General features: G+C 73.6%; 48 protein-coding genes (1 of these 48 only partly in view). 29 read left to right on the forward strand and 19 right to left on the reverse strand.

The window, feature by feature from the left end; translation table 11 throughout:
- The first annotated feature begins 263 nt into the window (after positions 1–263).
- Complete coding sequence (gene pcaB, locus FYW99_RS07750; protein WP_150251297.1) at positions 264–1,637, forward strand: 3-carboxy-cis,cis-muconate cycloisomerase; 1,374 nt, start codon at positions 264–266, stop codon at positions 1,635–1,637.
- A 134-nt stretch (positions 1,638–1,771) separates the two neighbouring features.
- On the forward strand, positions 1,772–2,908 hold the full coding sequence (pcaDC, locus tag FYW99_RS07755) for a bifunctional 3-oxoadipate enol-lactonase/4-carboxymuconolactone decarboxylase PcaDC (protein ID WP_150251298.1): 1,137 nt from the start codon (positions 1,772–1,774) through the stop codon (positions 2,906–2,908).
- 69 nt (positions 2,909–2,977) lie between these two features.
- On the opposite strand, the gene FYW99_RS07760 is transcribed toward pcaDC, so the two are convergent.
- From FYW99_RS07760 to FYW99_RS07770, 3 genes are all read right to left on the reverse strand, one after another.
- Positions 2,978–3,814, reverse strand: a complete 837-nt coding sequence (locus FYW99_RS07760; protein ID WP_150251299.1) for an SAM-dependent methyltransferase — start codon at positions 3,812–3,814, stop codon at positions 2,978–2,980.
- Positions 3,815–3,936: 122 nt separating this feature from the next.
- Positions 3,937–4,671, reverse strand: a complete 735-nt coding sequence (locus tag FYW99_RS07765; RefSeq protein WP_150251300.1) for an SWIM zinc finger family protein — start codon at positions 4,669–4,671, stop codon at positions 3,937–3,939.
- Positions 4,668–7,820, reverse strand: a complete 3,153-nt coding sequence (locus FYW99_RS07770) for a DEAD/DEAH box helicase (protein WP_150251301.1) — start codon at positions 7,818–7,820, stop codon at positions 4,668–4,670. Before FYW99_RS07770 ends, FYW99_RS07765 begins: the two co-directional genes overlap by 4 nt.
- Before the next feature lie 813 nt (positions 7,821–8,633).
- Between FYW99_RS07770 and FYW99_RS07775 the strand changes: the two genes are divergently transcribed.
- Positions 8,634–9,926 (forward strand): HNH endonuclease signature motif containing protein, encoded by a 1,293-nt coding sequence (locus FYW99_RS07775; protein WP_150251675.1) that lies wholly within the window; start codon positions 8,634–8,636, stop codon positions 9,924–9,926.
- A 621-nt stretch (positions 9,927–10,547) separates the two neighbouring features.
- On the opposite strand, the gene FYW99_RS07780 is transcribed toward FYW99_RS07775, so the two are convergent.
- Positions 10,548–11,957: an MFS transporter gene (locus FYW99_RS07780; protein WP_150251302.1), complete on the reverse strand. Its 1,410-nt coding sequence runs from the start codon at positions 11,955–11,957 to the stop codon at positions 10,548–10,550.
- 4 nt (positions 11,958–11,961) lie between these two features.
- Entirely contained in the window at positions 11,962–12,786 is an 825-nt protein-coding gene (locus FYW99_RS07785) for a glycerophosphodiester phosphodiesterase (RefSeq protein ID WP_150251303.1), read from the reverse strand.
- A gap of 153 nt (positions 12,787–12,939) precedes the next feature.
- Between FYW99_RS07785 and FYW99_RS07790 the strand changes: the two genes are divergently transcribed.
- From FYW99_RS07790 to FYW99_RS07805, 5 genes are all read left to right on the forward strand, one after another.
- Positions 12,940–13,446 carry an Rv3235 family protein gene (locus FYW99_RS07790; protein WP_150251304.1) on the forward strand — a complete coding sequence of 169 codons (507 nt, stop codon included), beginning with the start codon at positions 12,940–12,942 and terminating at the stop codon, positions 13,444–13,446.
- Between the two features lie 281 nt (positions 13,447–13,727).
- A complete protein-coding gene (locus FYW99_RS07795) occupies positions 13,728–15,626 on the forward strand; it encodes an alpha/beta hydrolase family protein (RefSeq protein WP_150251305.1) in 1,899 nt (632 codons plus the stop codon).
- 481 nt (positions 15,627–16,107) lie between these two features.
- Positions 16,108–17,112: a C40 family peptidase gene (locus FYW99_RS07800; RefSeq protein WP_150251306.1), complete on the forward strand. Its 1,005-nt coding sequence runs from the start codon at positions 16,108–16,110 to the stop codon at positions 17,110–17,112.
- Positions 17,113–17,310: 198 nt separating this feature from the next.
- Positions 17,311–17,484 carry a hypothetical protein gene (locus FYW99_RS31710; protein WP_190394583.1) on the forward strand — a complete coding sequence of 58 codons (174 nt, stop codon included), beginning with the start codon at positions 17,311–17,313 and terminating at the stop codon, positions 17,482–17,484.
- Positions 17,485–17,685: 201 nt separating this feature from the next.
- Positions 17,686–19,338, forward strand: coding sequence for a glycosyltransferase family 2 protein (locus tag FYW99_RS07805; protein ID WP_150251307.1), 1,653 nt, complete (start codon positions 17,686–17,688; stop codon positions 19,336–19,338).
- A 311-nt stretch (positions 19,339–19,649) separates the two neighbouring features.
- Here the strand turns inward: FYW99_RS07805 and pstS are convergent, their stop codons facing one another.
- Positions 19,650–20,795 (reverse strand): phosphate ABC transporter substrate-binding protein PstS, encoded by a 1,146-nt coding sequence (gene pstS / locus FYW99_RS07810; RefSeq protein ID WP_150251308.1) that lies wholly within the window; start codon positions 20,793–20,795, stop codon positions 19,650–19,652.
- Between the two features lie 213 nt (positions 20,796–21,008).
- Here pstS and treY point away from each other — a divergent pair, with 213 nt between their 5' ends.
- The 4 genes from treY (at position 21,009) to FYW99_RS07830 (ending at position 27,140) form a co-directional block, all read left to right on the forward strand.
- Entirely contained in the window at positions 21,009–23,393 is a 2,385-nt protein-coding gene (gene treY, locus FYW99_RS07815) for a malto-oligosyltrehalose synthase (RefSeq protein ID WP_150251309.1), read from the forward strand.
- A 72-nt stretch (positions 23,394–23,465) separates the two neighbouring features.
- A complete protein-coding gene (locus FYW99_RS07820) occupies positions 23,466–24,353 on the forward strand; it encodes a putative RNA methyltransferase (protein ID WP_150251310.1) in 888 nt (295 codons plus the stop codon).
- 72 nt (positions 24,354–24,425) lie between these two features.
- Positions 24,426–26,234, forward strand: a complete 1,809-nt coding sequence (gene treZ / locus FYW99_RS07825) for a malto-oligosyltrehalose trehalohydrolase (RefSeq protein WP_150251311.1) — start codon at positions 24,426–24,428, stop codon at positions 26,232–26,234.
- A gap of 81 nt (positions 26,235–26,315) precedes the next feature.
- Positions 26,316–27,140, forward strand: coding sequence for an alpha/beta fold hydrolase (locus FYW99_RS07830; RefSeq protein WP_150251312.1), 825 nt, complete (start codon positions 26,316–26,318; stop codon positions 27,138–27,140).
- A gap of 14 nt (positions 27,141–27,154) precedes the next feature.
- On the opposite strand, the gene FYW99_RS07835 is transcribed toward FYW99_RS07830, so the two are convergent.
- The gene (locus FYW99_RS07835; protein WP_190394584.1) at positions 27,155–27,598 is read right to left on the reverse strand and encodes a hypothetical protein; all 444 of its coding nucleotides are present in this window, start codon (positions 27,596–27,598) and stop codon (positions 27,155–27,157) included.
- 80 nt (positions 27,599–27,678) lie between these two features.
- Positions 27,679–28,479 carry an ErmE/ErmH/ErmO/ErmR family 23S rRNA (adenine(2058)-N(6))-methyltransferase gene (erm, locus tag FYW99_RS07840; protein WP_150251313.1) on the reverse strand — a complete coding sequence of 267 codons (801 nt, stop codon included), beginning with the start codon at positions 28,477–28,479 and terminating at the stop codon, positions 27,679–27,681.
- A gap of 572 nt (positions 28,480–29,051) precedes the next feature.
- Between erm and FYW99_RS07845 the strand changes: the two genes are divergently transcribed.
- Positions 29,052–29,750: a class I SAM-dependent DNA methyltransferase gene (locus FYW99_RS07845; protein ID WP_150251314.1), complete on the forward strand. Its 699-nt coding sequence runs from the start codon at positions 29,052–29,054 to the stop codon at positions 29,748–29,750.
- Between the two features lie 149 nt (positions 29,751–29,899).
- On the opposite strand, the gene FYW99_RS07850 is transcribed toward FYW99_RS07845, so the two are convergent.
- Together FYW99_RS07850 and FYW99_RS07855 are read right to left on the reverse strand one after the other, a co-directional pair.
- Entirely contained in the window at positions 29,900–30,661 is a 762-nt protein-coding gene (locus FYW99_RS07850; protein ID WP_150251315.1) for a phosphotransferase, read from the reverse strand.
- 44 nt (positions 30,662–30,705) lie between these two features.
- Entirely contained in the window at positions 30,706–31,998 is a 1,293-nt protein-coding gene (locus FYW99_RS07855; protein WP_190394585.1) for an MFS transporter, read from the reverse strand.
- 85 nt (positions 31,999–32,083) lie between these two features.
- Here FYW99_RS07855 and FYW99_RS07860 point away from each other — a divergent pair, with 85 nt between their 5' ends.
- Entirely contained in the window at positions 32,084–32,635 is a 552-nt protein-coding gene (locus FYW99_RS07860; protein WP_150251316.1) for an ArsR/SmtB family transcription factor, read from the forward strand.
- Positions 32,636–32,723: 88 nt separating this feature from the next.
- On the opposite strand, the gene FYW99_RS07865 is transcribed toward FYW99_RS07860, so the two are convergent.
- On the reverse strand, positions 32,724–33,296 hold the full coding sequence (locus FYW99_RS07865; protein WP_394350339.1) for a pyridoxamine 5'-phosphate oxidase family protein: 573 nt from the start codon (positions 33,294–33,296) through the stop codon (positions 32,724–32,726).
- Positions 33,297–33,565: 269 nt separating this feature from the next.
- Here FYW99_RS07865 and FYW99_RS07870 point away from each other — a divergent pair, with 269 nt between their 5' ends.
- Both FYW99_RS07870 and FYW99_RS07875 read left to right on the forward strand, forming a co-directional pair.
- A complete protein-coding gene (locus tag FYW99_RS07870) occupies positions 33,566–34,552 on the forward strand; it encodes a beta/alpha barrel domain-containing protein (protein ID WP_150251317.1) in 987 nt (328 codons plus the stop codon).
- Between the two features lie 149 nt (positions 34,553–34,701).
- Positions 34,702–35,640, forward strand: a complete 939-nt coding sequence (locus FYW99_RS07875; protein ID WP_223838855.1) for a 2-hydroxyacid dehydrogenase — start codon at positions 34,702–34,704, stop codon at positions 35,638–35,640.
- Between the two features lie 54 nt (positions 35,641–35,694).
- Here the strand turns inward: FYW99_RS07875 and FYW99_RS07880 are convergent, their stop codons facing one another.
- From FYW99_RS07880 to FYW99_RS07890, 3 genes are all read right to left on the reverse strand, one after another.
- Positions 35,695–37,038, reverse strand: coding sequence for an MFS transporter (locus tag FYW99_RS07880; protein ID WP_190394586.1), 1,344 nt, complete (start codon positions 37,036–37,038; stop codon positions 35,695–35,697).
- 154 nt (positions 37,039–37,192) lie between these two features.
- Positions 37,193–37,843 (reverse strand): nucleoside/nucleotide kinase family protein, encoded by a 651-nt coding sequence (locus tag FYW99_RS07885; protein ID WP_150251318.1) that lies wholly within the window; start codon positions 37,841–37,843, stop codon positions 37,193–37,195.
- Positions 37,844–37,976: 133 nt separating this feature from the next.
- Entirely contained in the window at positions 37,977–38,513 is a 537-nt protein-coding gene (locus tag FYW99_RS07890; protein ID WP_150251319.1) for an NUDIX hydrolase family protein, read from the reverse strand.
- A gap of 446 nt (positions 38,514–38,959) precedes the next feature.
- On the opposite strand from FYW99_RS07890, the gene FYW99_RS07895 reads away from it, so the two are divergent.
- Positions 38,960–39,319, forward strand: a complete 360-nt coding sequence (locus tag FYW99_RS07895) for an STAS domain-containing protein (RefSeq protein WP_150251320.1) — start codon at positions 38,960–38,962, stop codon at positions 39,317–39,319.
- Positions 39,320–39,388: 69 nt separating this feature from the next.
- On the opposite strand, the gene FYW99_RS07900 is transcribed toward FYW99_RS07895, so the two are convergent.
- Together FYW99_RS07900 and FYW99_RS07905 are read right to left on the reverse strand one after the other, a co-directional pair.
- Entirely contained in the window at positions 39,389–41,212 is a 1,824-nt protein-coding gene (locus FYW99_RS07900; protein ID WP_150251321.1) for a PH domain-containing protein, read from the reverse strand.
- Positions 41,209–41,706, reverse strand: coding sequence for a PH domain-containing protein (locus FYW99_RS07905; protein WP_150251322.1), 498 nt, complete (start codon positions 41,704–41,706; stop codon positions 41,209–41,211). The genes FYW99_RS07900 and FYW99_RS07905 overlap by 4 nt, the downstream gene beginning before the upstream one ends.
- Before the next feature lie 108 nt (positions 41,707–41,814).
- Here FYW99_RS07905 and FYW99_RS07910 point away from each other — a divergent pair, with 108 nt between their 5' ends.
- Positions 41,815–42,723, forward strand: a complete 909-nt coding sequence (locus tag FYW99_RS07910) for an SPFH domain-containing protein (protein ID WP_150251323.1) — start codon at positions 41,815–41,817, stop codon at positions 42,721–42,723.
- A 15-nt stretch (positions 42,724–42,738) separates the two neighbouring features.
- A complete protein-coding gene (locus FYW99_RS07915; RefSeq protein WP_150251324.1) occupies positions 42,739–42,975 on the forward strand; it encodes a type II toxin-antitoxin system antitoxin in 237 nt (78 codons plus the stop codon).
- Positions 42,976–43,047: 72 nt separating this feature from the next.
- Here the strand turns inward: FYW99_RS07915 and FYW99_RS07920 are convergent, their stop codons facing one another.
- Positions 43,048–44,715, reverse strand: a complete 1,668-nt coding sequence (locus FYW99_RS07920) for an FAD-binding dehydrogenase (RefSeq protein ID WP_150251325.1) — start codon at positions 44,713–44,715, stop codon at positions 43,048–43,050.
- 226 nt (positions 44,716–44,941) lie between these two features.
- Here FYW99_RS07920 and FYW99_RS07925 point away from each other — a divergent pair, with 226 nt between their 5' ends.
- Positions 44,942–45,784, forward strand: a complete 843-nt coding sequence (locus tag FYW99_RS07925) for a hypothetical protein (RefSeq protein ID WP_150251326.1) — start codon at positions 44,942–44,944, stop codon at positions 45,782–45,784.
- 69 nt (positions 45,785–45,853) lie between these two features.
- On the opposite strand, the gene FYW99_RS07930 is transcribed toward FYW99_RS07925, so the two are convergent.
- A complete protein-coding gene (locus tag FYW99_RS07930) occupies positions 45,854–46,948 on the reverse strand; it encodes an alcohol dehydrogenase catalytic domain-containing protein (RefSeq protein ID WP_150251327.1) in 1,095 nt (364 codons plus the stop codon).
- Between the two features lie 182 nt (positions 46,949–47,130).
- Between FYW99_RS07930 and ku the strand changes: the two genes are divergently transcribed.
- The 6 genes from ku (at position 47,131) to FYW99_RS07965 (ending at position 52,000) form a co-directional block, all read left to right on the forward strand.
- Positions 47,131–48,153 (forward strand): non-homologous end joining protein Ku, encoded by a 1,023-nt coding sequence (ku, locus tag FYW99_RS07935; protein WP_150251328.1) that lies wholly within the window; start codon positions 47,131–47,133, stop codon positions 48,151–48,153.
- Between the two features lie 328 nt (positions 48,154–48,481).
- Complete coding sequence (locus tag FYW99_RS07940; protein ID WP_223838857.1) at positions 48,482–48,655, forward strand: hypothetical protein; 174 nt, start codon at positions 48,482–48,484, stop codon at positions 48,653–48,655.
- A gap of 121 nt (positions 48,656–48,776) precedes the next feature.
- Positions 48,777–49,349 (forward strand): hypothetical protein, encoded by a 573-nt coding sequence (locus FYW99_RS07945; RefSeq protein WP_150251329.1) that lies wholly within the window; start codon positions 48,777–48,779, stop codon positions 49,347–49,349.
- Complete coding sequence (locus FYW99_RS07950) at positions 49,309–49,974, forward strand: RNA-guided endonuclease InsQ/TnpB family protein (protein ID WP_263364052.1); 666 nt, start codon at positions 49,309–49,311, stop codon at positions 49,972–49,974. Before FYW99_RS07945 ends, FYW99_RS07950 begins: the two co-directional genes overlap by 41 nt.
- 342 nt (positions 49,975–50,316) lie before the next feature.
- A complete protein-coding gene (gene ddaH / locus FYW99_RS07960) occupies positions 50,317–51,147 on the forward strand; it encodes a dimethylargininase (protein ID WP_150251330.1) in 831 nt (276 codons plus the stop codon).
- Between the two features lie 226 nt (positions 51,148–51,373).
- The gene (locus tag FYW99_RS07965; RefSeq protein WP_190394587.1) at positions 51,374–52,000 is read left to right on the forward strand and encodes a TetR/AcrR family transcriptional regulator; all 627 of its coding nucleotides are present in this window, start codon (positions 51,374–51,376) and stop codon (positions 51,998–52,000) included.
- Positions 52,001–52,090: 90 nt separating this feature from the next.
- On the opposite strand, the gene speB is transcribed toward FYW99_RS07965, so the two are convergent.
- Entirely contained in the window at positions 52,091–53,038 is a 948-nt protein-coding gene (gene speB / locus FYW99_RS07970) for an agmatinase (RefSeq protein ID WP_150251331.1), read from the reverse strand.
- Between the two features lie 335 nt (positions 53,039–53,373).
- Here speB and FYW99_RS07975 point away from each other — a divergent pair, with 335 nt between their 5' ends.
- The 3 genes from FYW99_RS07975 to FYW99_RS07985 form a co-directional block, all read left to right on the forward strand.
- Positions 53,374–54,960 carry a PucR family transcriptional regulator gene (locus FYW99_RS07975; RefSeq protein ID WP_150251682.1) on the forward strand — a complete coding sequence of 529 codons (1,587 nt, stop codon included), beginning with the start codon at positions 53,374–53,376 and terminating at the stop codon, positions 54,958–54,960.
- 450 nt (positions 54,961–55,410) lie between these two features.
- The gene (locus FYW99_RS07980; protein ID WP_150251332.1) at positions 55,411–56,730 is read left to right on the forward strand and encodes a GAF domain-containing protein; all 1,320 of its coding nucleotides are present in this window, start codon (positions 55,411–55,413) and stop codon (positions 56,728–56,730) included.
- Between the two features lie 910 nt (positions 56,731–57,640).
- Positions 57,641–57,671, forward strand: partial view of an aminotransferase-like domain-containing protein gene (locus FYW99_RS07985; protein WP_150251683.1) — the beginning only. The gene runs 1,202 nt beyond the window's last position; the window shows 31 of its 1,233 coding nt (coding positions 1–31); its start codon is at positions 57,641–57,643; the stop codon falls past the right edge of the window.

The following is a 57,671-nucleotide window of genomic DNA, read 5'->3' on the forward strand; positions in this document are numbered from 1 at the left end:
GGGGGGGCCCCCCTACTTATTCCACATCCCCCTTTGCCCACGGGGGGGGGGGGGGGGGGGGGGTTTGGGGGGCCCCCGGGCGCCCCCCCCCGCCTCTGGGCTGACCAGAGATGTTGCCGGTGTGCTGCGCGGGCCCCGACCCGCGCTGATCTTGTACTCATAGCCGGTGCCGGCGCCCCAAGCCCGCCACAGACACAAGATCACGGCCGAAGGGAGTGGGCTGGCGCACCACCACCCGCCACGACGAGTCCTGGAGGAAACCCGTGCCCGGTCTGTTCGACGGCGTCCTCGACCACGGCCCGCTGGCCGCCCTCACCGACGACACCGCCTGGCTCCAGGCCCTGCTCGACGTGGAGGCCGCCCTCGCACGCGCCCTCGCCGACACCGGCGCCCTGTCCGCGGAGCGCGCCGAGGCCGTGGCCGCCGCCTGCCGCGCCGACCGCTACGACCCGGCGGCGCTGGGCCGGGCCGCCGCCGACGGCGGCAACCCGGTCATCCCCCTGGTGAAGGAACTCACCGCCCGGGTACGAGAGACCGATTCCGAGGCGGCCCGCCACGTCCACCGGGGCGCCACCAGCCAGGACGTCATGGACACCGGCGCCATGCTGCTCGCCCGCCGCGCGGGCGCCGCCCTGCTCGCCGACCTGCGCGCGCTCGCCGACCACCTGCGCGGACTGGCCCGGGCGCACCGCACCACCGCCATGCCCGGCCGCACCCTGCTCCAGCACGCCCTGCCCACCACCTTCGGCGCGGTCGCCGCGGGCTGGGCCAACGGGCTGGCCGAGGCCGCCGACCAGCTCCAGCACGTGCTGGACCACCGTCTGGCCGTGCAGTTCGGCGGGGCCGTCGGCACCCTGGCCTCCCTCGGTGAGGACGGACCCGCCGTCACCGCGGCCCTGGCCGCCCGTCTGGGCCTGGCCGAGCCCGTCCTGCCCTGGCACACCGAGCGCGGCCGGATCGCCGAACTGGCCGCGGCCCTGGGCCGGACCTGCGGGGCGGTCGGCACCGCCGCCCAGGACATCGTGCTCCTCGCCCAGACCGAGGTGGGCGAACTGGTCGAGGACGGCGGCCCCGGCGTCGGCGGCTCCTCCACCCTGCCGCACAAGCGCAACCCCGTCGCGGCCGTCAGCGCCCTGGCCAGCGCCCGGCAGGCCCCCGGACTCGTCGCCACCCTGTTCGCCGCCCAGATCCAGGAGCACCAGCGGGCCGCCGGGAGCTGGCACGCCGAGTGGCTGCCCCTCACCGGCCTGTTGCGCCGCACCGGCGCCGCCGCGGCCTGGCTGCGCACCAGCACCGCCCGGCTGAGGGTGGACGCCGCGCGCATGCGCGCCAACCTCGACGCCACCGGCGGCCTGGCCCTGTCCGAGCGCGTCACCACCGACCTGGCACCCGAACTCGGCCGCATGGACGCCCACCGCCTGGTCGCCGACGCCTGCCGGGAGGCCGTCGACTCCGGCCGGGAGCTGGCCGAGGTCCTCACCGAACGCCTCGACGGGGTCCGCGGCGGCGCGCGGATTCGCGCGCTGCTCGACCCGTCCGGGTACCTGGGCTCGGCCCCGGTGTTCACCGACCGGGTCACCGGCGCAGGAACGGGTAGGACCGGCGACGCGGCGGACACCGGCCCCAGGGGGTACTGATTCCGTGGAGAACACCGTTCCGTGGAGAACACCGCGGCCGCGAGGGGACACCAGCTCCGCTGGGAACACCGACCCCGCGGGGAGCACCGGACGCACGCGAAACACCGACGGCGAAGAAGGAGCACGAGGACCCGATGAGCGTTGACCTGCACCACACCGAGAGCGGACCGGCCGACGCACCGCCCCTGCTGCTCGGCGGCTCCCTGGGCAGCACCACGCGGATGTGGGACCCGCAGGTCGAGGCGCTCTCGACCGTGTTCCGGGTGATCCGCTTCGACCACCGCGGACACGGCGACTCGCCCGTCCCTGAGGGGCCCTACAGCATGGCCGACCTGGGCGGCGACGTCATCGCGCTGATGGACCGGCTGGGCATCGAACGCGCCCACTACGCGGGGCTGTCCATCGGCGGAATGGTCGGCCAGTGGCTGGCCGTCCACCACCCCGGGCGCATCGACCGCCTGGCCCTGCTGGCCACCTCCCCCCACATGGGCCCGGCCCGGAACTGGCGGGACCGTGCCGCGCTGGTGCGCGCCGAGGGCACCGGGGCCGTGGCGGACTCGGTGGTGGAGCGCTGGTTCACCCCGGTCTTCGTCAAGGAGCGCCCGGCCGAGGTCGCCGTGCTGCGCGACCAGGTCGCGTCCACCGCGCCGGAGGGGTACGCGGGCTGCTGCGGGGCCATCGAGACCCACGACGTGCGCGAGGACCTGCACCGGATCAGCGCGCCCACACTGGTCATCGCCGGGGCCGACGACCCCTCCACCCCGCCCGAGGGCAACGCCGACCTGATCGCCGAGCGCGTCCCCGGCGCGCGCCTGGTGGTGCTGGAGGAGGCCGCGCACCTGCTGTCCTGGCAGCAGAGCGCCAAGGTCAACACCCTGCTCACCCAGCACTTCGCGTCCGCCGACCGCCACGGCGCGGGAACGCGGGTGCGCCGCGCCGTGCTGGGCGACGGGCACGTGGACCGTGCCCGGGCGCGCACGACCGGCTTCACCGAACCGTTCCAGGACCTCATCACCCGCTACGCCTGGGGTGAGATCTGGACCCGGCCGGGTCTGGACCGCCGCACCCGCAGCTGCATGGTGCTCACCGCGCTGGTCGCGCACGGGCACTGGAACGAACTGGCCATGCACGTGCGCGCCGCGCTGCGCAACGGGCTGGAGCCCGACGAGATCGGCGAGGTGTTCCTCCAGGCCGCCGTCTACTGCGGGGTGCCCGCCGCGAACCGGGCCTTCGGCATCGCTCAGGAGGTCTTCGCCGAGCAGGACGTGTAGGCGTGAGGGGCGCTGGTCAGGGTCGTGCGCTGACCAGCGCCCCCGGGCGCCTGCCCCGGGGCGCGCTCCTCAGCGCTTGAAGGCCACGCCCGCCAGTTCCCACAGCTTGACCTTGGGGTCGGCGGGGCGGAACACGGGGTCGGTGTCCGGGTGGCGCCAGGTGGCGCAGTCCACCGCGCGGGAGCCCTCGTCGCGCCCGTCGGTCCAGGGACTGGCCAGATCCAGGCCCTCGAAGACCACCGAGGCCTCCTCGGGGCTGCGCACCCGGCCCCACGGGGTGCCGAAGGACAGGATCTTGTCGGTCATCCACACGGCGGAGGCCGGGTCGTCGGAGACGATGTGGGAGGAGATCAGGCACGACCCCGGCGCCAGGCGGTCCATGAGGGCGCGCACCATGCCGAACGGATCGCTGTCGTCGGGGATGCAGTGCAGCAGCGAGACCAGCATCACGCACACGGGCAGGTCGGTGTCGATGAGCCTGGTGGTCTCGGGGGCCTCCAGGATCTCGTCGGTGTCGCGGATGTCGGCCAGCAGGAACGCGGTCTCCGCGCTGTCGCTGATCAGCGCCCGGCCGTGCGCGAGCACGATGGGGTCGTGGTCGACGTAGACCACCCGGGCCCGCGGGTTGGCCTGGTGGGCCGCGTGGTGGGTGTTGTTGGCGGTGGGCAGTCCGGCCCCCAGGTCGAGGAACTGCTCCACCCCCTGGGCCGCCACGTACTCCACCGCGCGTGAGAGGTAGGCGCGGTTGTCGTTGGCGAAGGCGACCAGTTCGGGGATGCCGTCCGCGAGTGCCTCGCAGGCCTTGCGGTCGGCCTCGAAGTTGTCCTTGCCCCCCAGGAGGTAGTCGTACATGCGTGCGATGCTGGGGGTTTCCATGTCGATGTTGGGGGGGAAGTGATCGGCCATGAAGGATACCCATCCGAAGAAGTGACGAGGCGAGTTCTCTGGCCGAATGGTAACCGTGTTTCCACGGCCTTGCGGAGTTTTCCACAACAAAGTTCGAAGTGCGTATTCGGCACCCCATACGCTCACGTTCCGGTCCCCGTCCGCGGTTGTCCGAAACCGGGCAGGTCATCGGCCACGATCCCGGGAGCCGCGGCCCTGACGCGCTCGCCGGAGCCCTCCGGGGCACTCGGACGGGCGGGAAGCGGCGGCGCGGACCAGAACGCGGCGGCCGAACCGGGGGCCGCCTCGTCCGACGGGGGCGGGGGGACGGCGGCGGTATCCAATACCGCTTCTCCGTCATTTTTCCCGATTGTCTCCTCTTCGCCCGGAAATCCTTTTGCCGCGGCTGTGGAAAACGCTTTGACCTGCGCCACGAGCGCGCGCCGATCCCGGCCCAGCCACCGGGTCAGCACGAACGGGTCGCGGTCGGCCTCGGCTCCCAGCTCCGCCACCGCCGCCGCCAGGTGCGCGCACCTGGCGTCCCACCGGTCACAGGAGCAGGTCGCCACCAGCGCGTCCCACCCGCGTGGCACAAGGTCCCACCCCAGCAGTGAGAACACCCGGGCGGCCGCCACCGGCAGCTCACCGGCCAGGACCCGGGCGCGGAACACCGGCTGGGAGGCCAGCGCGGCGCACAGGCGCTCCCACTCGGCCTCCGGAGGCACCGTGCGGATCAGGCTCACCTCGTGCGCGCCCGGGCCGCGGACCCGTCCCGCGACCTCGCCCGGACGCACCGACAGCCGCTCCACCCGCGCGCTCCCGGCGGTCGGGCCCGGCTCTCCCAGGGCCTGCGCGAACAGCGGCGACCACGCGCTCACTCGGCCACCGCCTCCGGGGACAGCCGCACGACCTCGCGCAGGTCCCGCACCGACAACCCGGTCAGCCACGCCTCACCGGTGGTCACGGCGCTGTCGGCCAGCGCGCTCTTGCGCTCGATCATCTCGTCCACCCGCTCCTCGACCGTGCCCACGCACACCATCTTGCGCACCTGCACGTCCCGCCGCTGGCCGATCCGGAACGCCCGGTCGGTGGCCTGGTTCTCCACCGCCGGGTTCCACCACCGGTCCACATGCACCACGTGGTTGGCCGCGGTCAGGTTCAGCCCCGTCCCGGCGGCCTTGAGCGAGAGCAGGAACACCGCCGGGCCCTCCATCTCCTGGAAGCGCCGCGTCATCTCCTCCCGCTCCGCCCGCGGCGTGCCCCCGTGCAGCCACAGCACCGGCACCCCCAGCCGCGAACGCAGGTAGGGGGCCAGACGCTCGCCGAACCGCGCGTACTGGGTGAAGCACAGGGCCTTGTCGCCCTCGGCCGCGGCCGAGGCCAGGATCGCCTCCACCCGCTCCAGCTTTCCCGAGCGCCCCGACAGCGCCGAGCCGTCCCCCAGGAACTGCGCCGGGTGGTTGCAGATCTGCTTGAGCCGCGACATCGTCGCCAGCACCAGTCCCTTGCGCTCCTTCTCGGTCGCCTCGGCCAGCCGCTCGCCCATCTCGTCCACCACCGCCTTGTACAGCGAGGCCTGCTCCGGGGTGAGCGTGCACCAGGTGCGCATCTCCAGCTTCTCGGGCAGGTCGACGATGATCGACCGGTCGGTCTTGAGGCGGCGCAGCACGAACGGCCCGGTCATGCGGCGCACCAGCTCGGTGTCGGGCCCCTCCTCGCCCTCGACCGCCCGCTCGAAGGCCGACTCCGTGCCCAGCAGCCCCGGGTTGGCGAACTCCATCACCGACCACAGCTCGCCCAGGTTGTTCTCCACCGGGGTGCCGGTGAGCGCGATCCGTGTGGCCGCGGGCAGCGACCGCACCGCCCGGGCCTGCCGGGTGCCGTGGTTCTTGAGTGCCTGCGCCTCGTCGCACACCACCCGGTGCCAGGGCATGCCCGCCAGCTCCTCGCTGTCGCGGGTGACCACGCCGTAGGTGGTGACGACCAGGTCGCACGAGCCCACCAGGCGGGCCAGGGCGTTGCCCGAGGGCCGGTCCGGGCCGTGCTGCACGTGCACCCGCAGCGAGGGTGCGAACCGCTCGGCCTCGCGCCGCCAGTTGCCCACCAGTGAGACCGGGCACACCAGCAGGGTCGGCCCCGGCGCGGGTTCCCGGAGCCGCTCGTCGGTGAGCAGGGCCAGCAGCTGCACGGTCTTGCCCAGGCCCATGTCGTCGGCCAGGACCGCGCCCAGGCCCAGCTCGCCCAGGAAACGCAGCCACGCCGCACCCCGGTCCTGGTAGGGGCGCAGCGAGCCCTGGAATCCGGACGGAGTGCCCATCGGGCGCGGCTCGGCCTTGGCGCCCCCGTCCAGCAGCGCGCCCAGCGGACCGGAGGCGACCGCGTCGGTGACCGGCAGGGGAGCGGTGCCCTCCACACCGATGGCCGTGCGCAGCGCCTCGTCGGTGCGCATCCAGTGGCCGCCGCGCCGTTTGACCAGGTCCAGGGTGGCGCTGATCCGCTCGGGGTCCACCTCCAGCCACCGGCCGCGCACGCGCACCAGCGAACGCTTGAGGCGGGCCAGCTCGGCGAGTTCGGTCAGCTCGTCCTCGCTGAGCGGTACGGCCTCCTCGCCGTCGCGGCCCCGGAGCAGGGCCTCGAAGGACACGTTGACCAGGTCGGAGGGGCCCACCCCGCCGCCCCTGCGTTTGCGGGGCGCCTCCTCGACCGCCACCCGCAGGCCCAGGGCGGGCCTGCCGCGCCACTCGGGCAGGACCACGCCGAACCCGGCGCCGCTCAGCCGGGCGGCGCCCTCGGCGACGAACCGCTCGGCGTCCTCGGTGCCCATCAGCAGCCGGGCCGGGGCCAGGTCGCGCAGCGCGCGGTGCAGCGGCGGGTGGTGGCGCGCGGCCCGGCGCAGGTCGGCCAGGGCGGTGGTGCCCACGTCGGCGGGCAGCCAGGCGGCGCCCTCGCCCTGCCACACCTGTTCCAGGGGCAGGCGCAGGCCCGGGTCGGTGACCGAGCGCACCCAGAACTCCAGCGCCCACGGCCCTGTCCGGTCGGGTTCGCGCAGCAGGAACAGCAGCGCGGCCCGTCCCGCGCCGCGCACCCGCGAGCGCCACTCGCGCAGGGGCCCGCGCAGCCGGGCGGCGGTGTCGGCGTCGATCCCGCCCGGGTCGCCGGTGAGCGCGGCGGCCAGCCGCTGGCCGGGGGCCGTTCCGTCGTCGGCGGTTCGTCCAGGGGCGGTCGGGCCTTCGGCATTCCGGCCGTCGTCGGTGCGGCTGTTGTCGGTTCGGCCGTTGTCGGTCCGGTTGTTGTCGATCCACCTGCTGACTCTCCGACCACCGCTGTCCGGGCCGGGGGACAGCGCGCGGCGGGGCCGGGCCAGGCGGCGGGCCGCCGCGTCGGTGAGCAGTTCCAGGGGGGCGAGCACGCAGGCGCGGGCAACCGCGTCGGGCGGCTCCCCGGGCAGGTGGGCGCGGGCGGAGGGCGGCAGGGCGCCGGTGAGCGCGGCCAGGTGCTCCTCCGCCCAGTCCAGGGGTGCGGGCCGCCAGCGGGCCCGGGCGGGGTCGCCCACCAGGTCGGGCAGCACGCATCCGGAGGTGACCAGGAGTTCGGCGAAGTCGCGGACCGCGCGCAGGTGGACCAGTGAGGGCCCGGGGACGGCGCCGGGGGCGTCGGGCGCGGCCAGGAGGGCCTCGGCGGAGGCGGCGTTCAGCCGCAGGACGGGCACCCGCCAGGGGTGGAAGGCGGCCGGGGCGGTGCCGGGCGCGCCGGTGGAGGCGAAGGGAGCGGAGGTGTCCCCGGGCAGGGACAGGTCCAGGGTTGCGTGCGTGGCCGAGCCCGCCCCGATTCCCGAGCCCGCTCCGAGACCCGCGTCCGCTCCGAGATTCGCGTCCGCCAGGAGCGCGCGCAGATCGCGGGTCTCCAAGGCGAACGGGTGCGGGCGCGCTCGGCCGTGCGCGCCCTCGGCCGGGGGAGCGGCGGAGGGCGCGGACTCAGCCCACACCGCCAGTGCGTCCCCGGTCCACACGCCGTGCAGAACCCGCACCGCACCTCCCGCGTCCTCGCCGACAGTCGGCCCCAGTATGGCCGGATGCGGCGACAGACCGTGACGCGAGCCCGGTGACGGGGATCAGCCCCGATTCCGTCAAGGCAAGGGACGCGGGTGTGCGTGGGTGCGTGGGTGCGTGGGTGTGCGGGTGTGCGGGGAACTGGTGGGGCGGTGGGCGGGCGTGCGGAGGGGTTGGTTTTCCACAGGTGGTGGTTGGGGGTGGCAGCGGGTAGATCCGTGATGGTTTCCTGGAAATAGGGGGGATCCCACCCCTGTGCGTTTTGGCATGCCCTCAACCGTCCGACAGTAGGAAAAGAACAAGGAATTGAGGGGTAGGGAGGGGCCGCCAACAGGGCCCCTCCCTACGCCATTCCTGCCAGGGGTTGTTGGCGGCAACGAAAGCGCGCCTGCTGCCGCGCAAGGGCGAGGAGATGCGGAAAAGCGGTCAGCGTCCGGCGGGGGCGGGGGTGTCCGACGAACAGCGGCACCAAAGGCGGGAGCCACTGACGGAGGGCGACCAACGCCTGGGGTGCGGGGATGGTGGGGCTCTGCTGCGTCGGCACCAACGACAGGCGAACCCTCCGGCCTTGGGTAGCGCCCCTAGCTCCTGTGATCGAGGCGGGCGACGGTGGCACCAACAGCGAGCGACCATTCTGGTTGCGCCTTTTCGGACGCCTTTCGGATCGCCGTAATTGTGGCCTGCCAATCATGGGTAGATCTCCGAGAAGAAAGCCAGAAAGGCAGGAAATCCAGGGCTGTGAATAGTGGAACAATGGTGGATTCTGGCTTATAATAAGAGGTATGGAGATGATGCTTGCAGCGCCCGACGCGGCCCCCGGGGAATGCTCCCCGGCCGTGGCCGCGCTGGCCGGTGCGCGCGAGATCATCGACCAGGCATGGAGCGGGGAACTGCCGCCCGGAGCGGACGAGAGTGCGGCTGAGGAAGTCGCCGCCTTGTGGGCGCAGCTGGAAAAGGTCCGTTACCAGGCGTTGGCGCGGATGGCGGGTTTGTACGCGCGGGGTGAGGTGTCCCGCTACAGCGGTTACTCCACGTTGGACAAGTGGCTGGTTCACCACGGCAAGATGCCTACCGGTCAGGCGAAGGATTTGGCCCGTCTGGCCCAGCACGTGCATGAGGAGACGCTGCCCGCCACCACTCAAGCGGTGGCTGAGGGCAGGGTGGTGTTGGGTGAGGCGGTCGCGATCGCCAAGGCCACCGACACAGCCGTCCAGACCCGGGATGAGAACCACTTTCCCGACGAGCAGGGGTACCGGCAGGGGTTTGAGTCCGCTCTGGTGTCCGCGAAGGTCGAGCGGCCTGCGTTGTCGGTCAACCAGATCCAGGCGGTGGCCCGTCAGGTCGCCTACCGTATGGACCCGCACCGCCTGGACCGCGACCACGAGGCCGCCCACGCCGCACGCGGCCTGACGGTTCATGACACGTTTCAGGGCAGCTACCAGTTGCAGGCCTGGGGCGGGGTCGGGGACGCGTTGGTCGTGCGCGCGGCCATCGACACCTTCACCACCCCACCGAGTGAGGACGACACCCGCACCCGGTCCCAGCGTGAGCATGACGCGCTCATCGCGGCACTGCGCTTTGCCACCACCCACACCGGATGCACCCACACCCCCGCCCCGTTGGCGCAGATCCGCATCCTGGTGCCGGTACAGACTTACCTGGACGCCCAGGGCCAGGAGGTTCCGGCTCTGGATGAGCGCGGACGGGTGATCCCGGTCGGTCTGGTGCACGAGTTGGCTGGGGACGCCGAGGTGGTGCGGATGCTCACCGCACCCCCCACCGGACAGGTGCTGGATGTGGGCCACAGCCGCAGGTTGGCCTCAGCCCGACAGCGCACCGCCGCCTTTCACGGACACACCACGTGCGCCCACCCGGGCGGATGCGAGGTGCCGGTCTCGTTCTGCCAGGCCGACCACGTCACCTCGTTCTCCCGGGGCGGGCGCACGGTGGTGGCGAACCTGCAACCGTTGTGCGGGCCGCACAACCGGGCCAAGTACCAACGCGAACTGCGCACACACCAACACCGAGGACGAGGACGGCACCACCCGTCCGACGGGGACCCGGACCCACCGCCCCGGGCATGACCCCCGGCCGTGCCGAGCCCCGGCATGCCCGCGCCCGACACGCAGCCCGCGCCCCGCACCCGCCGTCGTCGCTGCCACCGTTGCCCGCCCCCACCACCGGGGGTCGGTAGCGCTGCCCAAGGCCGGAGGGTCCGCTCGCCTTTGGTGCCAACGCAGCAGAGGCCCACCACCCCCGAACGCCCACCGTTGACCGCCCTCCCACACCACCACGCGGCAGCCGGTGCCGCCACCTCCGGCCACCACCCACAGCCAGGGCGTTGAACGGGGACCCCGGACACTCGCTGCCTTCGCTGCCAACGCATGAGCGAGCAACCACCCCCGAATCCCGGGCGTTGGTCGCTCTCCCAAACCACCTCGCGGCAGCCGGTGCCGCAGGAGCGAGCGACCACGCGCGCACAGCAAGCGTTGATCGCCCTCCCCGGCCCACCGCTGCCTTTGGTGCCAACGCAGGAGCGAGCAACCACCCCTACACCCCCACCGTTGAACGCCCTCCAGCAGACGTTTCCGCCGTTGCTGTGACCCTTGCTGTGACCCTGGAATGCCCACGCCACCGATCACCTTGGTCATGTTCGCCTAAGCGTCTTCCCTGAGCGGAGGCGGGCCGACCAGCGCTACAGGGAGCTACAGGTTGCGCGGCACCTCGTTGCCCACCGCGAGAATGCCCTCGCGCATGCGCGTGCGCCACAGCAGCAGGCCGCCGATGACGAAGAACACGATCAGCGACAGGATCGCCACCCGGTAGCCGCCGGTGAGCGAGACGGCCACGGTCACGGTCAGCGATCCCAGGAAGCTCGACCCCTTGTCCGAGATCTGGTACAGGCTGAAGTACTCCGCCTCACGCCCCTGGGGAATGAGCTGGGAGTACAGCGACCGGGCCAGTGACTGGGTGCCGCCCAGCACCAGGCCGATTCCCACGCCCATGGCCACGAACAGCGGTACGTTCCCGACCGGGAGAAAGTAGGCCGCCGCCACGAGCGAGCTCCACACGGCGAGCGTGGCCAGCACGGTGTTCTTGCTGCCCAGGACCCGAGCGACCCGGCCGGTCAGGAAGGCGCCCCCGAAGGCCACGAACTGGATGATGAGGATGGTGACGATCAGGACGTTCTGGTCCAGCCCCAGGTCCTGGGTGGCGAAGGGCGCCGCGTAGCGGATGGCCGCCTGCACGCCGTCGTTGAACAGGATGAACGCCAGGAGGAACAGGATCGTGTTCGGGTACCTGCGCATGTCCTTGAGCGTGTGCCCGAACTGGCGCAGTGACTGTCCCACCCTCGGACGGCCCTGACCGCGCGCCGCCAGGGCGCCGTAGCGGTTGCGCAGCGGCCGCAGCGCCAGGACGGTGAACCCCGCCCACCACAGACCGCAGGAGGCGAAGGCGATGCGCGCGGCGTCGTCCGTGCCCAGGCCCAGGGACGGCGCGCCGACCACCAGGCCCAGGTGGACGGCCAACAGCAGGGCCCCGCCCAGGTAGCCGATGCCCCAGCCGGTGACCGACACCCGGTCGCGTTCGTCGGCCGTGGCCACCTCGGGCAGGAACGCGTTGTAGACCACGCCCGCCAGCCCGTACAGCAGGTTGGCCAGCACGAACAGCACCGAGGCCACCAGGTAGCCGTCGGTGGCGAAGTACAGCCCCACCGTGCACGCCGACCCGCTGGCGGCCAGCCAGAGCAGCCACCGCTTCTTGTGCCGGGAGTGGTCGACCATCGACCCCACCACCGGCAGGCACAGGATCTGGAGCAGGATCGCCACCGTGGTCAGCGCCGGGTAGAGCGCGTTGGGGTGCAGCGAGAGGAAGTCCAGCCCCAGCGGGCTGACGGACAGTGCGGGGTCCAGGCAGGACGCGGCGTCCGGGGCCCCGGCCGACACGCACGCCAGGTTGCTCAGGTACGGGCCGATGAGCACGGTCACCACCGAGGTGGTGAACACCGAGTTGGCCCAGTCGTAGAGGTACCAGCCGCGCTGCTCGCGCCTGCGCTGCCCGGGGTCGGCTGAGGGGGCGCCGGTGGCGTCCGCCTCCGGTGGTGTGGTGGCCATGGGGCTATCCGTTCCGCTGGGGGATGTCGGTGGAGGGGGCGCGGCCGGACCACTGGCCCCGCCGTACGAGGAGTTCCCTGAGGGCACTCGTGTTGTCGGTGACGATGCCGTCCACCCCCGCGTCGAGCAGGCGCTCCATCGTCCCGGGCTCGTTGATGGTCCACACGTGCACCTGCATGCCCATACGGTGCGCGGTGGCGAGCAGGTCCCGGCTGAGCAGGGGGAAGGCGTTGTGGCGCAGCGGGATCTGCGCGCACACCGGGACCCGGCTGGCCAGGGAGCGCAGCAGGGGGGACAGGGAGGCCGCCCGCAGCCGGACCACGTCCAGGGGGCCGCAGGAGGTGGCGACGGGCCGGTCGAACAGCCGCCGAGCCCGGTCCAGGCGGCGCTGGTCGAAGGAGCCCACGCACACCCGGTCCCAGGCGTTGGTGCGGCGCAGCGCCTCACGCAGCGGCAGGACGGCGGCGTCGGCCTTGACGTCGATGTTGAACCGCGCCTCGGGCCAGGTCCCCAGCAGGTCCTCCAGCACCGGGACCGGCTCGCGTCCGGCCACCCGGGCGCGGGCCACCTCGCGGTGGGGCAGGTCGCCGATCGCGCCGCTCATGTCGGTGGCGCGGTCCAGGGTGGGGTCGTGGAAGGCCATGAGGACGCCGTCGCTGGTGGCGTGCACGTCCGTCTCCAGGTACGTGTAGCCGAGGTCGACGGCGTACTGGAAGGCCGCGGCCGTGTTCTCCAGTTCGGTGCGGCGCACGCCCTGGTTGTCGAGGAGCCACCCGCCGCGGTGGGCGAGGGCCACGGGTACGGGGGAGGAGAGGTAGGCGGAAGTCACGCATGCAGTATGCCGGTTTCGGACCGCTGTGCGCCCTGTGCCGGAGGTCGCAAGAAAACCCCGAAACCTGGAATGCCAGCTGGCACGGGCAAGGTGGCGGCGCCTCTGTGCAGGGCGAAGGCGGAACGTCATCCTCCCGGAAGGGACCTGTTCATGTCGTACACCCCTCACCGCCACCCCTGCCCCCGGCCCCTGTGCGCCCACGGCGAGCCCGCGTACCACCGCCCGGTCCGCACCCCCGCCCGCACGCCCCTGCCCCCGCGCCACGCGCCCGCGCGCCGGTGCGGGTCCCCGCTCCTGGCGGGCCACCGCACGCCCGGCCCCGTGCACCTGCTGGCCCAGCGCATGGCGGAGGTCCTGGTCGGCCGCCGCACCCCCGAGGCGCTGCGCGACCAGGTGACCGTCCCGGTCCGCGAGGAGCTGCGCCGCCTGCGGGGCACGGTCTCCTGCGAGCTGGCGCCGCGGCTGACGCAGGTCTACCACCAGCCCGTGGACGCCGACGGGGTGGAGGCCAACGCCGTGATCCGCTGCGACCGCCGCTCCCGGGTGTTCGCCTTCCGCGCCCGGCGTGAGGAGGACGGCCGGTGGGTGTGCACCCGGTTGGAGACCGACGGCACCGTGCGCCGCCGGGGCGGGATGCCGGTCGAGCCGACCGGGTGAGACCCGCGCGCCGGGCCGCGGGCGGGCGTCCCCCGTTCGCCCGCGACCCCAACGGAGTGGGCCCGGACGGACGAAAAGCACCTGGATTTCCGCCGAGAAGCCCGGATAAGGTCCCCCTGGGGTGATCTCCGGACCGGAGCGCTGACCCCCGTCTTCGAACGGCGGCGCCCGACGCGGCCCGACCGTTCCCGGCACGCGGTGGTCCCGGACGAGGGGCCCACCGCCAAGCGAAAAGGAGGGGGCGGTCACGGCGCTCCCCGCGCCGGGGCGGCCATCCGTGTATGAAACCTGCTGACATCGCCCACCTGCACAGCATCGGCGCGCCCACCCTGTCCCCCGACGGCCGCCGCGCCGTCTTCGCCGTGACCCGGCCGGACCTGGAGGAGGACGCCTACGTGGGCTCCCTGTGGTCCGTGCCCACCGACGGCTCCGCGCCGCCCGCCCGGCTCACCCGGGGCACCAGGGACAGCGGCCCGGTGTTCTCCCCCGACGGGCGGTGGATCGCCTTCCTGCGCCCCGACGAGGACAAGCGCCCCCAGATCCACGTCCTGCCCGCCGACGGCGGCGAGCCCTGGAGGATCACCTCCCACCCGCTGGGCGCGGGCGCTCCCCGCTGGAGCCCGGACTCCACCCGGATCGCCTACACCGCGCGTGTCCCCGACCCCCACCGCTACGTGGACCGTGAACCGGGCAAGGAGCCGCCCCGGCGCATCACGCAGCTCAAGTACCGGCTGGACGACCTCGGTTTCGGCAACGACCGGCGCGCGCACGTGTTCGTCTCCGCGCCCCTGGACCCCTCGGGCGAGGCGGGGGAGCCGGTCCGGGTGACCCGGGGCGACTTCGACCACCGGTCCGTGTCCTGGAGACCGGACGGCACCGAGCTGGTCTTCGCCGCCGCGCGCCACGCCACCCGCGACACCGACCTGGTGGAGGACCTGTGGGCGTGCGCGCCGGAGGAGGGAGCCGAGCCGCGCCGGGTCACCGCCGGGAACCTGGACGCCGCGCAGAGCGACTTCTCCGAGGACGGCGCCACCGTCTACTTCCTCGGTGACGAGCTCGGCCCCGACCTGAACGACTTCGTGGGCCAGACCAGCGCCCTGTGGTCGGTGCCCGCCGACGCCTCGGCGGCGCCCGTCCGGCTGACCCCCGCCCAGAACCCGCGGATGGCCGGGGGCCCCAGGGTCACCGGGCGCGGCCTGCTCGGCCTGGCGGAGAACAGGGGCGCGGTGGACCTGGTCCTGGTGCCCTTCACGGGCGGCGAGCCCGAGACCGTCGTCGGCGGACCGGTGCAGGTCCAGTCCTTCGACAGCGCGGGCGGCGTCACCGTCGCGGTGGTCGCCGACGGCCGCAGCAGCGGCGAGCTGGTCCTGGTCGGCGACGGGGGCACGCGGGCGCTCACGGGGTTCGCCGGTGCGCTGGACCCCCTGCCGATGACGGAGCTGACGGCCCGCACCGCCGACGGCTACCCCGTGCACGGGTGGGTCACCGTGCCCGAGGGCGAGGGCCCGCACCCGGTGGTGCTGATGATCCACGGCGGCCCCTTCGCCCAGTACGGCCACCAGCTCTTCGACGAGACGCAGGTCTACGCGGCGGCCGGGTACGCCGTGGTGATGTGCAACCCGCGCGGCTCCTCGGGCTACGGGCACGAGCACGGCCGGGCCATCATCGGCTCGGTGGGCGCGACCACCGCCACCGACGTGCTGGCCTTCCTGGACGCGGCGCTGGAGGACGAGCGGCTCGACTCCTCGCGGGTGGGCGTCATGGGCGGCTCGCACGGCGGGTTCATGACCACCTGGATCGCCGCCCACCACGGCGAGCGGTTCCGGGCGGCGATCAGCGAGCGCGCGGTCAACGCCATCGAGAGCTTCCACGGCTCCTCCGACATCGGCTCGTTCTTCCCCGGGCCGCTGTACGGGCCGCCGCAGACCTGGGCCAAGGAGAGTCCGCTCACCTACGCCGACCGGATCGACCTCCCGTTCCTGATCATCCACTCCGAGGAGGACTGGCGCTGCCCGGTGGAGCAGGCGCAGCGCCTGTTCGTGGCGCTGAAGCTGCGCGGCCAGGAGGCGGAGATGCTGCTCTTCCCCGCTGAGGGGCACGAGCTGTCGCGCTCGGGCCTGCCGAGCCACCGCGTGGCCCGCTTCGAGGCGGTCCTGGACTGGTGGCAGCGCCACCTGTGACGCGTGCCGGGGCGGGGGCGTCCCCCGCCCCCTTCCGGTGGTTCGCGTGATACACGCCACTTTCTCGGCGGTCATTACCCTGTTTTGGGGCGGCTCCAACGGGGAGAACTAGGACCCGTCACGGCCGCTCGGGCGGGCTTTCCGGGCCTCTTGTTATGGAATCGCTGGTCAGAGGGTTGCCCAAGGGAAGGTAACGAAAGGGTCGCGACTGGTCCTGGTGGTGGATTAGTGTTCCCTCAGGCCGGAACGCCCCCGTTAGTCACCACCAGGGTGACGGTGTCCGGTTTCCGTTGCACTCTCGCTCACGAGCAGTTCTTTCCCAGGAGCAGAGGCCACCGCAGAACGCCGGCACACCTCCCTCGGCCCCCTCGAGCGCCGCCCGCCGGGATCCCCCTCACCGCATCCCACGCGCCCTTGCCACGGCGCGTCCTCGGGATGCCCTGCGCTGGTAGACGGGTGTGGGAGAAAGGCAGTCGGTCCCTTGACTCGCAACCCCGAGCCCGGAAGGCGCAGCAGGCGCCGTGTCGCCACGGTCGGCTGCGCCACCCTGGGCGCCGTCGTCCTGTCCTCGGGCGTCGCCTTCGCCGAGCCCACCCCTGAGGAGGCCCGCGAACGCTACGAGCAGCTCCAGGAGGAGCTCTCGACGCTGAACGAGGCCTACAACCAGGCCGAGGAGGACCACGCGGCCGCCGAGGCCGAACTCGAAGAGGTCGAGGAGCAGCTCGCCAGGGCCCAGGAGGAACTGGAGGCCATGTCCGACACGGTCGCCGGGATCGCCCAGACCGCCTACACCGGGTCCACGCACAGCCTCTTCACGGTCCTGTTCGACGGCGACCCGGACGCGTCGCTACAGAACATCGCCGACCTGAACTTCCTGTCCATGGGGCAGGACGCCGTCCTGGACGACTACACCGCCCAGGTGGAGCGCGCCGAGGACCTGCGCGACCAGGCCGCCGAATCGGAGGAGGACGCCTCCACCGCCCTCTCCGAGGCCGAGACGGCCCAGGAGGAGGGTGAGACCGCCCTGGACGAGCAGGCCGAGGTCCTGGAGAGCCTGGGCGGGCAGGACCCGACCGCCTCCGAGGCCTCCACGGGCGGCGGTGGTGAGGCCGTCGCGGCCTCCGGCGACGTCCAGGCCGTCCTGGACTTCGCCCGCGCCCAGATCGGCAAGCCCTACGTCTGGGGCGGTACCGGCCCCGACGGCTACGACTGCTCGGGCCTGGTCCAGGCCGCGTGGGCGCAGGCGGGGGTCAACCTGCCCCGCACGACCTACGACCAGGTCAACGCCGGCACCCGGGTCTCGCGCGACGAGGTCCAGCCCGGGGACCTGCTGTTCTTCTACAGCGAGTCCTCGCCCAGCCACGTGGGGATCTACTCCGGCAACGGCAACATGATCCACGGCTCCAACCCGTCCAAGCCGCTGGAGGAGGTCTCCCTGGCCGCCTACTGGGACAGCGTCTTCACCGTCGCGGTCCGCGTCGGCTAGCGGACCGGCCGGAACCGTTGCCGGTGAGACCTGAGGGCTTTGACCTGCGATGATCTTGTACTTATAGCTGATGTCGATGTTCCAGACGCGCTATAAGTACAAGATCGCGCCGGAGGGGGCTGATCGACGCACCCTTCCCGGCGGCGGGTCGGGGACGCGGGTTCCGGTCGGCGGTGCGGCCCGCGTATCCTTCCGCCCATGGGACGTCTCGTGTTCAGGGTCGCGGCCGGGATCGCGGTCGTCATCGCCTTCTTCTGGGTCCTGTCCGTGGTGGTCGGCCTCCTGGTCTGGCTCCTGATGGTCGCCCTGGTCGTGGGCATGGTCTACCTCGGCGTCCGGATGCTCAGGGCGCAAAGCGGCCACGACCGCTGACCGCGCGCCTTCTGTCGGGGACGCGTCGCCGAACCTCGTGCGGCGCGTCCCCGCCCGTGTGCCCGGTCCGCTCGCGGCGGGCCCGTTTCCTGACACATGGGCGAAGGCCTCCGCGGTGAAGCCGAGTGAGGGTATGGTTACTATGTGTCACTGAATAAGCACGTAGGGTCCCATGTTGACGGAGTGTCTCACCGTGGCCGGGTGGAACGCGTCCTCACCCGCGTCTTCCGCAACGACTGGAGTGCGCTGACACCGCCCGACATCGGCCGCTGGACCCCCGACCTGCGGGTCAGCGTCGTCATCCCGGCGCGCGGCGGTCAGCGGCGCCTCGACCTCGCCCTGGCCTCCCTGGCCGCGCAGACCTACCCCGAGGACCTGATGGAGGTCGTGGTCGTGGACGACCACTCCTCCCCGGCGCTGCGGCTGCCCGACCTGCGCCCCGCGCACTGCCGCCTCCTGCCCGTTCCCGACGGCGGCTGGGGCGCCGGGTACGCCCGCGCCTACGGCGCCCACTCCAGCACCGGCGACGTCCTGCTGTGGATGGACGCCGACATGGTGGTGTGCCGCGAGTTCGTCGAGGCCCAGGCGCGCTGGCACCACGTCCACGCCGAGGCCGTCACGATCGGCCGCGTCCGCTTCGCCGACACCGGGCCCCAGAGCCCCACCGACGTCCTGGCCCTGGCCCGCACCGACGCCCTGCACAGGACCCTGGACACCGGTCGCCACCACGCCTGGGTCGAGCGCGTCCTCACCGGGAGTGACGGTCTGCGCGACGCCGACCACCTGGGCTTCCACGCCTACGTCGGCGCGGCGGCGGCCGTGCGCCGCAGCCTCTACGAGGCCGCCGGGGGAGTGGACCCCGACCTCGACCTGGGCCAGGACACCGAGTTCGGCTACCGCCTCTGGCAGGCGGGCGCCGTCCTGCTGCCCGAACCCGCCGCCACCGGCTGGCACGTGGGCCGCGCGGGCACCGCACGCACCCGGCTGCCCTCCGAACGCTTCCGCACCGAGGTCCTCGCCGAGTTCATGCCGCACCCGCACGCCTACCGCGAGCGGGTGCCCGCCCACCGGCGCCGCATCCCGCTCGTGCACGTCGTGGTCGAGGTCTCCGGCGCGCCCTACGACCTGGTCCGCGGCTGCGTGGACCGGCTCCTGGACAGCGCCGAGACCGACCTGGCCCTCACCCTGGTCGCCGACTGGGAGGGCGCCGAGGAGGAAGGGACCGTACGCCGAACGCGGCGGCTGCGGGCGGTGGACGGCCAGGCCCGGCGGGACGTCGGCGGACCCCACCTGGACCTGCGGCTGATCCAGGCCAACTACCTGCGCGAACCCCGGATCTCCTTCGCCACGTCCGCGCCCCGCACCGGTTTCCCCTCACCGTTCCTGCTCCAGGTCCCGGTCTCCTGGGGACTGGGGCAGGTGGCCCTGTCGCGACTGCTGGCCAGCGCCGAACGCGCCCGCGCGGGACTCACCGAACTCTTCCCGGCCGCCTCGCCCACCCGCGACGCCGGGGTGCGACTGTGGCGCACCCGCGCGCTGGCCCGGGCCCTGCGGGTGTGCGAGGAGGACGAGGACCTGGGCGACGTGGTCGCCGCGCTGCACGGCCGCTACCGGATCCACGCCGGGGAGGAGACGCTGACCGACCTGTCGCTGTACCGCTCGGTGCCGCCGCCCCCGCGTACCGAACCCGAACCGGTGGAGGTGTCCGCCCCGCCACCGCAGGCCGGGGCGGGGGAGACCGGCGCGGGGGAGTGCGGGCCGGGGCAGGAGGGCACCGGCGCCGCGCGGTCCGGCGGGTGGCTGCGCTCGGGATGGGAGCGGGCCCGCCAACGGCTGCGCCGCGAGCGCCGCTGACCGCCTCCCGGGGTCCGACCGCGACCGGGCAGATGGGGGAAGACATCGACCAGGAGAGCGGGCGGACCCCGCCGGACGCCCCGCATCCCGAGGATGACCGAGGGCGACACGGCCAGTACTCAAGGTACCGGACGCTTTACGCACAACGGGCACGCCGCCCATGCGACGTGCCCGTGACATCCGTTCCCCGTTCGGGCGGCGCGGCCCGGGGTCGTCTCACGCGCGGCCCGGTCCCCGCCGCGCGGTCCCCGGCCGCGGACCGGACCCGGGCCCGCTGCGTCAACGCGTCACCGCCGGGCGGGCGCGACCCCTCAGTTGACGGCGGCGATCGACTCCAGGAGCTTCTCGCGCAGGGCGTCGCTGACCGGGGCCGACCCGGTCTCCTCGGAGGCGGCCGACTGCCCCTCCGGGCTCACCACGTAGCGCAGGAAGGACTTGACCCGCTCGGCCTGGGCGTCGTCGGGGTAGTCCAGGCACACGACCTCGTAGCTGACCAGCACCAGCGGGTAGCTGCCAGCCTCGGTCGTGCCGTAGTCCAGGTCCAGCGCCAGGTCGTACTCGCTGGGGTTGTCCTCGCGCTGCGGCGACTCGGCGACCACCTGGGCGGCGGCCTCGGGGGAGATCTCCACGAACTCGCCGCCGACGCCGATGTCCACCGTGGACATGCCGTGCACGTGCGACATCTCCACGTAGCCGATGGACCCCTCGGCCCGCTCGACCGTGTCGGCGATACCGCTGTTGCCCTGCGCCGACTCGCGCGGGGTGAGCGGCCACTGCCCGCTCGGCTCGTGCGGCCAGGCGTCGGCCGCCGCGGCGCTGAGGTAGTTGGTGAAGTTCTCCGTGGTTCCCGAGTCGTCGGAGCGGTTGACCGGGGTGATCGCCATGTCCGGCAGGTCCGCGTCCGGGTTGTCCTCGGCGATCTCGGGGTCGTTCCAGCGCGTGATCTCCTGGTTGAAGATCTTGGCCAGCGTCTCCGGGCGCAGGTTCAGAGAGTCCACGCCCTCCAGGTTGAACACCACCGCGATCGGGATCACGTAGGCGGGCAGGTTGACCACGTCCGAGCCGCCGCACCGCTCCCTGGCGTCGGCGTTCTCGTCCGGGTCCATCGCCGCGTCGGTCCCGGCGAAGGCCACCGCGCCGTCGATGAACTGGCTGCGCCCGCCGCCCGAACCGATCGAGTTGTAGTAGACGCGCGCGTCGTCGCAGGCCGACTGGTAACCGGCGATCCAGGTCGTCATCGCGTTCTCCTGGGCGCTGGAACCGGCTCCCGAGAGGCTGCCGGAGAAGCACTCCAGGTCCTCGGGAACCTCCGGCGCGGCGCTGTCCGGAACGGCCTGGTCGCTGCCGCAGGCGGTCACTGCCAGCAGCAGGCCGGCCAGCGCGGCCGACGCGGCCCCCCTGGAGGCCCCGCTGTGGCGGAGGACGCCGGTCTTGATGCGCTTGTTGGACGGGAGCACGACTGCTTCTATCCCCTTCGTCGGTGTCGGTGGTCCTGGTCTGCGTTCACCGCCGCGCGTCCCCGAACGGGAGCGTCGTCGCTGGTGATGGAGCACCGCCGAAGAATTTAACCACCGGCGGACCGCCACCCCCAAGGCGACCCCCTGTGGCATGGCGCTCACGCGGACCGGCGTGCATGACACGCGGACGGTACGGGCACGGGTAGATGCGTGATGAGCACGCACGACACGTCCACCGCTCCGACGTCAACCTACCGCCTCCAACTGCGCCCCGGGTTCACCCTGGAGGACGCCGCGGACCTGCTCGACTACCTGGACCGCCTGGGAACCGGGGCGGTCTACCTGTCCCCGATCCTCGCCGCCGCGCCGGGCTCCCAGCACGGCTACGACGTGGTCGACCCCGCCCGGGTCTCGCCCGAACTGGGCGGGGACGCCGCCCGCGAGGCCCTGGCCGCCAAGGCGCACGAGCTGGGCCTGGGTGTGGTCGCCGACATCGTCCCCAACCACGTGTCCGTGGTCCGCGCCGACACCAACCGCTGGTGGTGGGACGTCCTCGCCCACGGGCGGGACTCGGTGTACGCGCGCTGCTTCGACATCGACTTCGACGCGGGTCCCCTGCTCATCCCCGTGCTGGGCGACGACGGCGACGGCGGGCGGGCCGCCCTGGCCGACCTCGTCCTCGCCGACGGCTGCCTGGCCTACCACGACAAGCGCTACCCGCTCGCCCCCGGCACCCACGAGCCCGGAGACCCCGTCGACCGGGTGCACGAGCGACAGCACTACCGGCTGGTGTCCTGGCGGCGCGGCGACAGCGAACTCACCTACCGCCGGTTCTTCGACGTCAGCGAGCTGGCCGCCGTGCGGGTGGAGGAACCCGGCGTCTTCGACGCCACCCACGCCGAGGTCCTGCGCTGGGCCGGACTCGGCCAGCTCGACGGGCTGCGGGTGGACCACGTGGACGGGCTCACCGACCCCGGCGGTTACCTGCGCCGCCTCACCGAGCGCTTCGGCGGCTGGGTGGTCGTGGAGAAGATCCTCGCCCCCGGAGAGAGCCTGCCCCAGTCCTGGCCGGTCGCCGGGACCACCGGGTACGACGCCCTGCGCGAGGTCTGCGGCGTGTTCGTCGACCCCTCCGGTGAGGCCGATCTCACCACCCTCGCCCTCGATCACGGGGTGGAGGTGGACGTCGACGAGGCCGACCTGCGGGCCCGCCGCCACGCCGCCACCGAGCTGCTGCGCGCCGAGGTGCGGCGGATCGCCGCCCTGCTGCCGCCCCGCCCCGACCGGGGGCGGGAGACCCCCTCGCCCGAGGCGGTGCGCCGCCGCGAGGAGGCCGTCGCCGAGCTGCTGTGCGCCTTCGACGTGTACCGCTCCTACCTGCCCGAGGGAGAGCGCGACTGGGCCCGGGCGGTGGAGACCGCCGCCGGGCGCCGCCCCGACCTGGCCCACGACCTGGAGGCCGTCGACCTGCGGGTGCGCCGCGACCCCCGGGGCGAGGCCGCACGGCGCATCCAGCAGACCAGCGGGATGGTCGTGGCCATGGGCACCGAGAACACCGCCTTCTACCGCACCACCAGGTTCGTCGCCCTCAACGAGGTGGGCGGCGACCCCGCCGACTTCGCCGTCACACCCCGGGAGTTCCACGACGGCGCGTCCCGCCGCGAGGCCGCCCGGCCGCACACCATGACCACCCTGTCCACGCACGACACCAAGCGCTCCGAGGACGTGCGCGCCCGCCTGGCCGCCCTGTCGGAGGTGGCCGAACCCTTCGCCGAGGCCGTGCGCCGCTGGACCGGGCGGTGCGCCCTGCCCGAACCCGCGCTCAACCTGCTGGGGTGGCAGACCCTGGTCGGCGCCTGGCCGATCGGGGAGGAGCGCCTGGCCGACTACCTGCTCAAGGCCGCCCGGGAGGCGCGGCTGGGCACCTCCTGGACCGAGCCGGACCCCGACTTCGAGGACCGCGTCCGCTCCTGGCCCGGGCGGGTGCTGGGCGACACGGCCCTGCGCGGGGAGGTGGCCTCCGTGGTGGAGTCGGTGCGCGGGGCCGGGTGGAGCAACTCCCTGGGGCAGAAGGCCGTGCAACTGCTGGGCCCGGGCGTCCCGGACCTGTACCAGGGCACCGAGCTGTGGGACCTGTCCCTGGTGGACCCCGACAACCGCAGGCCCGTGGACCACCAGGCCCGCGCGGACCTGCTGACCCGGATCGAGGACGGGTGGCGCCCGCCGGTGGACGCCACCGGCGCGGCCAAGCTCCACCTGGTCCGCACGTGCCTGCGCGCACGCCGCGATCTGCGCCCCTCGGGGTACCTGCCGCTCACCGCCTCCGGTCCGGCCCGGGAGCACGCCCTGGCCTTCGCGCGGACCTCGGCCGGAGCCGACCGGCCCGACCTGGCGGTGATCGCCACCCGGCTGCCGATCGGGCTGGCCGACGCCGGGGGCTGGGCGGACACGGTCGTGGCGCTGCCCTCGGGGCCGGGGGCGTGGACCGAACGGCTCACGGGCCGGACCGTGGCGCCCGACAGCGCGGACGGGCTCACCCTGGCGCACCTGGCCGCGGTCCTCGACCGGTACCCGGTGGCGGTCCTGACCCGGGAGTGAGGGCCGCCACCGGCGAGGACGGGGCGCCGCGGCGCCCCGGCTGGCCGGAGCACGGGTAGGCTTGCCGCGATCATGGCGCGCACGGACACCCCACACACCACCGGCCCCCGACTCCGCATGCCCGCGGCCGTCGCGGCGGCCCTGGCCTGCCCCTCCTGCGGGCGCGGGCTCGACCAGGGCGAACGCGGGCTCTCCTGCGGCGCCGGGCACAGCTTCAACGTGGCGCGGGAGGGGTACGCGAGCCTGCTCACCGGGGCCACGCCGCCCGGGACGGGCGACAGCCGGGAGATGGTCGCCGACCGCCTCCGGTTCCAGGAGGCGGGGCACCACGCCCCGATCTCCGACGCGCTGGCCGCCGCCCTGGCCCGCGAGCTCACCGCGCCCGCGCCGCTGGTCGCCGACATCGGAGGCGGGACCGGGCACCACCTGACCCGGGTGCTGGAGGCCCTGCCCGAAGCCGTGGGGCTGACCGCCGACGCCTCCAAGTTCGCCGCCCGCAGGGCGGCCAGGGCGCACGAGCGCGGCGGCGCCGTGACCGCCGACGCATGGCGGGGCCTGCCGCTGCGCAACGGCTCCGCGGACGCCCTGCTCAACGTGTTCGCGCCGCGCAACGCCGCCGAGTTCCACCGCGTCCTGCGCGCCGACGGTGTGCTGCTGGTCCTCGCCCCCGCCGCCGACCACCTCGCCGAACTGCGCGGGCCGCTGGGCCTGCTGGAGGTGGACCCGCGCAAGGACGAGCGCCTCGCCGACTCGCTGCACGGGCACTTCGCCCCCGCCGGGACCGAGGACCTGCGCTTCACCATGGACCTGGACCACGCCGACGCCGCGACCGTCGTCGGCATGGGGCCCAGTGCCCGCCACGTCGGCGCCGAGGACCTGCGCGCCCGCATCGCCGCCCTGCCCGAACCGACGGCAGTCACGGCGTCGGTGCGCCTGCACGCCTACCGCCCGCGCCGCTGAGCGAAACGGGCAGGCCCGGGCAACACCGACAGCCGCGGGTGACGGATGCGGGAGCCGGGTAGACCACCCTCCGTGAGCGAAGCCCAGACCACCCCGACCACGTCCGACGCCCTCACCGCCCCCGCCGTCCCGGGGGTCGGCGTCCGCGGCGACTTCGCCGTGTGGGCGCCCCACCGCGCGAGCGTCCGCCTGCGCCTGTACGGCACACAGGAGCGCGACGTCGCCATGCGGCCCGACGAGGACGGCTGGTGGCGCGCCCGGGTCGGGGACGCCGGGCCCGGCACCGAGTACGCCTACCTCCTGGACGACGACCCCCAGCCCCTGCCCGACCCCCGCTCGCTCCACCAGCCCCACGGCGTCCACGGGCCCAGCCGCGTCCACGACCACGCCGCCTTCGCCTGGACCGACACCGCCTGGACCGGACGCCCCCTCGCGGGCGCCGTCGTCTACGAACTCCACGTGGGCACCTTCACCCCCCAGGGCACCTTCGCCGCCGTCGCCGACCGCCTCGACCACCTGGTCGGCCTCGGCGTCACCCACGTCGAACTCATGCCGGTCAACGCCTTCGACGGCACCCACGGCTGGGGCTACGACGGGGTCCTGTGGGCGGCCGTCCACGACCCCTACGGCGGCCCCGACGCCCTCAAGGCCCTCGTCGACGCCTGCCACCGCCGCGGCCTGGCCGTCCTGCTGGACGTGGTCTACAACCACCTCGGCCCCTCGGGCGCCTACATGCCCCGCTTCGGCCCCTACTTCTCCGGTGAGAACGCCTGGGGGCCCTCCCTCAACCTGGACGGACCCGACTCCGACCAGGTCCGCCGCACGGTCCTGGACAACGCCCTGGACTGGCTGCGCCACTACCACCTGGACGGACTGCGCCTGGACGCCGTGCACGCCCTGCGCGACGACCGCGCCACCCCGCTGCTGGCCGAACTCGCCGAGGAGGTCGACGCCCTCGCCACCGCCCTGGGCCGACCGCTGTCCCTCGTCGCCGAGTCCGACCGCAACGACCCCCGCACCGTCCTGCCCCGCGAGGCGGGCGGCCTGGGCATGACCGCCCAGTGGTCCGACGACCTCCACCACGCCCTGCACGTCGCCCTCACCGGGGAGACCCACGGCTACTACGCCGACTTCGCCGACCCCGGGGCGCTGCCCGCCGCGCTCACCCGCGTGTTCTGGCACGCGGGCACCCGCTCCAGCTTCCGCGGACGCACCCACGGCGCGCCCGTGGACACCGCGCGCGTCCCCGGCAGCCGCTTCCTGGCCTACCTGAGCACCCACGACCAGATCGGCAACCGGGCGCGGGGCGACCGCATGGGCGAACACCTCTCCCCGGGCCTGCTCGCCTGCGGCGCCGCGCTCGTGCTCTGCTCCCCCTACACCCCCATGATCTTCATGGGGGAGGAGTGGGCGGCCACCACGCCCTGGCCGTTCTTCGCCTCCTTCACCGACCCCGATCTGGTCCGGGGCGTGCGCGAGGGCCGCCGCCGCGAGTTCGCCGCCCTGGGGTGGGCCGAGGAGGAGGTCCCCGACCCCATGGACCCGGCCACCCGCGACGGCGCGGTCCTGGACTGGTCCCAGCCCGGACGCGAACCGCACGGGCTGGTCCTGGACACCTACCGGGCGCTCATCGCCCTGCGGCGCGTGGAACCGGAGCTGTCCGACCCGCGCCTGGACCGCTTCGCGGTCGAGGCCGGCGGCGGACGCCAGCTCGTCCTGGTCCGGGGGAACCTGAGGGTGGTGTGCAACCTGGACGCCGACGGCGCGGGGGTGGAGCTGGACGCGGCCCCGCGCGAACTCCTGCTCGCCAACGGCGAGCCCAGGACCGCGGGGACCACTGTCACCGTGCCGGGGGAGTGCTTCGCCGTCCTGAGGGTGTAGCCGCGCGGGGGGAGGGTCGGAACGTCACCGCGGCGCCCTAACCTCGGTACGGTCCGCGACCCCACGACGGAAAGGCCGCCCATGAGCGAGGACGCCTGGACACTCGACCAGAGCTTCGAGGCGCACAACGGAACCGTGCGCTGGGCCCGGTTCGGAGACGGGGACCCGGTCGTGCTCATGCACGGCACGCCCTTCTCCTCCCACGTCTGGCGCCACGTCGCCCGCGCCCTGAGCACCCGGTACACCGTCCACGTGTGGGACATGCCCGGCTACGGGGCCTCGGCCAAACACGAGGGGCAGGACGTGTCGCTGGCCGCCCAGCAGGCCGCGTTCACCGCCCTGCTCGACCACTGGGGGCTGGAGCGCCCCGCCGTGGTGGCGCACGACTTCGGCGGTGCGGTGGCCCTGCGCTCGACCGTCCTGGACGGGGTCGTCTACGACCGCCTCGCCCTGGTCGACGCGGTCAGCGTCCGTCCCTGGGGCAGCGACTTCTTCCGCCTCGTCAACGCCAACGCCGACGTGTTCGCAGCGCTGCCCCCGCACCTGCACGAGGCGCTGGTGCGCGCCTACGTCTCCTCCGCCGCGTACCGCGGACTCCGGGCCGCCGTCCTGGACGCGCTCGTGCGCCCCTGGCTCGGCGCGGACGGTCAGCCCGCGTTCTACCGGCAGATCGCCCAGGCCGACGAGCGCCACACCGCCGAGGTCGAGGGCTCCTACGCCGACCTCGACCTGCCGGTGCTGGTGGTATGGGGTGAGGAGGACACCTGGCTGCCCCCGGACCGCGGCCGACGGCTCGCCGCCGCGATCCCCGGGGCGCGGCTGCGCGTCCTGCCCGGGGCCGGGCACCTGATTCAGGAGGACGCGCCCGCCGAGCTCACCGCCGCCCTCCTGGACTTCCTGGCCTGAGGGGGCCGGGCCGGTCAGCCGACCGGCCCGGTGAACACCATCTCCTCGCCGTCGTGGCGGACGATGATCCGCAGCTCCTCGCTCCCGGGCGCGATGTCGCACTGCATCGGGAACGCGTAGGAGCCCGCCTCGGTCTCGCCGAGGGTGATCTCGCCCTCGGCGGCCGTCTCGGCTCCTCCCGCCTCGCACACGGTCTCGAACTCGCCGAAACCGAGTACCCGCCCCAGGTCCGGGACCTCCACCTCCAGGGTGAAGTCCGCACGCCCGTCCTCGGGGAAGGAGACGTCGTCCACGGTGTAGACGACGTCGGCCTCCCCGCGGAACTCGTGCTCGTAGGCGCCCACGGGGTGGGCGACGCGGTACGACTCCTCGAAAACCTGCGACGACTCCTGCGCCGCGCATCCGAGCACGGGCAGCACGAGGACGAGTGACAGGGGAAGCATAAGAGGGGTGCGCATGCGCCCAGATTAGGGCAGAACGCACCCACCTCGGACGCCCGTCCGCCCGACACGGACGGGCGTGAGCGTGACGCGCGGCCTCAGCCCTCCAGCGCCCGGAAGACCTCCAGCCACTGCCCCGGGTCCACGTGCCCGACGGGGGTACCCGCCGCGACCTGGGCGCGGGCCAGTGCCCGTTCCACCCGCCGGGCGGGGTGGGCGCGGCGCAGCGAAGCCCCCAGCGACCCGCCCGCGCCCCCGAAGCCCAGCTCCACCAGACGCCGGTAGCCGCCCATCCGCCCCGGGTCCACCAGGGGCGCCCGGCGCCTGCGCAGCACCAGGATGCCCGAATCCACCCGCGGCACCGGCCGGAACCGCTGACGGTCGATCCGCCCGGCCAGCGACCACGACCACTCCGGCCAGGTCAGCACGGTCAACCGGCTCCACCGACCGAACCCGCCGGTGCGCTTGCGCGCGTACTCCAGCTGGGTGACGAGCGTGGCCGAGGCCAGACCCCGCGCGCCCAGGCACCAGCGCACGATGTCCGCGGTGCGCGCGTAGGGGATGTTGCCCACCAGGTGGAACTCACCCCGCGGCGGGCGCACCCGGGTGAAGTCGGCCCGCACCACCCGCACCCCGCTCGCGGGGTCGCGGTAGCGCGCGGAGAGCCGCTCGGCCAGGCGCGGGTCGATCTCGTAGGCCAGGACCCGCCGGGCGGCCGGGGCGAGGAAACGGGTGAGGGCGCCCTCGCCCGGTCCCACCTCCACCACCAGGTCGGCGGGGCCGACACCGGACACCGCCACCACGCGGCGGGCCGTGCCGGGGTCGGCCAGGAAGTTCTGGGAGAAGCGGCGCCGGTCGTCACCGGCACCCGTGCGACGGGAACGTTCGGTACGTGCCACGGAAGGTCCGTTCCAGCCACCCTGCGGTGGCCGACGAGGACGGGCGGCACGGACGGGCACACCACACGGCGCGCGACAGCGAAGAGGAGGTCCGGGCAGCCCGTCCGAGGGAAGAAGGGACGCGACTGTGCCTGGACCGGAGGGTCACACGGGAGAAGAGGTGTCGTCCACGGTCGCCGCCGGGTCCGCCGCCGCGCGGGTACGCGCGGGCGCGCATGCGTCAACGGCGGCGGAGCGGGGCGCCCCTCCCCACACCCCCCGGGCACGCGGTCGTGGACACGCGCGCGACGCGGACGGCGGGGCGGGGCTCCCAGCGGGCCGGACGGACCCCACCGAAGGGGGCCGCGGCGGCTGGGGCGGGGGCTACCGGCCCAGACGCGGGGACCGGGGCCGGAAGACGTGGGTGTGGCAGCTCACCGGCCAGGCGTGGGCCCGGCCGGTGATCGCCTGGAAGCAGCACATGGAGACCAACCTAGAAGCCCTCCCACGGCGGCGGCAACCGGTTTTCCCGGTGGCGGGCACGCCCGAAAAGGGCTCGCCTTCCCCGGACCGACCACGCCATACTCGCCCCCATGCCTGACTTCGCGGACTTCGACACCCGCCACTACCGCACCGTCGACGTGGCCACCGGCTACGACGGCTGGTCCAGCACCTACGAGGGCTCCGTCCTGGACGCCATGGACCTCGCCCTCCTGGACGGCCTCACCGTCCCCGACTGGTCGGCCGTCGCCCGCGCCGCCGACCTGGGCTGCGGCACCGGCCGCACCGGTTCGTGGCTGCGCGGCCGCGAGGTCGGGCGCGTGGACGGTGTCGACCTCAGCTCCGGCATGCTGGCGCTGGCCGAGAAGCGCGGCGCCCACGACAGCCTCACCCGGGGCGACGTGCGCGACACCGGCCTGCCAGGAGCCGCCTACGACCTGGTCATCGCCTCTCTGATCGACGAGCACCTGCCGGACCTGGCGCCCTTCTACGCCGAGGCCCGGCGGCTCGTCCGGCCCGGGGGGACCTGCGTGCTGGTCGCCTACCACCCGCAGTTCTCGATGGTCTCGGGGATGCCGACCCACTACACCGACGCCTCCGGCGAGGACATCGCCATCGCCACCCACGTCCACCTCATCAGCGACCACGTGCGCGCCGCCTCGGCGGCGGGGTGGCGGCTGGCCGAGATGTCGGAGGGCACCGTGGACGACACCTGGGTGGCGGCCAAGCCCAAGTGGGAGAGGTTCCGGGGCCACCCGATCTCGGTGGCCTTCGTGTGGACCGCCTCCTGACGCGGTGACCGGGGAGGTACACCGGGACCTCCCCCTCCGTCGTGATCTTGTACTCATAGCGCGCCCCGGCGCTCCAACCTCGCTACAGGTACAGGATCATCTGTGTGTGGACGCCTCTGGTCCCGCCAGCAACTTTTCCGGCCGGACCGCTAGCGCAGCAGGGCCTCCCGCCATATCCCGCGGTTGCGCTCGACGTACTCCGACGCCGGACCCCAGTGCTCGGCGTGCCCCTCCGCGTGCAGGCGCGCCCACGGCTGCACGCCTGTCCGGGCCCCCTCCGTCAGCAGCTCGTACATGCCGCGCACGCGTTGCAGGACCGCGTCGGGCAGCTCGCGGCGCTGGGCCCCGTCGCACCCGTACCCGTCGGCCAGGGCGCGCAGCCGCCGCGCGTCGCGCCGGGGGTCCCCGCCCTCGTGCAGCGGCACGAACCCGTGCGCGGCGTATCCGAGGTCGCCCATGCGCGTACCCGGTCCGGCGCCGTCCCAGTCCACGAAGGTCCAGGCGTCGCCGTCGCGCACCAGGTTCCACGGCGCCAGGTCGTTGTGGCAGACGAGTTCCTCGCGCTCGTGCGGGATGGGCACCTCCCACACCGGTTCCTCGTGGGGCCGGTACCCGGCGGTCAGGTCGTGGAGGCGGCGGATCATCCCGCCCAGCCGACGCAGCTCCCCCGGCGTCATCGGCGCCATCCGGTCCGCCATCGTCCCCGGCACGTACCCGAGCACCTGGCGGCCCCGTTCGTCCCTGCCGACCGCGGGAGGGGACGCCTCGTAGCCGCACAGGTGCAGGTGTTCGAGCAGGAGCAGTACGGAAGGAGAGGAGCGCCGCCACGGTTTGCGCACGGTCCGGCCCACGCGCACCACCTGGTCGGCGACGTTGCCGCCCTCCAGCACCTCTTCTTCGGGTGGGGTCATGGTCCTCCATGCTTCACCGCGCGGCCGGAGGAGTCCACCGCTTTTCACCGTTCCCCGTCGGCCCCCCGTTCCTCGTCGGCGCGGTGCTCCGCGGCGGCCAGGGCGGCGTCGTCCAGCCGGGCCAGCCCGATGAGCAGACCCAGAGACAGCAGACCCATGGTCGCGAACACCCAGGTCAGACCGAGGAACTCCGAGACGAGGCCGCCCGCCGCGGCGCCCAGCGGCATGGTGCCCCAGGCCAGCAGCCGGTAGGCGCTGTTCACCCGGCCGAGCAGGGGATCGGGGGTGATCCGCTGGCGCAGCGACACCGTGACGACGTTCCACACCGCTATCCCCACGCCACCCACGAAGAAGCCCGCCGCGACCAGGACGGGATCGGCGGTCACCGCGGGCAGGCCGACGAGCACGGCGAAGGTGAGCACGCTGATCCGCAACGACCAGGACCGCCCCAACAGGACCTCGACCCGAGCGGCGCCCAGGGCGCCGACAACGCTGCCCGCCGCGACGGCGGTCATGAGCAGGCCGTAGGCGGGCTCGGACAGGCCCATGGCCGAGCCCGGGCCCACCGCGAAGAGGACGAAGACGGTGAAGGCCGCACTCGTACCGAAGTTGCTGACGCCCACCATCGCCGCGAACGAGCGCAGGATCCGGTCGCGCCACAGGAAGCGCAGCCCCTCGGAGATGTCGGCGCGCAGGGTGGCGGGCGCGGTTCGCTCGGACCGGAACCGGCCGCGCACCAGCAGCAGCGCGCCCACCGCGACCAGCCACAGCGCCGCCGGGGCGGTGAACGCCACGGCCGTGCCCACCGCCACCAGCAGGCCGCCCAGGGGAGGGCCGAGGAACTGGTTCGCGGTCAGCTCGGCGGCGTGCAGCCGTCCGTTGGCCCGGGGGAGCCGGCCGCGGCCGACCAGCTGGGGCAGGATCGACTGGGCCGAGGTGTCGTAGAGGGTCTCGGTGACCCCGATGCACAGCGCCACCGCGTAGAGCAGCCAGACCGACCCCAGGTCCAGGGCCAGGGACAGTGCCAGGGCGCCGAGCAGCAGCGCCCGGGCGAGGTTGGCGCCGAGCATCGTCCGGCGCCGGTCGAGCCGGTCGGCCAGGGCGCCCGCGGGGAGCGCGAAGAACAGCCACGGAAGGGTCAGCGCGAAGGTCACCCCGGCGATGAGGGCGGGGGAGTCGGTGAAGCGCAGCGCCACCAGCGGCAGCGCCGTCTTCAGGACGCCGTCGGCGAGGTTGGACAGCGCCGAGGAGGTCCACAGGTTCCAGAAGGCGGCTCCCAGCGGAGCGGGGCGCGGCACCGGCGGGGGAGCGGCGTGCAGGGGGGTGTCGTCCGTCATGCGATCGAGAATGACAGATCGATTGGGAAATCTCAATCGATTCCCCGAAGATCGACCGAAGCCCGGCCGTTGTTACCCTCGGCTCATGGCAGAACCGGAACAGGACGGGGCCGCGCCCCGCCCGCGCACGCGACGACCGGCCACGGTCCAGGAGGCCAAGGCCCTGGCCCACCCGCTGCGGGTGCGCATCCTGCGGCTCTGCCTGACCCGGGAACTCACCAACAAGGAGCTGGCCGACCGCCTCAAGGTGAACCCGGGCACGGTCCTCCACCACGTCCGCCAGCTCGTGGACGCGGGCCTGCTGCTGCCCGCGCCCGTGCGCACCGGAACCAGCGGCGCGCTGGAGAAGCCCTACCGCGCCACCGGGGAGACCTGGTGGCTGGACGGCCCCCTTCTGGACACCGACGCCGGTTCCGCCGTCGCGCCGGTGGAGGCCTTCCAGCAGGAGCTGCGCGAGGCCGGACCGGAGTCGGTGCGCACCTACTCGCGCTTCGTGCTGCACCTGTCCGACGAGGAGGTGGCGGAGCTGGACCGCCGCATCGTCGCCGTCCTGGACGAGTACGTGGCCACCGACGGCCAGCGCTCGGACCGGCCCGTCTACGCCGGGGCGTTCCTGCTGCACCGTCCCGCCGACTGACCGGTGCCCGTGGGGCCGCCGAGGCCGCTCCCGGGCCCGCCCGGTTCCGGACCACCGTGCTCCGGACCCCTCCGGCCGGGCCGCGGGGTCAGCGCCGGTGGATCCGCCGCCCGCTCAGTCTTCCGGGCGTGATCCTGAGGACCTGGTCGCGCTGCCCCTCGGCCCAGGGGCGGGGCAGGCGGCCCTGCGGCAGGCGTGCCAGCTCGGCGGCGTCGCGGATCCACGCGCACCGCCCGCTGGCCAGCACGCTCCACCCCTCGCGGCGCTCCTCGTCGAGGCTGTCCACCTGGAAGGCGGCGTACCCGCGCGCGTGGCGCATGATGGCCCCGGCCAGCGTGGAGCGGAACACGACGCCCCCGTCGACCATCGTGTAGTTCACCGGCAGGACCGTGGGCGCCGCGTCCCCCTCGATCGTGAAGGCCACGCGCCCGATGTCGCGCGTGTCCAGCAGGTTGAAGCAGGTCTGGCGCTCCAGGACGGTGAAGCTGGCCCCGTCGTCGCCCTCGATGATGTCGGCGCCCTCCAGCAGCTCCTGCTCGTCGGCGAGGCGGTCGGTCCCCGCGTACTCGTCGGACGCCCTCCGCTGTTCCGGCGGTGCGACCGGCCCCGTGACCGACACCGGCGGCGGCTTCATCCGGTCGGTGTCCTCTGATCCAGCCATGACAAGCTCCCCCGAGAAGAGTGCCCCCGTGTCCTTCCTCCACCGTTCTCGCGGGTGGCGGGCCCGGAGGCGCGGCCCACGCGTCGTCGGCGAAGGTCCCCGCTCCCCGACTACCCCCGGGGGCGACCGGCGCAAACAGCCGGGAGGGTCCTCCCGGGCCGGAGGCGAACGGGCCCGGCCCGTTCCCGGGCGAGGCGGAATGTTTGATTCCCCCGGGTAACGGTCAACTTACTTAGGGTGAATGTCCGGCGCCTGTCAGGAGGCACAGCTTGCCCGCTCGACACACCGCCGCCCAACCCCGGCGGCCCCGGATCCTGGACGTCACCCTGCGCGACGGCGGCTACCTCAACGCCTGGCGCTTCACCGACGCCACCGTGCGCGAGCACACCAAGGTCCTCGGCGAGGTGGGCGTGCCCTACGTGGAGGTCGGCTACATCAGCGACGACCCCGGGCGCGAACCCACGCTCCAGTGCACGCCCGACCTGCTGCGCCAGGTCGGCGAGGACGCCGGACGGGCCCGCGTCGTCGCCATGCTCGGGGTGAACGGCAGGAGCCCGGAGGAGGTCGCCGCCCTGCTGCGGCCCCGCGCCGAGGTGCTCGACGTGGTCCGCCTGACCTGTCCCGTGGAGCGGCTGGACCACGTGCTCGCCGCGGCGGAGGCCGTGTGCGCCACCGGCGTCACCTGCTCGCTCAACCTCATCAGCGTCACCGCCTACGAACCCGGGGAGCTGGCCGCCGCGGCCGGGCGCGTCGCCCGGGCGGGCGTCGCCGACTGGCTCTACCTGGCCGACTCGCGGGGCGCGCTGCTGCCCGAGCACGCCGCCGAGCTCTTCGCGGGGGTGCGGGCCGCCTGGCCCGGTCTGGCGGGCTTCCACGGCCACGACAACCTCGGCCACGCGGTCGCCAACTCCCGGATCGCGCTGGAGGCGGGTTTCGACCTCGTGGACGGCTCCCTCAACGGGTACGGTCTGGGCGGCGGCAACACCGATCTGGCCGAGGCCCTGGCCCTGGTCGGGGAGGTCGACCGCCCCCGGCTGGCCTCCCTGGCCGAGCGCGTGGCGGCGGAGATGCCCCCGCCGCCGCCCTTCCAGCACCTGTATCCCCTGACCGGCTGGCGCAATCTGGAGCAGGAGTGGGCCCCCGACGTCTGGGAGGCCCACGGCGAGAACGCCGGGGAGTTCCTGCGCGGCCTGGCCTGGAAGCGCTACAGGCAGGTCGGGGAGGTCCTGGGCGACGCGTCGGCTCCCCGGCCCTGAACACCCGGTCGCAGTGCCCGCGGACCCCACCGGCGAGGCCCGCGCCGGGCGGGTCGGAGACACCGGGCAGGCCCGAGCCGCGGTCGGCGGCGCCGTACAAGCCCGCGCCGCGGCCCCGCACAACACCCACCACCCCCGGGAGGAACGGTTTGACCCAGCCCGTCCGCTGCCTCGTGCTCAACGACCGACACCCCCTTCCCACCGACACCCTGGACCACCTGTCCGACGCGCTGGAGACGCACTGGGTCCAGACCGCCGACGGTGACCTGGACCCGGCCGAGGAGTTCCGGCGCCACCCGGACACCCGGGTCCTGGTCACCACCTACACGGACCTGGGCGCGGAGAACCTGCGCCTGCTGCCCGATCTGCGACTGGTCGTGGCCACCACCACGGCTGTGGAGTACGTGGACCTGGAGCACTGCCGCGAGCGCGGCGTGGCCGTGTGCAACACCGCCGGGTACACCGGCTCCGCCGTGGCCGAGCACGCCGTCGCGCTGATGATGGCCGTGGCCAAGAGCGTCGTGCCGGTCCACGCACGCGTCCGCTCGGGCGACCTGCTGTGCGCGGGGGAGCAGGCCATGGAGCTCTCGGGAGGGACCGCGGGGATCGTCGGCATGGGCGGCATCGGCGCGGGGGTGGCGCGCATGGTGCGCGGCCTGGGCATGGAGGTCGTCCACACCAACCGCAGTCCGCGCAGGGCCGAGGGCTCCGTGCAGGTGGAGCTGGACGAACTCCTGTCGGCGTCCGACGCGGTCTTCCTCACCCTGCCGCTCGACACCGCGACCCACGGCCTGCTGGGCGCGGCGGAACTCGCCCTGATGAAGCCCTCGGCGGTCCTGGTGAGCATCTCGCCCAACGAGGTCGTCGACCCGGGGGCGCTGACGGAGGCGCTGCGCGCGGGGCGTCTGCGCGGCGCGGGACTGGACCTGGTCGGCGAGCGCAACCCCTACCCGCCGCTGGACAACCTGGTGCTCAGCTCCCGGTTCGCCGCCAACACCCGCGAGTGCCAGGAGCGGCGCCGACAGGTGTGGGCGGCCACGGTGGCGGCCTTCGTCGAGGGCCGCGAACCGCCGCACCGGATCGTGTGAGGAGGGGCGGGTAGGGGGCTGTGCCCGCCCGGCCCGCCCCCGACGGAGCGCGTCCTACCGGCCGGTCACCCGCACCGGGGTCTCGTCCAGGGAGTCGTCGCGCGTCTCACGGCTGATCAGCAGCGCCACCAGGGTGATCGCGCCGACCAGGACCAGGTAGCCGCCGACCCAGTTGAGTCCCAGGGTGCCCGCCAGCCAGGTCGCGATGTAGGGGGCGAACGAGGCGCCCAGCAGGCCCGCGAGGTTGTAGGCCACCGAGGCGCCGGTGTAGCGCACCTTGGTCGGGAACAGCTCCGGCAGCACGGCGGCCATCGGGCCGAAGGTCAGACCCATCAGGCTCAGTCCCACGATGAGGAAGGCCAGCACGCCGACCGTGCCGCCGCCGCCCATCAGCGGGCCCATGGCGAAGCCGAAGACGATGATCGCGACGGTGACCCAGACCAGGACCGGCTTGCGGCCGAACCGGTCGGCGAGCAGGCCCGCGACGGGGGTGAACACCCCGAAGAACACCACGCCCACCATCAGGAACACCAGGAACTGCGACCGGTCGTAGCCCAGGCCCGCCACCGGGTCGGTGCCAAATCCCAGCGAGAACACGGTCATTAGGTAGAACAGCACGTAGGTGGCGAGCATGATCAGCGTGCCCAGCACCACGGCGGGCCAGTTGGTGCGGAACACCTCCACCATCGGCGCCTTGACCCGCTCGCCCGAGGCGACGATCTTCGCGAAGGCCGGGGTCTCGTGCAGGGTCAGTCGGACCCACAGGCCGATCACGATCAGCAGGGTCGAGAGCAGGAACGGCACGCGCCAGCCCCAGGCCAGGAAGGTCGCGTCGCTCATGAACTGGCTCAGGATCAGGAACACGCCGTTGGCGAGGAAGAACCCGATCGGCGCGCCCAGCTGCGGGAACGAGCCGTAGAAGCCGCGCCTTCCAGGAGGGGCGTTCTCGGTGGCCAGCAGGGCCGCCCCGCCCCACTCCCCGCCCAGTCCCAGGCCCTGGCCGAAGCGGCACACCGCCAACAGCAGCGGGGCCAGGACGCCCACCTGCGCGTAGGTGGGCAGCAGGCCGATCCCGACGGTGGCGATGCCCATGGTCAGCAGAGACGCCACCAGGGTGGCCTTGCGCCCGATGCGGTCGCCGAAGTGGCCGAACACCCAGGAGCCGATGGGGCGGGCGACGAAGGCGATGGCGAAGGTGGCCAGCGACTGGAGCCGCGCCGCCAGCATGTCGCCCTCGGGGAAGAACAGCGCGGGGAAGACCAGGACCGCGGCCGTCGCGTAGATGTAGAAGTCGTAGAACTCGATGGACGTCCCCACGAGGCTGGCCGTGAGGACCTTCCTCTTGGGATTGGCCGGTGGTCCGGCCTCTTCTGGTGCGCGTGGGGCGACGTCCGTCATGGGACTTCTTTCCAGGTCAGTGGGTGCGGATGGCTGGATGCTAACTCCGCTCGCCACTGTATGAAACATTTGTCTCACTATATGGACATATGTTCCCTCTGTGTCCGTCTGGGGTTTTCCGCGGGCCCGGGCGCCACAGCGCCCGGGGCGGACCTCAGTCCTCGGCCAGGGGCCCGGGGCGCACCACCCGCGTGCAGTTGTCCCGGAAGCGTTTGACCAGCTCCCCGTTGGGGCGGTCGCTGCGTTCCACCCACTCCCGTGCGGCCTCCTCGGTCGCCCCGCCCGCGACCTGGCGCCGGTGCAGCCTGCGCTCGCGCAGGTCGTCGTCGGCCTCCACGTACCACAGCTGCGCGAACAGCCCGCGCAGCCCGGCCCAGGGCTCCTCGTCGCCCGCCAGGTAGTTGCCCTCGGTCACCACCAGCCGGGTGTGCGGCTCGATCACGTGCCGCGCGGCGACGGGCTCGTGCAGCACGCGGTCGTAGTCGGGCACGTAGACGGGGTGGCCGGTCTCGGTGAGCAGGCGGCGGACCAGGGCCGCGTACCCGTGCGCGTCGAAGGTGTCCGGAGCGCCCTTGCGGTTGCGCCGCCCCAGCCGGTCGAGCTGGGCGTTGGACAGGTGGAAGCCGTCCATGGGCAGGTACCCGGCCGTGCCCGGGCCCAGTGCGCCGTTGACCCCGGCCACCAGGTGGCGGGCGAGCGTGGACTTCCCGGCGGCGGGGGCGCCGACCAGGCCGAGCACGGAGCGGCGGGACCCGCCGGTGGCGGAGGCCAGGGCGAGGGCGTCGGCGACGAGCGGTTCGGACATGGGACGAGCCTACGCACCCCGGGGCGTGTAGGTCCCCACGGGTTCTGAACTGCGTTGGTCTTGTACTTGTAGCCGGTGTCGGCGTTCGAACCCCGCTACAAGTACAAGACCACGGCGGATGAAGCGGACCGCATCAGGGGACGTGGCCCACGTGGGCCAGCGCCTGGCGCACCAGCACGTCCTGGCCGCCCGTCATCTCCTCGCGCAGGTGCGCCCCGACCGCCTCCTCCGGGGTGAACCACACCAGGTCCAGGGCGTCCTGGCGGGGCTGGCAGTCGCCCGAGACCGGGACGATGTAGGCCATCGCCACCGCGTGCTGGCGGGCGTCGTGGAACGGGGTGGTCCCCGGCGTGGGGAAGTACTCGGCCACCGTGAACGGCTGCGGCGAGACGGGGACGCGCGGCAGTGCCACCGGGCCCAGGTCCTTCTCCAGGTGGCGCAGGAGGGCGTCGCGGATCCGCTCGTGGTAGAGCACGCGGCCCGAGACCACCGAGCGGTGGAAGCTGCCGTCGGGCGTGGCCCGCATGAGCAGGCCGACATGGGTCACCTGGCCCACCTCGTCCACCCGTACGGGGACCGCCTGGACGTAGAGGACGGGCATGCGGCCGCGGATGTTCTCCAGCTCCTCGGGGGAGAACCAGCCGGGCTGGGTGTCGGCGGTTTCGGTCATCGGGTGCGCGGCGGAGCGTTCCGGCCGTCGGCCGGGGCCCGCCGCTCCCTCCCTTCTCGTGGGCTGTCCCTGGGGTCGGCCCCGGGCCCGGCCCGTGGGCGCGGGCACGCGGGGATGCCACCTGTACCGCTTCTACCGCACTCGGGGACGGAAGGCCACGCGCGGGGGCGTGCCCGGAGTGTCCGAGAGGAGAAGTGAGGGGTCGAAGCCGCGGCTGCGCGCGGGTGCGTCCCGGCGCCCGCCGGACGGGGTGACACGGGACTGTCCCTACAGCCACATCGGCGAGATTTCGCGGGTTTTTCTCACGGAAAGCCCCCCACGGCCTCTCTGGAGAGGTTACGATCTCGTACGCGGTTGCGTAGTGGAAAGGTTACGTCCGGTGAGAGGTGGCCCGAGTGGCGAGGAATGCCCGGTTCTCTGCCCAGGAGCGTTTCCCCTGTACGGGTGTGACGGTGGTGCCCGTCCACGGCGAGGTTGACCTCGCCACCGCCGACCGCATGCGCGATCGGCTGCTCCAGGCCGCGCACGCCTCGCGGTGCGACTGCCTGGTGGTGGACATGTCCGGGCTCGACTTCTTCGACGCCAGCGGCGTCAGTGCCCTCGTGGCGGTCTACAAGAGCCTCACCCGTGAGGGGCGGCACGTGGTCCTGGCCGAGCCCGCGCCCATCGCCGCGCGCGTGCTGGAGGCGCTGGGCATGTGGCGCGTGTTCGAGATCTACCCCCTCCTGGAGATGGCGCTCACGCACACCAGCGGCCTGCGGGTCGACGGTGACCCGATCCGCAACACGGTGCCCGAACTCCCGTGACCGGGCCCCGGTTCCCGCTCCGCGCAGGGGAGGCGAACCGGGACCGCGGCCCGCGGGCCCGCCCCGGGGTCAGGGGAGGGACGGCCCGCCGTCGGCGCCCCGACCGCCCTCGTCCCCCTGTCCGCCGTACACCAGGAAGGGCGCCAGCAGCTCGGGGACGGCCTCGTCCGCCCAGGCCAGGCCCTGGCCCAGCCCCACGTCCCTGGCCGCGTACATCCCCTGGCCCGCCGCCGTCGTGGCGGCCACGTCGGCCAGGCCCAGCCTGCGCTGGAAGGGCGAGCGGTTGATCCGCCAGCCGATCACCGCCGACCGCTCCAGGGTCACTGTGTCGCGCACCGCCATCCCCTTGCGCACCACCAGGTAGCGCGGGTGCAGCCCGTGGCCCAGGCCCCGGTAGGAGCCCACCGCGTACCAGAACGCCGCCGCCGCGATCGCCACCGCCAGCACCGCCCACGCCCAGCTCGGCGTGACCTCCACCGTGCTCGTGGCCAGCGGTACGGGGATGATCTCCCGCTCCACCTCGTGCACCACGTCCCACCAGGCCTCGGCGATCAGCGTGTGCAGCCAGGCCAGCGCCCCGGAGAGCAGCACGCCCAGCACGGTGACCACCGCGGCCCGCGTGAAGCGGCGGCGCAGCGCGGTCCGGGGGTGCTCGGCGAGCGCGACGTCCAGGGGCGAGTCCGGCGTGCGCATCAGGTCGGCGGCCAGCCGCCGGGCCCGCTCCCGGGGCATGGACGGGGACAGGCGGCTCTTGGCGCTGGTCTTCTGGTCGTCCGCCGCGGCCAGCCCGGTGGCCACCGCGCGCACGTCCGCCCCGCCCGACAGCCGCAGCACGTACGGCTCGTGCAGCGTGACCCCGTTGAGGCGTCGCCCCTCCACCGACAGCGACACGCTGGTCAGCAGGCCCCGGCGCAGCCGCACGGTTCCGTCGGCCTCGCGGGTGAGGCGGTAGTTCCACCAGGTCTCCACGGCCACGGCGGTCAGGACCACCACACCGGACACCAGCAGCCCCAGCAATGTCAGGGGAACCACGACCAGGATCTGACCCATCACGAAGGAGGACATCTCCTCCGCACTGGGAAGGTTGGCCTGCTCGGAGACCCAGTCCCACCCCACACCGCCGGTCTGGGCGTTCAGGCCCAGCAGACCGGCGATGGCGCCCAGGCCCACGCCCAGGGTGGCGGTGGTCGCGGGGGCGTAGGCGAACCAGCGGCGGTCGAGACTGGCCAGTTCGGTCTCGCCGTCCTCGCCCGCGCCGTCCTCGGCGGTCTCCCCGGTGCCGGTCACGGCGCCCGCGGCGGGCGCTCCCCGGCGCAGCAGGTCGCGGCGCAGCCACTCGCCCTGCTGCGCGGTGACGTAGAGCAGCTGGAGCTGGTCGGCCCCGGCCCCGACCTTCTCGCCGGTGCCGACCGTGACCGAGCACAGTCCGAAGATCCGCACGTAGATCGGCGCCGCCACGTCGACGCTGCGCACGCGCTCGCGCGGGATGGACCGGTAGGACTTGGCGATGATGCCCGAGCGCATCTCCATGCGCTCGCCGGTGACCCGGTAGCGGGTCGCGCGCAGGCGCAGCAGGTCGAGGTAGGTCATGAGCGCGAGGAACGCCAGCGCGGCGGGGACCGGGAGCAGAGCCCACAGGGGCTGCCCGGCCACCACGAGCACGACGGTGCCCACGATCGCGCTCGGGACGAGGAACAGCCCGACGACGACGGCGCTCGCCCACACGCTGAGCGGGTGCAGCCGCTGCCAGTCGGCGGCGGGGGAGGGCTCCCCCGCCGGGACGGTCTCACCGGCGGGGGCGGCGGGCGCGGTCTCCTCGAAGGGAACGGGCGGGTCGCTCTGCCCGGACGTCGCGGGGAACTCCTCGGGGTCGGGGCGGTGTCCGTCGCTCATGTCGCGTCTCCCGGGGTCGCCTGGGTGGTGTCGGTGAGCTGGTCGGCCACCCGCGTGGCCAGATCGTGGTCCAGTCCGGCGATCTCGATCGGACCCGCCGCCGACGCGGTGGTCACGGTGACGCTGGAGAGCCCGAACACCCGCTGGAGGGGGCCGCGCGCGGTGTCCACGGTCTGGATGCGCGACATCGGGGCCACACGCCACTCCTGCCAGAGCCAGCCGCTGGAGGTGTAGACGGCCGTGTCGGTGACCTCCCAGCGGTGGACGCGGTAGCGCCACCGCGGCATGACCACGGTGATCAGCAGCCCGATCCCGCCGATCACGGCGGCGGCCGCCAGGAACCAGGCGCGCGGCGGTTCCCAGATGATCGCGGGCACCACGGGGATGACGGTGAGGACGACCGTCACGGTCAGGGACCGGGTCGTCCACCACCGGACGGCGCGCGCGTCCACGCGGTGGCGGGGCGGGCGCAGGCGGGGGGTGTCGGCGCTCATCGCGTCCACGCCTCCTTCGGTTCGGGGCCCTCACGGGCCGGGTGTCTTTTAAAAGTGATATCACAATGCTATGCTCGCGTCATCACCCAGAAGAGAACGGAACCTCAGATGACCGCTCCCGGCCAGGCCCCCACCCCGGCGCCCCAGTACAGAGAGCACTCCGCCGTGAACGTCAACGGCATGGCGATGGCGGTGGTCAGCGTCCTGCTCTTCCTCGTCGGCGTCGCCGTCGCCATCTCGCCCATCGCCGGACTGCCCGTGCCCCTGGTGGCCGTCGGCGTGGTCCTCGCGGTGGTCGGCTTCCTGCTCTTCATCGGGCTGGAGATGGTCGCGCCCAACGAGGCCAAGGTCGTCCAGCTCTTCGGCCGCTACGTCGGCAGCATCCGCACCGACGGCCTGCGCTGGGTCAACCCCTTCACCGTCCGCAAGGGCGTCTCCACCCGCATCCGCAACCACGAGACCTCCGTGATGAAGGTCAACGACGCCTCCGGCAGCCCCATCGAGATCGCCGCCGTCATCGTCTGGCAGGTGGAGGACACCGCCCGCGCCTCCTTCGAGGTGGACGACTTCGTCGAGTTCGTCTCCATCCAGACCGAGGCCGCCGTGCGCCACATCGCGGGCAACTACCCCTACGACTCCTACGACACCGACACCAGCCGCTCCCTGCGCGGCAGTGCCGACCTCATCACCGAGGAGCTGTCCAGGGAGGTCGGCGAGCGGGTCGAGGCGGCGGGCGTGCGGATCGTGGAGTCGCGCTTCACCCACCTGGCCTACGCCTCCGAGGTCGCCCAGGCCATGCTCCAGCGCCAGCAGGCCAGCGCGCTGATCGCCGCCCGCCAGGAGATCGTCGAGGGCGCCGTGGGCATGGTCGACCGCGCGCTGGTCCGCCTGTCCGAGGAAGGCGTGGTGGAACTGGACGAGGAGCGCAAGGCCGCCATGGTCAGCAACCTGCTCGTGGTGCTGTGCTCCGACCGTCCCGCCAGCCCCGTCGTCAACGCCGGAACCCTGTACCAGTGACCGCGTGAGGTGGCAGTGCCCGAGCGCAAGAAGGTGCTGCTGCGGCTCGACCCGGCCGTCCACGACGCGCTCGCGCGGTGGGCCGGGCAGGAGCTGCGCAGCACCAACGCCCAGATCGAGTTCCTGCTGCGCCGCGCGCTGGACGACGCGGGGCGGATGCCCAAGGAGGCGGGGGCCATCCCCCGCCGCGGCCGACCGCGCAGACCCGAGCCGGAGCGGCGGGAGCCGGAGGACGACGGTTCGGGGGAGTGACGGGATCGCGACGCACAGGTCCCGGGCTGGGGAGACGGTTCGGCCGCCGACCCCGCCCGGGAGGAGCGCGCGTCAGCCCAGCGCAGCCGCGGCGGCCCGACCGGCCGTGCGCCCCGAGAACAGGCAGCCGCCCAGGAAGGTGCCCTCCAGCGCCCGGTAGCCGTGCACCCCGCCGCCGCCGAACCCGGCGACCTCGCCCGCGGCGTACACCCCCGGCAGCGGGGTGCCGTCCGCGCGCAGCACCCGGGCGTCCAGGTCGGTGTGCAGGCCGCCCAGGGACTTGCGGGTGAGGACGTGCAGGCGCACCGCGATCAGCGGGCCCGCCTTGGGGTCCAGGATCTGGTGCGGGGCCGCCACCCGGGCCAGGCGGTCGCCCCGGTAGTTGCGCGCCCCGTGGATCGCCGTCACCTGGAGGTCCTTGGTGAAGGTGTTGACCATCTCCCGGTCGCGGGCCACCACCTCGCGGGTGACGGTGTCGGCGTCGAGCACGCCGTCGCCCGCGATCGCCTTCATCCTGCGGATCAGCTCGGGCAGCCGGTCGGCCACGGCGAAGTCCGCGCCGTTGCGCTTGAAGGCCTCCACCGGCCCCGGCGCTCCCGGCAGCACCCGCTTGAGGACGAGCCCGACGTCCTTCCCGGTCAGGTCGGGGTTCTGCTCCGACCCCGACAGGGCGAACTCCTTCTCGATGATCCTCTGCGAGAGCACGAACCACGTGTACTCGTGGCCGCCGCGCATGATGTGCTCCAGCGTGCCCAGGGTGTCGAACCCCGGGAAGTAGGGCGCGGGCAGCCGCTTGCCGGTCGCGTCCAGCCACAGCGAGGAGGGTCCCGGCAGGATGCGGATGCCGTGCCGGGACCAGACGGGGTCCCAGTTCTGGATGCCCTCGGTGTAGTGCCACATGCGGTCGGGGTTGACGACCCGCCCGCCCGCCTCCTCGGTGATGGCCAGCATGCGCCCGTCCACGTGCTCGGGCACGCCCGAGAGCATGTGCCTCGGCGGGGTGCCCAGGCGCTCGGGCCAGTTGCGGCGCACCAGGTCGTGGTTGGCGCCGATCCCGCCGGAGGTGACGATCACCGCCTGGGCGGAGAGCTCGAAGTCGCCGACCGCCTCGCGTCCGCTGGCCTCGCCGCGCCTGACGTCGCTGGGGGCCAGGACCGCGCCGCGCACGCCGGTGACCGTCCCGCCCGTGACCACCAGCTCGTCCACCCGGTGGCGGAAGCGCAGCGAGACCAGGCCGCGCTCGGCCGCCGCGCGCACCCGCTGCTCGAAGGGCGCGACCACACCCGGGCCGGTGCCCCAGGTGATGTGGAACCGGGGCACGGAGTTGCCGTGGCCGTCGGCCAGGTAGCCGCCGCGCTCGGCCCAGCCCACGAGGGGGAAGAACCGTATCCCCTGCTGGTGGAGCCAGGAGCGCTTCTCCCCGGCGGCGAAGTCCACGTAGGCCTCGGCCCACCGGCGGGGCCAGGCGTCCTCGGGGCGGTCGAACCCGGCGGTGCCCGTCCAGTCCTGCATGGCCAGCTCCGCGGAGTCCCTGACGCCCATGCGCCGCTGCTCGGGGGAGTCCACGAGGAACAGCCCGCCGAAGGACCAGAACGCCTGCCCGCCCAGGGACTGCTCGGGCTCCTGGTCCAGCAGGACCACGCGTTTGCCCGCGTCGGCCAGCTCCGCCGCCGCGGTCAGGCCCGCCAGCCCGGCGCCGACGACGATGACGTCGGCGCGGTCGTCTCCGCTACCACCCATGCTGTTCCCCTCAGGTCGGCCGTGCCCGGGGCACGGCGTGCGCGATGGTGACGACTGTGCCGTTGCCGGGGCGGCGCGGCAAGGGCAACGTGTGCCGTGCGCCACAGGGTTTGTCAGAAGGTGACAAACCCTCCCGACTCGGCCACAATCGTGCGACCCGCGCCCGCCGGACCCCCTCCGGCCCCGTTCGCGCTGGTCGCAACGTGTCGATAACTGAGGACCCCACGTGTACTTCCATCCCCCGACCCTCGATCCCGGTCCGCTCGCCATCCTCATCGGGCTCGCGACCCTGCTCTTCCTCCTCGCCCAGCCCCTGCTCCTGCGGCGCCTGACCCGCCGCCTGGGCGAACCCGCCGAACCCGGCCGTCCCTCGCCCCTGACGCGCCTCCAGTGGGCCGGGGCGTGGGTGTCCCTGGCCGAAGTCCTCCTGGCCGCGGCGTTCGTCGGTTCCGCGCGGGTCGTCACCCCGGCCGACATCGGACTCGTCCCGCCCCGGTTGCACGGGTACGACCCCGAGGCGCCCCCGGTCCTGGCGGACGACCCCGTGGCCTGGGCAGGGACGGCCGCGGTCCTGGTGTGGGCCGCGCTGTTCGTCGCGGCCCTGCTATTGGAGAGGCACCGGGACGGCGTCCGCGGGCAATCCCCTCCCGGGCAGCGGGTCCACCTGCCCGACCTCACCGACGCCGAGTGGCGCTGGATGCCCTGGTCCTTCGCCCTGGGCGGGCTGGCCACCACGGTCGTGCTCTTCGTGGTCGTCTACCCCCTGGTGACGGTGCTCGTCGGTCCCCTGGCGGCGGTCGCCGCCGTCGCGCTGTTGCTGGGAGGGCAGCAGTGGGGGAACGGGTACCAGCAGACGCTGGTCCTGACCGCGTACGGGGCGCTGATGGCGCTGTGCCACGCCTTCCTGTCCGCCGGATCCCTGCTCGCGCCCGTGGTCTTCTGGTGCGCCCTCGCCTACGCCTACGGCCGCTCGCTGCGCCAGCAGCGCCTCCAGCTCTCCCAGGCGGCGCCCATGGAGGTCACCATGCTCGACGCTGACGGCAACCCCGTCCGGCGGCCCGGGCGCTGACCGGGACGGGCCGCACGCCCCGGCCCCGGCGGTACCGCGTTGGCGCGGCGCCGCCGGAGCCCGCCGCGTTCAGGCCCCGAAGCGCACCAGCGACCGGCCGCCCCGGCCCCGGGCCATGCGCTCGAAGGCCTCGGGCACGCCTTCGAGCGGGATCTCGTCGGTGACCATCGCCGCCAGCTTCAGCTCTCCCGAGCGCACCCGCTCGGCGATGACCGGGATGTCGCGCGCCGGGTCGCTGGAGCCGTACACGCACCCGCGCAGCGTGCGCGCCTGGTGGAACAGCTCCAGAGCGTTGAAGGACACCTCGTCGTCCAGCCTGCCCACGCCCACCACCGTGACCGTGCCGCCGCGCCGGGACACGTCCCAGGCCGAGCGCACCACCTTCGCCGACCCCACCACCTCGAAGGCGTGGTCGGCGCCGCGCCCGCCCGTCAGCGCGCGCACGGCCCTGACCAGCGTGTCGTCGGCGAGCAGGAATTCGGTGGCGCCCAGCGAGCGGGCCAGTTCCTCCTTGGCGGGGGAGACGTCCACCGCGACCACCGGGTCGGCCCCGGCCAGGCGCGCGGCCTGGAGCACCGACAGGCCCACCCCGCCCAGACCCAGCACCACGGCGGACTGGCCCTCGCGCACGCCCGCGGAGTTGTTGACCGCACCCCAGCCGGTGAGCACCGCGCAGCCCAGCACGGCGGCCACCGCCGGGTCGATCCCGTCGGGCAGCGGCACGACGGCGGAGGCGGGTACCACGGTGGCCTCGGCGAACGCGCCGCAGCCCAGGCCGGGGTAGACGGGCGTGCCGTCGGCGAGCTCGGCGTAGGGCCGCACGGTGCGGTCCAGCGCGTGCTCGCACAGGTGCGGCTCGCCCTGGCGGCAGAACCAGCACTCGCGGCACGAGGGGGCCCAGTTCAGGATCACCTGCTGGCCGGGCACCACCTCGGTGACGCCCTCACCGACGGCGTCGACGGTCCCGGCGCCCTCGTGGCCCAGCACGGCGGGCCACTTCTGCGCCAGGGTGCCGTTGGACAGGGACAGGTCGGAGTGGCACACCCCGGCCGCGGCCAGGCGCACCCGCACCTGGCCGGGACCGGGGTCGGGCAGGACCAGGTCGCGGATCTGGGGAGGGGCGCCGCGCTCGGAGAAGACGGCGGCCCTGACGGTCGTACTCATGGGAGGACTCCAATCACGGACTGCCGCGACAGTAGCAATACCGACCGGTCGGTCAAGGGGCGGGGGCGTGCGGACCCGTGTTCTCCCGGATGCTCCCGTTCCTTCCCGCCTTGGGGGTCCTTTGCCGTTCTCGACCGACATTTTGCCTGGTAGCGGTAATGATGGGGGCAGAGGAGGGGGTCATGGTCAATCCGGTCTGGGTGGGAACCCTCATGTTCGGCAGGGTGCCCGTCGGCGTGCGCCTCTACAGCGCGCGCGAGCGCAGGGGACCCGTGCTGCACCAGTTCGAGCGGGGCACGGCCGACCGCATCCGCTACGTCCGCGTCAACGAGCGCACCGGTGAGGAGGTCGCCAGCGAGGACGTCGTGCGCGGGGCCCGCACGGGGGTCGAGGACGAGTACGTGGTCCTGGAACCGGAGGAGCTGGAGGAGATCCTCCCGCACGGCTCGCGCACCATGGAGCTGACCGGCTTCCTGTCCCAGGGCGCCGTCGACGCGCTGTGGTACGCCGCCACCTACTACGTCGCCCCCAGGTCCGCGGCCGACGCCAGGGCCTACCAGCTGCTGTACACGGCCCTGGAGCAGACCCGCCGCACGGGCGTGGCCACCATCGTCCTGCGCGACCGCGAGTACCCCGTCCTGATCGAGCCGAACCGCGGGGTGCTGTCGGCCTCCACCCTGTGGTGGCCCGACGAGGTCCGCGAACCCGACGACGTGATGCCGCCCGTGGCCCACGCCGCGCTGGCCAAGAACGAGCTCGAACTGGCCCGGGAGCTGGTCAGGTCCCTGTCGATCGAGTGGGACCCCGAGGACTACGCCGACAGCTACGGCCAGCGACTGACCGAGCTGGTGCGTGCCAAGGCCGGGGGCAGGACGTTCACCCACCGGCCCGAGCAGACCGCGCCCCCCGGGGACGCGGACGGCCTCGGGGAGGCCCTGCGCCAGAGCCTGCCGGCCCAGCGCACCCAGGGCACGCGTTCGCGCGGCCCGCGTGCGTCCACCGGGGCGGAGGGGGCCAGGAGGACGCGCGAGCCCCGGGGGGTCGGAACGCGCGGTACCCGGGTCGAGCGGCGGGGCGAGGGCCGTGCCACCAAGCGGGAACTGCTCCAGCGGGCCTCGGAGCTGGACGTGCCTGGCCGGTCGAAGATGAACCGGGACCAGCTGGAGGAGGCCGTGGGGCTGAGCGGTTCCGACGCCCGCGGCTGAGGACCGTGCCGGACCGGGCCCCTCGCCGCAGCCGGGGCCCGGCGCCTCCGGCGCGATCTTGTACTTGTAGCGAGGTTCGAACGCCGACACCGGCTATAAGTACAAGATCGTCACGGGTCTGGCTTCTCGTGTCGCATCAGCGGCGTCTCCGGCCGGTCCGCCGTCGGCCGTGCGGGCGCGTGAGCACGCCCAGCGCGCCGCCGCGGGCACCGCAGTGACCCCCCACCCCCCGCCCCGACGTCGGGAAGGCCCCGCACGTGACCCACCCCCACCCGAACCCCGTCAGCAGGACGGTCGGCGCGCTCGTCGCCGTCGTCTGTACCTGTACGTGCCGGACAACGTCACCGACGACCCCCCGGTCCTGGTCGCCCAGCACTGGTGCACCGGGACCGGACCCGTCTTCCACGCCAACACCGAGTTCGCCTCTCTGGCCGACCGGTACGGCTTCATCGTCGTCTACCGCTCCTTCGCGAGAGTGCCACCGGCTTCAGCCGGTGGGTGAATCGCCCGTCACGAAACGTCACACCCCCGCGCTAGGGTCGATCCAGACCAGCCAAGGGAGGTGACACATCAAGCGTGAACGCGGCCACAAAGCCCGCCTGTACCCGGATAAGGACCAACTCTTGGGGTTGGAAACCCAGGGCCACGCCGCTCGCGCCCTGTGGAACACCCTCCACTCCTGGTGGACCATGGCCTCGCAGAACCGGCGGGTGTCCCTGGCCGACGCCGACGCCGCCATCCGGCAGGCCCGCAAGGACATCCCCTGGCTCGCAGTCCTCCCCGCACAAGCAGCACAACAAGTCCTGAAGACCTACTTCCGGGCGTGGCAGAACTGCTGGGCGGGCCGGGCCGGACCGCCCAGGTTCAAGGCCCGGCTGCGTTCACGGATGTGCGTGGACGTCCCCCAGGGCCGGGACCTGGCCATCCAGCGCCTCACCCGCACCTGGGGGATCGTGAAGATCCCCAAAATCGGTGTGGTCCGCTTCCGGTGGACCAAGGACCTACCCGTGGGCAAGCACGCCGACGCCGCCAACCGTGTCACCGGTGCCCGGTTGGTACGGGAGACCCATGGCTGGCACGTGGTGTTACGGGTGCGCACCGAGGTCAAGGAGCCCGCACCCCCTGTCAGCCCGGGGGGTGGGCATCGACCGGGGTGTGGCCAAGCCGCTCGCCCTGTCCGATGGCACCTTCCGTGAGCACGGGCCGTGGATGACCATGGGTGAGGCCGAGCGTCTGCGCCGGTTGGAGCGCAGAGCCGCACGCCAACGGCGTCACCGCACATCCGGACAGCCGTCCTCGAACCGGTTGCGTCGGACCTATGATCAGATCGCCGGGGTGCGCGCGAAAGCCAAGCGCCGCGTCCTGGACTGGCAGCATAAGGTCACGTACGCCCTGGCCGAGGAGTTCGGTGTGGTGGGGGTCGAGGACCTGCACATCACCAGCATGGTTCGCTCGGCCCGGGGGACGATGGAGGCCCCGGGCACCAACGTCGGGCAGAAGGCCGGGTTGAACCGTGCCATCGTAGGTCAGGCCTGGGGACGCACCGTCACGTTGTTGGAGTACAAGCTCGCCGACCGGGGCGGGCACCTGGTGCGGGTGCCCGCACCGTACACCTCGCGGCGCTGCTCGGCATGCCAGGCCATTACCGAGGGCAACCGCGAGTCCCAGGACCGGTTCGTGTGCAAGGCCCCCGGGTGCGGGGACAATGCCGCGCACGCCGACACCAACGCCGCACGCAACATCGAGCACCTGACCAAGCAGCAAGCGCCCCAGGACATTGTGGGTGCCAGGACGTGGAGCCCTTGCCACCAGGCGGGCTGAGAAACGTCGACCACCAGCGGCGGACGGGTTCCGTTAGCTGGATTCTTTCGCCTTCAGGCGGGAGAGGATGTCAAAACGCGGTCATCGCCCCCGGGGCCAGCGTGAGCATCGGCTACCAGGCCACGCACACCGGCGACTCCGGCCAGCCGAACGGCTTCGCCCTCAACGGCGCGGCCTGCTCCCCGGCCTGACCCGGCGCGGCGCGGCCCTCCCGGAAGGGCCGCGCCGCGTTGCACTCGCGCCGCAGAGGGGTATGTCCCCTTCGTCCCTGCGGACCGCGGTGCCGTGAACCCACGCGCCACCGGGGCCGCCCAGTGACCCGCGCGGTGTACGGGAGGTCCCATGGTTCGACCGGTCGGCCCGGCAGCGGTTCCGCGGCACTACCTCATGTGCCGCCCCACCTACTTCGCGGTCGAGTACGCGATCAACCCCTGGATGGACCCGGCGGCGGGCGTCGACCGCGCACGCGCCATCCGTCAGTGGGAGGGGCTGCGCGACCTCTACCTCTCCCTGGGGCACCGCGTCAGCGAGATCGCCCCCGTCGACGGCCTGCCCGACATGGTCTTCGCCGCCAACGGGGCCCTGGTCGTGGACGGCAGGGTCTACGGGGCGCGCTTCGCCAGCGCCGAGCGAACCCCCGAGGGCCCGGCCTACCTCGACTGGTTCCGCCAGGCGGGTTACACCGTGACCCGCGAGCCCAAGCACGTCAACGAGGGCGAGGGCGACTTCCTCACCCTGGACGAGGTGGTCCTGGCCGCCACGGGCTTCAGGACCGAGGCCGCCGCGCACCAGGAGGCCGAGCGTTTCCTGGGCCGACCCGTCGTCACCCTCCAGCTGACCGACCCGCGCTTCTACCACCTGGACACCGCGCTGTTCACCCTCTCCGGGGACCGGATCGCCTACTACCCCGGGGCCTTCTCGGCCGGAAGCCAGCGGGTGCTGCGCTCGCTCTTCCCCGACGCGCTCCTGGCCACCGAGGAGGACGCCGCCGTGCTCGGCCTCAACGCCGTGTGCGACGGCCGCAACGTCGTCATCGCCGCCGAGGCCACCGCCCTGGCCGAGCGCCTGCGAGCCCTGGGCTACGCCGTCCACCCCGTGGAGCTGGACGAGCTGCGCCGGGCCGGGGGAGGCGCCAAGTGCTGCACCCTGGTCCTGCGCGACGCCGCCTACTGAGGGCGCATCGGCCCTGGGACGCACCGGACCCGAAGCACGCGCGCCCGCCGCCGTCCGAACCCGCCGCCACGGAGCCGGGCCGGTGTGGGAAATACCACCGGGAGACGGCCCCGGCGGCCGACGCCACAGGTCACGCACGCGCGCCCGCCGCGGACCGCGCGCGGGGGCGCGTACGGGGGACCACCGACCCTGGCCGGACGCCCCCGCCGCAATAAAGTCTGGATACGTGAAGAGCACACAGCGCAGGCTCCCGCGTCGGCTCAGGGAAGAGCAGATGATCGACGCTGCCGTCACCGCGTTCTCGCGCGGCGGCTACCACACCGTGAGCGTCGAGGACATCGCCGAGGCGGCCGGTACCTCCAAACCCACCGTGTACCAGTACCTGGGCTCCAAGGAGAGGATCTTCACCGCCTGCGTGCGCCGGGAGACCGACCGGCTCATCGAGGCCGTGCGCGCCGCCGCGCACGATCCGCACGCCCCGGCGGGGGAGGACCCCCTGCGCCGGGGCATGCAGGCCTTCTTCGTCTTCGTCACCGGCAACCGCGCGAGCTGGACCGTGCTGTACCGGCACGCGGACCTGCGGGGCGAGCCCTTCGCGGGGGAGTCCGTGCGGCTCAGGGACCGCGTCACGGCCGAGGTGGCCGACCTCATCACCGCGTGCACGCGTGAGGGCTACGGCGACCTCGCCCCCAAGGACGCCCAGCTGCTGGCGCGTATCGCGGTCAGCACCGCCGACGCCTTCGCCGACTGGTTCCTGGAGCACCCCGAGGAGAGCCCCGAGACCATGGCCCGGCACGTCACCGAGCTGACCTGGGCCCACCTGCGCGCCCGCCGCGAGGGCGCCGAGGTCTGACCCCCGGCTCCCCGCTCGGCGGAGCGCCGGTCCGGGCGGAGCCGGTCGGCGCCACGAGCCGCGCGGTCGCCTCCGCCGCGGCGCGCGGGCTCAGCCCCCGTGGTTCAGCGCCAGGACGCTGACCAGGTCGTAGGCCACGTGCGAGGCGGCGGTCGCGGTGATCTGGGCGTGGTCGTAGGCCGGGGCGACCTCCACCACGTCGGCGCCCACCAGGTTGCAGGAGGCCAGTCCGCGCAGGATCTCCAGCAGTTCGCGGCTGGTCAGGCCGCCCGCCTCCGGGGTTCCGGTGCCGGGCGCGTGCGCCGGGTCGAGCACGTCGATGTCCACCGACACGTACAGCGGGCGGTCGCCGATGCGCTGGCGCAGCGCGTCGGCGACCTCGTCCACGCCCCTGCGCATGACGTCGGCGGAGGTGACGATGCCGAAGCCGAAGCGGCGGTCCTCCTCCAGGTCCTTCTTGCCGTACAGCGGGCCGCGGGTGCCCACGTGGCACAGGGCCTCGGTGTCCAGGATCCCCTCCTCCACCGCGCGACGGAACGGGGTGCCGTGGGTGTAGGGCTCGCCGAAGTAGGTGTCCCAGGTGTCCAGGTGGGCGTCGAAGTGCAGCAGGGCGATCGGCCCGTGCCGGCGGTACAGCGAGCGCAGCAGCGGCAGCGCGATGGTGTGGTCGCCGCCCAGGGTGACCAGGCGGGTGCCCGCCCGCACGAACTCGGAGGCGCCCTGGTCCAGGGTCTCCACCGCGTCGCCGATCGAGAAGGGGTTGACCGCGATGTCGCCGCCGTCGACCACCTGCGCGGAGGCGAACGGGGACACGTCCAGGCCCGGGTTGTAGGGGCGCAGCAGGCGGCTGGCCTCGCGGATGGCCGAGGGACCGAAGCGCGCGCCGGGGCGGTAGGACACGCCTGTGTCGAAGGGGACGCCGACCACGGCGATGTCGGCGTGCTCGACCTGGTCGATGCGGGGCAACCGGGCGAAGGTGGCCGGTCCGGCGAAGCGCGGTACGAGACTGGAGTCGGTGGGGCCGATCGGTGCGTTCACGGGTGTCCTTCTCGTCGTCGGTGCGGTGTTCGGTCCTGCCGTGCGGCAGCCGCGAGGGTGCTCCCGGTGCGGGCGGAGGAGTCCAGGGGAACGAAAGCGACCATGTTGGGGCAGATCACACGAACCTCGGACAGGTTAGACAGCCGACGCGGCGTCCTCCAGTGGACGAACCATCCACAGACGTGCGTTGTACTGGATGAGGTATCCAGAACATGCGGTCAGCGCACCCCCGTGCGGAGGTCCTCGGAGGGAGAGCGCCTTTCCCCTTCCGGCCCGCCGGTCGGGGGACGCGGGCCGGGTAGGGGGCAGGGGTGGCGGAGCAGGGCCGGGCACAGGTGCACACGGTGCCGTTGAGCACCGTCGTGGGCCGCCGCGACCTGGGGCTGGTCACCCTCGTGGCCGCCGGGGACCCGGGGATCGGCTGGGCGGTGGCCAGCGAGCTGGCCGACCCGGCCGCCTACCTGCGCGGCGGCGAACTGCTGCTCACCGCGGGCGTCAACCTGCCCGCCACCCCCTCCGGGCTGCGCGGCTACGTCGACTCCCTGGTCGGCGCGGGGGTCAGCGCCGTCGGCTTCGGCGTCACCCCGGTGCACGACACCGTCCCCGCCGGACTGGTCGAGCAGTGCCGCGCACGGGGGCTGCCCCTGGTGGAGGTGCCCCGTCCCACGCCCTTCGCCGCCGTCAGCCAGGCGGTGGGCGCCCTGCTCCAGGAACTGCACCTGCGCGACCTGCGCCGCCTGGGCGAGGCGCACCAGGCCCTGGCCCTGGCCGTCACCGCCGACGCCCCCGTGGACCGGGTCCTGCGCGTCCTGGCCGAGGCCCTCGGCGGCTGGGCGGCCCTGGTCCGCCCGTCGCCCGCAGGGCCGGGCGACGCCCACCGCACCGCGGGCGCCCCGGCGGAGCTGGACCCCGAACTGCACGGGCTCGCGGACCGGCTCATCCGGCCCCGCGGCCCGCGCAGCGCCAAGGCCCGGGCACGGGGGGACGAGGTCTTCCTGCACACCGTCGGCACCCCGCCGCAGGAGTACGGCGTGGTCCTGGTCGGCCGCCCCGAGCCGCTGGGCGTCACCGACCGGGCCGTCCTGCGCACCGCCACCGCCCTGCTGGAGCTGCTCGCCCGCACCTCCCGGGGCGCCCCGCCCGCCCCGGGCCGCCTGATCACCGGCCTGCTCCTGGACGGCGGGCTCAACGACGCGTCCACGCCGCTGCTGGCCGAGCTCACCGCCCCGACGGACGCCTCCGCCGGGGCCGAGCCCGCTGTTTCCGCGACGGCCGGCGCACCGGAGACACCCGCCGCTCCGAGCGCACCGGCCACCCGCGCCGGATCAGCGGCGCCCGGTGCCTACCGGGTCCTGCGCGCCCGGCCCGCCGGACGGGGGCGCCACACCGCCCCCGCCGCGCTGTCCCTGGGCACCCGGCTGCTGGACGCGGATCCCGGCGGGGACCTGCGCGCCGTCCTCGCCGACCGTGGCGACACCGCGCACCGGGCCCACCTGGACCTGCTGCTCGACCACGGCTGGACCGGCGCCCTGAGCGGGCCGGTGGACCCGGCGGAGCTGGCCGCGGCGGACCGCCGGACCGCCGCCCTGCTCACCCGCGCCCGCGCGGTCGGCAGGCCGCTGCTGGAGGAGACCGCCGATCCCTTCGGCGTTCTCCTGGGGCCGGGGGGAGGCGACGACCTGGCCCGCCGCGTCCTGGGACCGCTGGCGGAGGACACCGACTCCGCGCGGCTGCTGCGCAGCACCCTGCGCGTCTGGCTCACCCGGCACGGCAACTGGGATCGGGCCGCCGCCGACCTGGGCGCCCACCGCAACAGCGTCCGCTACCGGATCGGACGGGTCGAGCGCGACCTGGGCGTGGACCTGGCCGACGCCGAGCAGCGCATGCGGCTGTGGTTCGCGCTCACCCGCTGGCAGCACTGACCCGGGCCCCGCAGCCCCGGAACCCGGATCCGGTGCCACCCCGGCCGACACGATCCGAGCGGGACGCGGGAGCATACGCGTCCGGGTGCCGCGTGACGCGGACATGTGTCCGGGAAAGTGCCGTTGCGGCATTGCCGGTCGTTTTAGGCAATTCTGCTGTTCCGTTCGCCCCCGGACCCCTTTCCGAAGACGCGTCCACCGCCTTTCGGCGACCGCGGGCGTGTGCGCCGCGCCGGACACGCGCGGAGCCCAAGGGGTTTTCGGCCTCCGTTGGGCCACCGGATCCCCGTCCGCTGCGGGGGTCGCAATGGGGCATAATCCGGTGATGAAACGGAAGCGGAGGCGAGGGCGGCCTCCGAAACATGTGCGTATTTCCGTTCCCTCAACCCTGTCGAAGTCGAACCGGGAAAATTAATGAACGCCGTTGCGAACGCGAGCTCAGGGGACCGCATGTCTTTTCCGCCGCTGGACACGGCCCTGCCGGCCGGGGCTGACGCCCGCGAGCACGCCCGCCTGCTCCGGCGCGTGCACGAGGCCTCGTTCGCCGGGCGCCGGGCGCCCGCCTCCCTGCGGCCGGTCATCGAGGACTCCTGGTCCCGCACCCGCCGCTTCGGGATCGACCCCGACAGTGCCCCGCCGCCCCGCATGGTCCGCCTGGACGAACTCCAACGGCACCGGGACGCCTCCCCGATCGCCGAGGTCCTGCCGCTGATCCGCCGCTCCCTCGTCTCGGTCGCCGACGAGGCCGACCACATCATGCTGGTCACCGACGACTCCGGGCAGATCCTGTGGCGCGACGGCTCCCACCGCATCCGCTCCCTCGGCGACCGCGTCGGACTCGTCGAGGGCGCCTTCTGGAACGAGGGCAGCACCGGCACCAACGCCATCGGCACCGCCCTGGTCGTGGGGCGGCCCGTGCAGGTCTACTCCGCCGAGCACTTCGTACGCAACCTGCACGCCCTCACCTGTGCCTGCGCCCCCATCCACGATCCCCGCGACGGCCGCCTGCTCGGCGCCGTCGACGTCACCGGCCCCGTCTCCACCATCCACCCCTCCACCCTCGCCCTGGTCAGCGCGGTGGCCCAGCTGGCCGAGGCCCATCTGCAGAGCATCCACCACACCCACCTGGAGCGGCTGCGCTCGGTGGCCGCGCCCCTGCTGGCCGGGATGAGCGAGCGCGCGCTGGTGGTGGACGAGGCCGGGTGGACCGCCGCCGCCGTCCACATGGAACCGGTCCGCAGGGTGCTGCTGCCCAAACACCGCGAGAGCGGCACCGCCTGGCTGCCCGCTCTGGGGGAGTGCGCCCTGGAACCCCTGCCCGGCGGCTGGCTGCTGCGCCCCCGCCCGGCGGCGGAGACCGCGCCCTCCACGGTCACCCTGGACCTGACCCGGCCCTCGCCCAGGATGGTGGTCGCCGGGCCCAGCGGGGAGTGGGCGCACCGGCTCACCCCGCGCCATGCGGAGCTGCTGCTGCTGTTGGCCGTGCACCGGGGCGGGCGCACCGGCGCGCAGCTGTCCCAGGACGTGTTCGGCGCGGGCGGGCACGTGGTGACGGTGCGCGCCGAGCTCTCGCGCGTGCGCCGCCACCTGGGCGGCATCATCCAGAGCCGTCCCTACCGGTTCAGCGGAGAGGTGCGGGTCCGGGTGTCCCGGCCCGCCTCCCCGGTGGACCTGCTGCCCGGGTCGGTGGCGCCCGGGGTGCGCGCACTGCGGGACGCTCTCCGTGACGGGGAGTGCCCCATGGCTCTACGCGACGAGACCGCAACCTAGTGCAACCGTTGCCGTGTCGTCCGGCGTGCGATGGACTGTGCGTGCGCGGCCCAGAGTCGGTGGCCTCCGCGGGGCAAGAGAGGGCCCGGCGGCGGACCGCGGACGAAACGCGTGGCGCGTCCACGGCCTTGGGACCTTGAGGGGGGTTCCGGGGGAGAGTAGCGGAGAGGCGCCACCGGGCTCGGATGGCCGACCACGGGGATTCGGGGGAACCCCCTGGGGCCATCGCGCCGACGGTACGCCCCACGCGGGAGCTCGGCTTCCCGGGGTGTGCCGATGTGAGGGGGCGGGTTCAGGGGGGCCCGCCCCCTCGCCATGCCCGTCACCGTGAGCCCCCGCCCCGCCGGGCGGACGGGTTCCTTTCTCCGGCGCCGTCCTCCGCGAGTCCCCGCGCCGCGCCCGTGGCCCGCGTCATGTCCCGCGCCGCGAATCCCCGTCCCGCCGGCGTCCGGCTGATGACCCGGGAAAGAGCGGCCCATGTTCTCGCCTCCCTCCTCGTGAACCCCACGGCGCATGGGTAGTCCACCGGGGAGGGCGAGGCGAGGGGAGCGGGTGTGACCGGTGTGGCGAACAGCACGCGGGGGACCCGTGCCGCGCCCGTGCCTCGACGCTGGGCTAGACTCGGTGCATTTACCGGGTCGTGCCCACTCACGACCCAGCCCATCCGACCACCCCTACCCGCGACTCCGGGCACCGCGCCCGCTGACGGGGGCGGGGTGTGAACCGCGGGGACGGCGAGGGCGTCGAACCCGGGAGCGCCGAGAGTTCCCGGGCGGCCCCCGCCCTGCCCCACAGAACGTCCTTCCTTCGGAGGTGGACCGTGTCCGCTGACCACCGAGAGCAGCAGCCCAGCCAACAGGGTTCGCGTATCGACCCGCACGTCGGCCGCTACGCACGCCGAGCACAGGGCATGGTCGCATCGGAGGTCCGCGCACTCTTCG

The organism is Nocardiopsis deserti (genome assembly GCF_008638355.1).
GTDB lineage: Bacteria > Actinomycetota > Actinomycetes > Streptosporangiales > Streptosporangiaceae > Nocardiopsis > Nocardiopsis alborubida.

What these genes read in the sequence shown, in the direction of transcription:
- pcaDC (WP_150251298.1), top strand. Translation starts at nt 1,772, where the DNA reads ATGAGCGTTGACCTGCACCACACCGAGAGCGGACCGGCCGACGCACCG.
- FYW99_RS07760 (WP_150251299.1), bottom strand. Translation starts at nt 3,814, where the DNA reads ATGGCCGATCACTTCCCCCCCAACATCGACATGGAAACCCCCAGCATC.
- FYW99_RS07775 (WP_150251675.1), top strand. Translation starts at nt 8,634, where the DNA reads ATGCTTGCAGCGCCCGACGCGGCCCCCGGGGAATGCTCCCCGGCCGTG.
- FYW99_RS07780 (WP_150251302.1), bottom strand. Translation starts at nt 11,957, where the DNA reads ATGGCCACCACACCACCGGAGGCGGACGCCACCGGCGCCCCCTCAGCC.
- FYW99_RS07790 (WP_150251304.1), top strand. Translation starts at nt 12,940, where the DNA reads ATGTCGTACACCCCTCACCGCCACCCCTGCCCCCGGCCCCTGTGCGCC.
- FYW99_RS07795 (WP_150251305.1), top strand. Translation starts at nt 13,728, where the DNA reads ATGAAACCTGCTGACATCGCCCACCTGCACAGCATCGGCGCGCCCACC.
- FYW99_RS31710 (WP_190394583.1), top strand. Translation starts at nt 17,311, where the DNA reads ATGGGACGTCTCGTGTTCAGGGTCGCGGCCGGGATCGCGGTCGTCATC.
- treY (WP_150251309.1), top strand. Translation starts at nt 21,009, where the DNA reads ATGAGCACGCACGACACGTCCACCGCTCCGACGTCAACCTACCGCCTC.
- FYW99_RS07820 (WP_150251310.1), top strand. Translation starts at nt 23,466, where the DNA reads ATGGCGCGCACGGACACCCCACACACCACCGGCCCCCGACTCCGCATG.
- FYW99_RS07830 (WP_150251312.1), top strand. Translation starts at nt 26,316, where the DNA reads ATGAGCGAGGACGCCTGGACACTCGACCAGAGCTTCGAGGCGCACAAC.
- FYW99_RS07835 (WP_190394584.1), bottom strand. Translation starts at nt 27,598, where the DNA reads ATGCGCACCCCTCTTATGCTTCCCCTGTCACTCGTCCTCGTGCTGCCC.
- FYW99_RS07845 (WP_150251314.1), top strand. Translation starts at nt 29,052, where the DNA reads ATGCCTGACTTCGCGGACTTCGACACCCGCCACTACCGCACCGTCGAC.
- FYW99_RS07850 (WP_150251315.1), bottom strand. Translation starts at nt 30,661, where the DNA reads ATGACCCCACCCGAAGAAGAGGTGCTGGAGGGCGGCAACGTCGCCGAC.
- FYW99_RS07855 (WP_190394585.1), bottom strand. Translation starts at nt 31,998, where the DNA reads ATGACGGACGACACCCCCCTGCACGCCGCTCCCCCGCCGGTGCCGCGC.
- FYW99_RS07860 (WP_150251316.1), top strand. Translation starts at nt 32,084, where the DNA reads ATGGCAGAACCGGAACAGGACGGGGCCGCGCCCCGCCCGCGCACGCGA.
- FYW99_RS07865 (WP_394350339.1), bottom strand. Translation starts at nt 33,296, where the DNA reads ATGGCTGGATCAGAGGACACCGACCGGATGAAGCCGCCGCCGGTGTCG.
- FYW99_RS07880 (WP_190394586.1), bottom strand. Translation starts at nt 37,038, where the DNA reads ATGACGGACGTCGCCCCACGCGCACCAGAAGAGGCCGGACCACCGGCC.
- FYW99_RS07885 (WP_150251318.1), bottom strand. Translation starts at nt 37,843, where the DNA reads ATGTCCGAACCGCTCGTCGCCGACGCCCTCGCCCTGGCCTCCGCCACC.
- FYW99_RS07890 (WP_150251319.1), bottom strand. Translation starts at nt 38,513, where the DNA reads ATGACCGAAACCGCCGACACCCAGCCCGGCTGGTTCTCCCCCGAGGAG.
- FYW99_RS07900 (WP_150251321.1), bottom strand. Translation starts at nt 41,212, where the DNA reads ATGAGCGACGGACACCGCCCCGACCCCGAGGAGTTCCCCGCGACGTCC.
- FYW99_RS07905 (WP_150251322.1), bottom strand. Translation starts at nt 41,706, where the DNA reads ATGAGCGCCGACACCCCCCGCCTGCGCCCGCCCCGCCACCGCGTGGAC.
- FYW99_RS07910 (WP_150251323.1), top strand. Translation starts at nt 41,815, where the DNA reads ATGACCGCTCCCGGCCAGGCCCCCACCCCGGCGCCCCAGTACAGAGAG.
- FYW99_RS07920 (WP_150251325.1), bottom strand. Translation starts at nt 44,715, where the DNA reads ATGGGTGGTAGCGGAGACGACCGCGCCGACGTCATCGTCGTCGGCGCC.
- FYW99_RS07930 (WP_150251327.1), bottom strand. Translation starts at nt 46,948, where the DNA reads ATGAGTACGACCGTCAGGGCCGCCGTCTTCTCCGAGCGCGGCGCCCCT.
- ku (WP_150251328.1), top strand. Translation starts at nt 47,131, where the DNA reads ATGGTCAATCCGGTCTGGGTGGGAACCCTCATGTTCGGCAGGGTGCCC.
- ddaH (WP_150251330.1), top strand. Translation starts at nt 50,317, where the DNA reads ATGGTTCGACCGGTCGGCCCGGCAGCGGTTCCGCGGCACTACCTCATG.
- FYW99_RS07980 (WP_150251332.1), top strand. Translation starts at nt 55,411, where the DNA reads ATGTCTTTTCCGCCGCTGGACACGGCCCTGCCGGCCGGGGCTGACGCC.